66 protein-coding genes and 2 tRNA genes (2 of these 68 cut by a window edge) are annotated in these 57,671 nt (G+C 31.3%); 34 read left to right on the forward strand and 34 right to left on the reverse strand.

Features of this window, described 5'->3' with window-relative positions:
• Positions 1 to 623: the 3' portion of a 5,10-methylenetetrahydromethanopterin reductase gene (mer, locus tag MSM_RS02710; RefSeq protein WP_004036631.1), read on the forward strand. The gene continues 343 nt to the left of window position 1, outside the view; only the last 623 of its 966 coding nucleotides appear in the window; its start codon lies off the left edge, out of view; its stop codon occupies positions 621 to 623.
• Between the two features lie 29 nt (positions 624 to 652).
• On the opposite strand, the gene MSM_RS02715 is transcribed toward mer, so the two are convergent.
• Complete coding sequence (locus MSM_RS02715) at positions 653 to 1,444, reverse strand: SPL family radical SAM protein (RefSeq protein WP_011953965.1); 792 nt, start codon at positions 1,442 to 1,444, stop codon at positions 653 to 655.
• Positions 1,445 to 1,635: 191 nt separating this feature from the next.
• Here MSM_RS02715 and MSM_RS02720 point away from each other — a divergent pair, with 191 nt between their 5' ends.
• Positions 1,636 to 2,718, forward strand: coding sequence for an archaeosine biosynthesis radical SAM protein RaSEA (locus MSM_RS02720; protein WP_011953966.1), 1,083 nt, complete (start codon positions 1,636 to 1,638; stop codon positions 2,716 to 2,718).
• Positions 2,719 to 2,754: 36 nt separating this feature from the next.
• On the opposite strand, the gene MSM_RS02725 is transcribed toward MSM_RS02720, so the two are convergent.
• Positions 2,755 to 4,047 (reverse strand): DUF6056 family protein, encoded by a 1,293-nt coding sequence (locus MSM_RS02725; RefSeq protein ID WP_011953967.1) that lies wholly within the window; start codon positions 4,045 to 4,047, stop codon positions 2,755 to 2,757.
• 138 nt (positions 4,048 to 4,185) lie between these two features.
• On the opposite strand from MSM_RS02725, the gene MSM_RS02730 reads away from it, so the two are divergent.
• Together MSM_RS02730 and MSM_RS02735 are read left to right on the forward strand one after the other, a co-directional pair.
• A complete protein-coding gene (locus tag MSM_RS02730; protein WP_004032298.1) occupies positions 4,186 to 4,668 on the forward strand; it encodes a DUF308 domain-containing protein in 483 nt (160 codons plus the stop codon).
• Positions 4,669 to 4,692: 24 nt separating this feature from the next.
• The gene (locus MSM_RS02735) at positions 4,693 to 5,973 is read left to right on the forward strand and encodes an adenylyltransferase/cytidyltransferase family protein (RefSeq protein WP_011953968.1); all 1,281 of its coding nucleotides are present in this window, start codon (positions 4,693 to 4,695) and stop codon (positions 5,971 to 5,973) included.
• Here MSM_RS02735 and MSM_RS02740 read toward each other — a convergent pair.
• The 9 genes from MSM_RS02740 to MSM_RS02780 form a co-directional block, all read right to left on the reverse strand.
• Positions 5,963 to 6,697, reverse strand: a complete 735-nt coding sequence (locus MSM_RS02740) for an NAD(P)-binding domain-containing protein (RefSeq protein ID WP_011953969.1) — start codon at positions 6,695 to 6,697, stop codon at positions 5,963 to 5,965. The genes MSM_RS02735 and MSM_RS02740 overlap by 11 nt on opposite strands.
• Complete coding sequence (locus MSM_RS02745; protein WP_011953970.1) at positions 6,694 to 7,305, reverse strand: cytochrome c biogenesis CcdA family protein; 612 nt, start codon at positions 7,303 to 7,305, stop codon at positions 6,694 to 6,696. Before MSM_RS02745 ends, MSM_RS02740 begins: the two co-directional genes overlap by 4 nt.
• A 9-nt stretch (positions 7,306 to 7,314) precedes the next feature.
• Positions 7,315 to 7,755 (reverse strand): thioredoxin family protein, encoded by a 441-nt coding sequence (locus tag MSM_RS02750; protein WP_004036624.1) that lies wholly within the window; start codon positions 7,753 to 7,755, stop codon positions 7,315 to 7,317.
• Positions 7,756 to 7,784: 29 nt separating this feature from the next.
• Positions 7,785 to 8,651, reverse strand: coding sequence for a damage-control phosphatase ARMT1 family protein (locus tag MSM_RS02755; protein WP_011953972.1), 867 nt, complete (start codon positions 8,649 to 8,651; stop codon positions 7,785 to 7,787).
• Positions 8,652 to 8,855 carry a MoaD/ThiS family protein gene (locus tag MSM_RS02760; protein WP_011953973.1) on the reverse strand — a complete coding sequence of 68 codons (204 nt, stop codon included), beginning with the start codon at positions 8,853 to 8,855 and terminating at the stop codon, positions 8,652 to 8,654.
• Between the two features lie 4 nt (positions 8,856 to 8,859).
• Positions 8,860 to 9,777 carry a TIGR00269 family protein gene (locus tag MSM_RS02765; protein ID WP_004032306.1) on the reverse strand — a complete coding sequence of 306 codons (918 nt, stop codon included), beginning with the start codon at positions 9,775 to 9,777 and terminating at the stop codon, positions 8,860 to 8,862.
• An 8-nt stretch (positions 9,778 to 9,785) separates the two neighbouring features.
• Complete coding sequence (locus tag MSM_RS02770; RefSeq protein ID WP_011953974.1) at positions 9,786 to 10,943, reverse strand: VWA domain-containing protein; 1,158 nt, start codon at positions 10,941 to 10,943, stop codon at positions 9,786 to 9,788.
• A 13-nt stretch (positions 10,944 to 10,956) separates the two neighbouring features.
• Positions 10,957 to 11,814 (reverse strand): AAA family ATPase, encoded by an 858-nt coding sequence (locus MSM_RS02775; protein WP_004036611.1) that lies wholly within the window; start codon positions 11,812 to 11,814, stop codon positions 10,957 to 10,959.
• A gap of 73 nt (positions 11,815 to 11,887) precedes the next feature.
• On the reverse strand, positions 11,888 to 13,492 hold the full coding sequence (locus MSM_RS02780) for a dihydropteroate synthase-like protein (RefSeq protein ID WP_011953975.1): 1,605 nt from the start codon (positions 13,490 to 13,492) through the stop codon (positions 11,888 to 11,890).
• A gap of 215 nt (positions 13,493 to 13,707) precedes the next feature.
• Between MSM_RS02780 and MSM_RS02785 the strand changes: the two genes are divergently transcribed.
• The 7 genes from MSM_RS02785 (at position 13,708) to MSM_RS02815 (ending at position 18,240) form a co-directional block, all read left to right on the forward strand.
• The gene (locus tag MSM_RS02785; protein ID WP_004032310.1) at positions 13,708 to 14,232 is read left to right on the forward strand and encodes a pyruvate ferredoxin oxidoreductase subunit gamma; all 525 of its coding nucleotides are present in this window, start codon (positions 13,708 to 13,710) and stop codon (positions 14,230 to 14,232) included.
• A 25-nt stretch (positions 14,233 to 14,257) separates the two neighbouring features.
• A complete protein-coding gene (gene porD, locus MSM_RS02790) occupies positions 14,258 to 14,500 on the forward strand; it encodes a pyruvate synthase subunit PorD (RefSeq protein ID WP_004032311.1) in 243 nt (80 codons plus the stop codon).
• A gap of 11 nt (positions 14,501 to 14,511) precedes the next feature.
• Positions 14,512 to 15,657: a pyruvate synthase subunit PorA gene (gene porA / locus MSM_RS02795; RefSeq protein ID WP_004036607.1), complete on the forward strand. Its 1,146-nt coding sequence runs from the start codon at positions 14,512 to 14,514 to the stop codon at positions 15,655 to 15,657.
• Positions 15,658 to 15,659: 2 nt separating this feature from the next.
• Complete coding sequence (gene porB, locus MSM_RS02800) at positions 15,660 to 16,526, forward strand: pyruvate synthase subunit PorB (protein ID WP_004032314.1); 867 nt, start codon at positions 15,660 to 15,662, stop codon at positions 16,524 to 16,526.
• Positions 16,527 to 16,539: 13 nt separating this feature from the next.
• On the forward strand, positions 16,540 to 17,043 hold the full coding sequence (locus MSM_RS02805; protein ID WP_011953976.1) for a 4Fe-4S dicluster domain-containing protein: 504 nt from the start codon (positions 16,540 to 16,542) through the stop codon (positions 17,041 to 17,043).
• A 13-nt stretch (positions 17,044 to 17,056) separates the two neighbouring features.
• A complete protein-coding gene (locus MSM_RS02810; RefSeq protein WP_004032316.1) occupies positions 17,057 to 17,302 on the forward strand; it encodes a 4Fe-4S binding protein in 246 nt (81 codons plus the stop codon).
• 92 nt (positions 17,303 to 17,394) lie between these two features.
• Positions 17,395 to 18,240 carry a fumarate hydratase gene (locus tag MSM_RS02815; RefSeq protein WP_011953977.1) on the forward strand — a complete coding sequence of 282 codons (846 nt, stop codon included), beginning with the start codon at positions 17,395 to 17,397 and terminating at the stop codon, positions 18,238 to 18,240.
• 31 nt (positions 18,241 to 18,271) lie between these two features.
• Here MSM_RS02815 and MSM_RS02820 read toward each other — a convergent pair whose 3' ends face one another.
• The 8 genes from MSM_RS02820 to hmdC form a co-directional block, all read right to left on the reverse strand.
• A complete protein-coding gene (locus MSM_RS02820; RefSeq protein ID WP_011953978.1) occupies positions 18,272 to 18,964 on the reverse strand; it encodes a phosphate signaling complex PhoU family protein in 693 nt (230 codons plus the stop codon).
• 9 nt (positions 18,965 to 18,973) lie between these two features.
• Positions 18,974 to 19,723 carry a phosphate ABC transporter ATP-binding protein PstB gene (gene pstB, locus MSM_RS02825; RefSeq protein WP_004032319.1) on the reverse strand — a complete coding sequence of 250 codons (750 nt, stop codon included), beginning with the start codon at positions 19,721 to 19,723 and terminating at the stop codon, positions 18,974 to 18,976.
• A 3-nt stretch (positions 19,724 to 19,726) separates the two neighbouring features.
• Positions 19,727 to 20,575: a phosphate ABC transporter permease PstA gene (gene pstA, locus MSM_RS02830; protein WP_011953979.1), complete on the reverse strand. Its 849-nt coding sequence runs from the start codon at positions 20,573 to 20,575 to the stop codon at positions 19,727 to 19,729.
• Positions 20,572 to 21,447, reverse strand: coding sequence for a phosphate ABC transporter permease subunit PstC (gene pstC / locus MSM_RS02835; protein WP_004036593.1), 876 nt, complete (start codon positions 21,445 to 21,447; stop codon positions 20,572 to 20,574). The genes pstA and pstC overlap by 4 nt, the downstream gene beginning before the upstream one ends.
• 15 nt (positions 21,448 to 21,462) lie before the next feature.
• On the reverse strand, positions 21,463 to 22,272 hold the full coding sequence (locus MSM_RS02840) for a phosphate ABC transporter substrate-binding protein (RefSeq protein ID WP_011953980.1): 810 nt from the start codon (positions 22,270 to 22,272) through the stop codon (positions 21,463 to 21,465).
• 163 nt (positions 22,273 to 22,435) lie between these two features.
• Complete coding sequence (locus tag MSM_RS02845) at positions 22,436 to 23,317, reverse strand: phosphate signaling complex PhoU family protein (RefSeq protein WP_011953981.1); 882 nt, start codon at positions 23,315 to 23,317, stop codon at positions 22,436 to 22,438.
• 5 nt (positions 23,318 to 23,322) lie between these two features.
• Positions 23,323 to 24,126 (reverse strand): hypothetical protein, encoded by an 804-nt coding sequence (locus tag MSM_RS02850; RefSeq protein WP_011953982.1) that lies wholly within the window; start codon positions 24,124 to 24,126, stop codon positions 23,323 to 23,325.
• A gap of 97 nt (positions 24,127 to 24,223) precedes the next feature.
• Positions 24,224 to 25,726 (reverse strand): 5,10-methenyltetrahydromethanopterin hydrogenase cofactor biosynthesis protein HmdC, encoded by a 1,503-nt coding sequence (gene hmdC / locus MSM_RS02855; RefSeq protein WP_004032325.1) that lies wholly within the window; start codon positions 25,724 to 25,726, stop codon positions 24,224 to 24,226.
• Between the two features lie 509 nt (positions 25,727 to 26,235).
• Here hmdC and hmd point away from each other — a divergent pair.
• The 7 genes from hmd (at position 26,236) to MSM_RS02890 (ending at position 31,613) form a co-directional block, all read left to right on the forward strand.
• Positions 26,236 to 27,249: a 5,10-methenyltetrahydromethanopterin hydrogenase gene (hmd, locus tag MSM_RS02860; RefSeq protein WP_004032326.1), complete on the forward strand. Its 1,014-nt coding sequence runs from the start codon at positions 26,236 to 26,238 to the stop codon at positions 27,247 to 27,249.
• A 150-nt stretch (positions 27,250 to 27,399) separates the two neighbouring features.
• Positions 27,400 to 28,398: a 5,10-methenyltetrahydromethanopterin hydrogenase cofactor biosynthesis protein HmdB gene (gene hmdB / locus MSM_RS02865; protein ID WP_011953983.1), complete on the forward strand. Its 999-nt coding sequence runs from the start codon at positions 27,400 to 27,402 to the stop codon at positions 28,396 to 28,398.
• Positions 28,399 to 28,407: 9 nt separating this feature from the next.
• A complete protein-coding gene (locus tag MSM_RS02870; protein ID WP_011953984.1) occupies positions 28,408 to 28,887 on the forward strand; it encodes a DUF3236 domain-containing protein in 480 nt (159 codons plus the stop codon).
• 4 nt (positions 28,888 to 28,891) lie between these two features.
• Entirely contained in the window at positions 28,892 to 29,677 is a 786-nt protein-coding gene (locus tag MSM_RS02875) for an SAM-dependent methyltransferase HcgC family protein (RefSeq protein WP_011953985.1), read from the forward strand.
• The gene (locus MSM_RS02880; RefSeq protein ID WP_011953986.1) at positions 29,678 to 30,373 is read left to right on the forward strand and encodes a Nif3-like dinuclear metal center hexameric protein; all 696 of its coding nucleotides are present in this window, start codon (positions 29,678 to 29,680) and stop codon (positions 30,371 to 30,373) included.
• A gap of 48 nt (positions 30,374 to 30,421) precedes the next feature.
• Positions 30,422 to 31,060, forward strand: coding sequence for a hypothetical protein (locus MSM_RS02885; protein WP_004032331.1), 639 nt, complete (start codon positions 30,422 to 30,424; stop codon positions 31,058 to 31,060).
• Complete coding sequence (locus MSM_RS02890) at positions 31,053 to 31,613, forward strand: UPF0254 family protein (RefSeq protein WP_004036588.1); 561 nt, start codon at positions 31,053 to 31,055, stop codon at positions 31,611 to 31,613. Before MSM_RS02885 ends, MSM_RS02890 begins: the two co-directional genes overlap by 8 nt.
• A 51-nt stretch (positions 31,614 to 31,664) precedes the next feature.
• On the opposite strand, the gene MSM_RS02895 is transcribed toward MSM_RS02890, so the two are convergent.
• Both MSM_RS02895 and MSM_RS02900 read right to left on the reverse strand, forming a co-directional pair.
• Positions 31,665 to 31,737: transfer RNA gene (locus MSM_RS02895), tRNA-Thr, on the reverse strand.
• Positions 31,738 to 31,772: 35 nt separating this feature from the next.
• Positions 31,773 to 31,855: transfer RNA gene (locus tag MSM_RS02900), tRNA-Leu, on the reverse strand.
• 175 nt (positions 31,856 to 32,030) lie between these two features.
• On the opposite strand from MSM_RS02900, the gene MSM_RS02905 reads away from it, so the two are divergent.
• The 8 genes from MSM_RS02905 (at position 32,031) to MSM_RS02940 (ending at position 38,320) form a co-directional block, all read left to right on the forward strand.
• Positions 32,031 to 32,198, forward strand: coding sequence for a 4Fe-4S binding protein (locus tag MSM_RS02905; RefSeq protein WP_011953987.1), 168 nt, complete (start codon positions 32,031 to 32,033; stop codon positions 32,196 to 32,198).
• An 18-nt stretch (positions 32,199 to 32,216) separates the two neighbouring features.
• Positions 32,217 to 33,005: a hypothetical protein gene (locus tag MSM_RS02910; RefSeq protein ID WP_011953988.1), complete on the forward strand. Its 789-nt coding sequence runs from the start codon at positions 32,217 to 32,219 to the stop codon at positions 33,003 to 33,005.
• A 12-nt stretch (positions 33,006 to 33,017) separates the two neighbouring features.
• A complete protein-coding gene (locus MSM_RS02915) occupies positions 33,018 to 34,304 on the forward strand; it encodes an oligosaccharide repeat unit polymerase family protein (RefSeq protein ID WP_011953989.1) in 1,287 nt (428 codons plus the stop codon).
• Between the two features lie 36 nt (positions 34,305 to 34,340).
• Positions 34,341 to 35,384, forward strand: coding sequence for a peptide-methionine (R)-S-oxide reductase MsrB (gene msrB / locus MSM_RS02920; protein ID WP_011953990.1), 1,044 nt, complete (start codon positions 34,341 to 34,343; stop codon positions 35,382 to 35,384).
• 236 nt (positions 35,385 to 35,620) lie between these two features.
• A complete protein-coding gene (gene cbiM, locus MSM_RS02925) occupies positions 35,621 to 36,259 on the forward strand; it encodes a cobalt transporter CbiM (RefSeq protein ID WP_011953991.1) in 639 nt (212 codons plus the stop codon).
• Positions 36,260 to 36,565: a PDGLE domain-containing protein gene (locus tag MSM_RS02930; protein ID WP_011953992.1), complete on the forward strand. Its 306-nt coding sequence runs from the start codon at positions 36,260 to 36,262 to the stop codon at positions 36,563 to 36,565.
• 63 nt (positions 36,566 to 36,628) lie between these two features.
• Positions 36,629 to 37,459, forward strand: coding sequence for a cobalt ECF transporter T component CbiQ (gene cbiQ, locus MSM_RS02935; protein WP_011953993.1), 831 nt, complete (start codon positions 36,629 to 36,631; stop codon positions 37,457 to 37,459).
• Positions 37,460 to 37,474: 15 nt separating this feature from the next.
• Complete coding sequence (locus MSM_RS02940; protein ID WP_004036578.1) at positions 37,475 to 38,320, forward strand: energy-coupling factor ABC transporter ATP-binding protein; 846 nt, start codon at positions 37,475 to 37,477, stop codon at positions 38,318 to 38,320.
• On the opposite strand, the gene MSM_RS02945 is transcribed toward MSM_RS02940, so the two are convergent.
• The 3 genes from MSM_RS02945 to feoB all read right to left on the reverse strand — a co-directional run bounded on the left by MSM_RS02945 (position 38,310) and on the right by feoB (position 41,024).
• Positions 38,310 to 38,510: a hypothetical protein gene (locus tag MSM_RS02945; protein WP_011953994.1), complete on the reverse strand. Its 201-nt coding sequence runs from the start codon at positions 38,508 to 38,510 to the stop codon at positions 38,310 to 38,312. The two genes, MSM_RS02940 and MSM_RS02945, sit on opposite strands and share 11 nt — an antisense overlap.
• Before the next feature lie 35 nt (positions 38,511 to 38,545).
• Positions 38,546 to 38,776 (reverse strand): FeoA family protein, encoded by a 231-nt coding sequence (locus tag MSM_RS02950; RefSeq protein ID WP_004032343.1) that lies wholly within the window; start codon positions 38,774 to 38,776, stop codon positions 38,546 to 38,548.
• A gap of 232 nt (positions 38,777 to 39,008) precedes the next feature.
• Complete coding sequence (feoB, locus tag MSM_RS02955) at positions 39,009 to 41,024, reverse strand: ferrous iron transport protein B (protein ID WP_011953995.1); 2,016 nt, start codon at positions 41,022 to 41,024, stop codon at positions 39,009 to 39,011.
• Between the two features lie 1,524 nt (positions 41,025 to 42,548).
• Between feoB and MSM_RS02960 the strand changes: the two genes are divergently transcribed.
• From MSM_RS02960 to MSM_RS02975, 4 genes are all read left to right on the forward strand, one after another.
• Positions 42,549 to 43,265, forward strand: coding sequence for a DUF4012 domain-containing protein (locus MSM_RS02960; protein WP_004032347.1), 717 nt, complete (start codon positions 42,549 to 42,551; stop codon positions 43,263 to 43,265).
• Between the two features lie 280 nt (positions 43,266 to 43,545).
• Positions 43,546 to 44,490 carry an ABC transporter ATP-binding protein gene (locus MSM_RS02965; RefSeq protein ID WP_011953998.1) on the forward strand — a complete coding sequence of 315 codons (945 nt, stop codon included), beginning with the start codon at positions 43,546 to 43,548 and terminating at the stop codon, positions 44,488 to 44,490.
• Positions 44,491 to 44,499: 9 nt separating this feature from the next.
• A complete protein-coding gene (locus MSM_RS02970) occupies positions 44,500 to 45,222 on the forward strand; it encodes an ABC transporter permease (RefSeq protein WP_011953999.1) in 723 nt (240 codons plus the stop codon).
• A 24-nt stretch (positions 45,223 to 45,246) separates the two neighbouring features.
• Positions 45,247 to 45,969 carry an ABC transporter permease gene (locus MSM_RS02975; RefSeq protein ID WP_011954000.1) on the forward strand — a complete coding sequence of 241 codons (723 nt, stop codon included), beginning with the start codon at positions 45,247 to 45,249 and terminating at the stop codon, positions 45,967 to 45,969.
• An 8-nt stretch (positions 45,970 to 45,977) separates the two neighbouring features.
• Here the strand turns inward: MSM_RS02975 and MSM_RS02980 are convergent, their stop codons facing one another.
• A complete protein-coding gene (locus MSM_RS02980) occupies positions 45,978 to 46,895 on the reverse strand; it encodes a type II secretion system F family protein (protein ID WP_011954001.1) in 918 nt (305 codons plus the stop codon).
• 7 nt (positions 46,896 to 46,902) lie between these two features.
• Complete coding sequence (locus MSM_RS02985; RefSeq protein ID WP_011954002.1) at positions 46,903 to 48,369, reverse strand: CpaF family protein; 1,467 nt, start codon at positions 48,367 to 48,369, stop codon at positions 46,903 to 46,905.
• 112 nt (positions 48,370 to 48,481) lie between these two features.
• On the opposite strand from MSM_RS02985, the gene MSM_RS02990 reads away from it, so the two are divergent.
• Positions 48,482 to 49,435: an SAM-dependent methyltransferase gene (locus MSM_RS02990; protein ID WP_011954003.1), complete on the forward strand. Its 954-nt coding sequence runs from the start codon at positions 48,482 to 48,484 to the stop codon at positions 49,433 to 49,435.
• Here the strand turns inward: MSM_RS02990 and MSM_RS02995 are convergent.
• The gene (locus MSM_RS02995) at positions 49,432 to 50,685 is read right to left on the reverse strand and encodes a tripartite tricarboxylate transporter permease (RefSeq protein ID WP_011954004.1); all 1,254 of its coding nucleotides are present in this window, start codon (positions 50,683 to 50,685) and stop codon (positions 49,432 to 49,434) included. The genes MSM_RS02990 and MSM_RS02995 overlap by 4 nt on opposite strands.
• A gap of 117 nt (positions 50,686 to 50,802) precedes the next feature.
• Complete coding sequence (locus tag MSM_RS03000) at positions 50,803 to 51,276, reverse strand: MarR family winged helix-turn-helix transcriptional regulator (RefSeq protein WP_011954005.1); 474 nt, start codon at positions 51,274 to 51,276, stop codon at positions 50,803 to 50,805.
• Between the two features lie 236 nt (positions 51,277 to 51,512).
• Between MSM_RS03000 and MSM_RS03005 the strand changes: the two genes are divergently transcribed.
• Complete coding sequence (locus MSM_RS03005; RefSeq protein ID WP_011953615.1) at positions 51,513 to 52,718, forward strand: ISNCY-like element ISM1 family transposase; 1,206 nt, start codon at positions 51,513 to 51,515, stop codon at positions 52,716 to 52,718.
• Between the two features lie 104 nt (positions 52,719 to 52,822).
• Here MSM_RS03005 and MSM_RS03010 read toward each other — a convergent pair whose 3' ends face one another.
• From MSM_RS03010 to pth2, 4 genes are all read right to left on the reverse strand, one after another.
• A complete protein-coding gene (locus MSM_RS03010; RefSeq protein ID WP_004036554.1) occupies positions 52,823 to 53,092 on the reverse strand; it encodes an elongation factor 1-beta in 270 nt (89 codons plus the stop codon).
• A gap of 24 nt (positions 53,093 to 53,116) precedes the next feature.
• Positions 53,117 to 53,278 carry a zinc finger domain-containing protein gene (locus MSM_RS03015; protein WP_011954006.1) on the reverse strand — a complete coding sequence of 54 codons (162 nt, stop codon included), beginning with the start codon at positions 53,276 to 53,278 and terminating at the stop codon, positions 53,117 to 53,119.
• On the reverse strand, positions 53,279 to 53,935 hold the full coding sequence (locus MSM_RS03020; protein ID WP_048058610.1) for an amino acid kinase family protein: 657 nt from the start codon (positions 53,933 to 53,935) through the stop codon (positions 53,279 to 53,281).
• A gap of 67 nt (positions 53,936 to 54,002) precedes the next feature.
• A complete protein-coding gene (gene pth2, locus MSM_RS03025; protein ID WP_004032358.1) occupies positions 54,003 to 54,341 on the reverse strand; it encodes an aminoacyl-tRNA hydrolase in 339 nt (112 codons plus the stop codon).
• A gap of 125 nt (positions 54,342 to 54,466) precedes the next feature.
• Here pth2 and MSM_RS03030 point away from each other — a divergent pair, with 125 nt between their 5' ends.
• Both MSM_RS03030 and MSM_RS03035 read left to right on the forward strand, forming a co-directional pair.
• The gene (locus MSM_RS03030; RefSeq protein ID WP_004032359.1) at positions 54,467 to 54,829 is read left to right on the forward strand and encodes a hypothetical protein; all 363 of its coding nucleotides are present in this window, start codon (positions 54,467 to 54,469) and stop codon (positions 54,827 to 54,829) included.
• A 148-nt stretch (positions 54,830 to 54,977) separates the two neighbouring features.
• On the forward strand, positions 54,978 to 56,756 hold the full coding sequence (locus tag MSM_RS03035) for a ribosome biogenesis/translation initiation ATPase RLI (protein WP_004032360.1): 1,779 nt from the start codon (positions 54,978 to 54,980) through the stop codon (positions 56,754 to 56,756).
• Here the strand turns inward: MSM_RS03035 and MSM_RS03040 are convergent.
• Positions 56,753 to 57,130, reverse strand: a complete 378-nt coding sequence (locus MSM_RS03040; protein ID WP_004032361.1) for a putative zinc-binding protein — start codon at positions 57,128 to 57,130, stop codon at positions 56,753 to 56,755. The genes MSM_RS03035 and MSM_RS03040 overlap by 4 nt on opposite strands.
• Before the next feature lie 4 nt (positions 57,131 to 57,134).
• Positions 57,135 to 57,671 carry the 3' portion of a DUF362 domain-containing protein gene (locus tag MSM_RS03045; protein WP_004036549.1) on the reverse strand. It continues 219 nt past the right edge of the window, so 537 of the gene's 756 nt are visible here — the last part of the coding sequence; the start codon falls outside the window, past its right edge — the gene reads right to left on this strand; the stop codon is at positions 57,135 to 57,137.

Consider the following 57,671-nt stretch of genomic DNA (forward strand, 5'->3'; position numbering starts at 1 on the left):
AAGCTGCTATTGCTGACATTAACACTTTACTCGCTGGTGAAAAAACTGAAACCGGTGCAGCATTAGGTGGAGTAAAAGCTGTTCAAGAACACCTTCCAATTTATATGGGTGCTCAAGGACCTAAAATGTTAGAAACCGCTGGAGAAATTGCAGACGGTGTTTTAATTAATGCATCCAACCCTAAAGATTACGAAGCAGCATTACCTCTTATTAAAAAAGGAATTGAAAATGCTGGTAAAAATGTAGCTGACTTTGATGTAGGTGCATACACTGCAACCTCTATCGGAACTGATTCTGAAAAAGCTAAAGCTGCAGCAAAAATTGTTGTTGCTTTCATTGCAGCTGGTTCCCCTCCTATGGTTATCGAAAGACACGGATTACCTGAAGGTATCAACGAAAAAATCGGTGCTTGCTTAGGTAAAGGTGACTTCGGTGGAGCTATCGGATTAATCGATGATGACTTACTCCATGCATTCTCCGTAGCAGGTACTCCTGATGAATTCATCCCTAAAGTAGAAGGATTAGCTGAAATGGGTGTAACCCAATATGTAGCTGGTTCTCCAATCGGAAAAGATGTAGAAGAATCCATCAAATTATTAGGAGAAGTAATCGCAAGTTTCTAAACTCCTAATTTTTTCTTTTTTTTATTTTTTTAAATCATTGCTGTTTTGATGCCCTGTTTTTTACAAATTCTTACTACTTTTCTATATAAATTATTCTGATACTTATTTGAAGGATATTCCCTATTATAAAATAAGCTTTTTACATCATCCAGTATTTCCGGAAAATTACTTTTAACAAAATTATAATACTTTATTCTAGATGAAATTTCACTGCTTCCAAAAAGTGAAAGTGCACCTGGAATTAAATAGGCAGCATTGCTTTTCCTAAATACTTTAACAAAATTTTCAAGACTTTCCAAATCATCATTAATATAAGGCAATATTGGCATCAATGCAACTCCTACATGAAAACCTTTCTTAGCTAATGTATTCATTGCTTTTAGTCTTTGTGAAGGCAAAGGTGCATTTGGCTCAACCAAACTAGCTAAATCATCATCAACTGTTGAAAATGAAAATGTTACACAAACTTTTGATTTTAAACCTTTCAAATCATCAGGCAGTATCGCTGCATCATTTATCTTTTTTAGAATGTCAGTGTCCCTTAAAATTAAGTCAGATTTTGTTATAATGTGTACGGGATATTTGAATCTTAGAAATATTTTTAAAATCTCACGTGTTAATTCCAATTCCTTTTCTATTTCCATATATGGATCAGATGCCGAACCGAAATTTAAAAATACTCTTTCGTGATTTCTGGCTAATTTTTTTAATTTGTTATAAACCAGATCACATGCATTAGATTTTACATAATAGCTGTTGGTTTTCTTTGCATATTTACTTCCGTTTATATAACAGTATACACAGTCAAATGAACATCCCATATATGGATTAATTGTATAATCCTCTAAAAAGAGATTAAAATTTCTTTCCCCTTTTCTTTTATTGAAAATTGAATTTACTTTTTTGTTTTTAAATCCATATTTTTTTAAGATTAAATCATTACTATTAGCAAAGTTTTTAATTATATCAACACCTTAAATATTAATATTAATTTTATTATAAGGTATATATAATGGAGATTGAAAATTTAACTAAAGAAATTAGAGCCCTGGCTTTTGAGAGAAAAGATCCAAAAACCCCCAGCCAGGTAGCAGCCAGCTGGTATAATGATGATTTGACTTATGACGGAGTTGCAAAAACTTTATTTATTATATTGCCTACACCCGGATGTTCCTGGGCAATTGGAGACAGCGGCGGATGTACAATGTGCAGTTATGTTTCAGACTGTACATTAGAGCCAATCGACAGCAAAACCATAGTGGACATATTCAAACAGCACCTAAACCGTTTTCCGGTTAATGAAGAAGATAAAATAACTGTAAAACTATTTGCTTCAGGAAGTTTTTTAAATCCTCGTGAACTTCCAAAAGATGCCCGTGATGAAATTTTAAATATTTTAATGGACCTGGGCAATGTTCATGAAATTGTAGTTGAATCCAGAGCAGAATATGTTAAGGAAGAATACATCGATGAAGTGGTAGATATTATTGGAGATACTTTATTTGAAATCAGTATGGGTTTGGAGACTTCCAATGATTATACCCGGCTTAAAAAAATAAACAAAGGATTCAGTTTAGATGATTTCAACAATGCAGTATCATTAATTCAAAAATTAAATAGCAAAAAAGGATATAATCTTAAATCCAAAGCATACATTTTTGTAAAACCTATTCTTTTAAATGAAAAAGACGCTATTGACGAAGCTATTGAAACTGCAAGATACTGTGCAGACCATAATGTTGACAGACTCTCTTTCTGTCCTGCTACAATACATGGAGGAACTTTAATTGAAAGAATGTGGAGAAAAGGAGCATATCAGCCTCCTTGGATTTGGAGCTGTATTGAAATTATAAATACAGTACGTAAAGAGTTGGATATTCCTACATTACTTGACACTTCAGGTTTCGGTTCAAGACGCGGACCTTACAATTGTAAAAAATGCAATAAAGACTTAAAACATATGATAATAGCCAATAACTTAACACAAACTCCAATTGAGTATGAGTGTGACTGTAAAAACAAATGGTTAGCTGAAGTTAATAATGCAGATATGAATAAGTCAACTGTACCTGCAAAACATCTCCCATTATATTAAAAAAAATATTTTTTCTAATATAAAGAGATATAAAATTTAATTTTTATTTTTAAATTCCAATATTTTATCAACCAGCAAATAATCTAAAATTATCATTACAAATAAATAATTTAAATATATTCTGCCATCACTAGTTAATGAAGGAGTAAAACCTGAAATAATCACAGATCCGAAACCCAATATTAATAATACAAATATAAAATAACCTAACTTTTTATTGTCTTTATAAATCAGATAAATTGAATATAAAGGTATTAATGTAATTATAAGATACATCACACCACAGCTCAGCATTCTTATAAATCCTAAACTTAATAAACCATGTTTCAAGTTAGTTAAATCAAAATAACTATAAACAGTGGTGAAATTTGCGAATCTTAGTGATGCAAAAAATAATACTGCCAAACAGGGAATTAAAGTAATTATAGTTATTTTCTTCTTATTAGATATTAAATAAGTATAAAAACCAAGCAAAGCTAGGAAAATTACTGAAAATAAGTCTTTTGCCATTAAAATCCAACTTAAGAAATAATTAATCCCTACATCTAATTTATTTATGATGTTGAAATTAGCATAATCCGGAAATCCCAGTTTAGTAACTACTTTTACTCTATTTATATTTCCCGGACAGCAGAAATCATAAATGAAATTAAAAAGAATTATGATTATAAATAAATAAATTAATTTAGGAATTTCAATCTTTTTATATAAACAATAAACTATAGCAAATAAATATGCGCCACCAACCATAACCAGTAACTGTTCAGAGCTAATAGCTTCCAATAATGTGATAATTAAAATTAAATATATTATTGTCCTTTTAAATTTAGATATGTCCTTATTTTTAAATATAAATTCTTTAAGTAGATAAAAATGTATTAATATAAAACAAATCGGCCATATATAATTTGTTGTAGTTGCTAACCAACCCGCAGATTCCAATATTTTAGAAAAAGTTAATATAAATAAACCTACAAATAAACAAGCCAAACAATTATAAAAGAAAGGACTTTCATTATTATTAGCCAGCAATTTACTTAATAACACAGCAATAGCTGTAAAAATAACTGAATCCAATATTCTCCAAATTTCTGTAGGAACAGATACCAATACCCCTACATTAAATTCTATAAGAGATCTGGAACTCCAGGTTGCATACCTATAACTTAAAAATCCATTTTTAGTTAATGATAATAAAGGATGTTTTGAAACTATTGTCTGGAAAGTAGGATAATCTGCAGTAACTACTGCTAATTTCCAATGATAACACAATAAAATGATTAAAAATATCAAAAAAGGAATATATTTAACATATTTTTTAAAATTCATATCACTATTTCCAGCTAAATCAATAATAATTAATATTATTTAAACAACATGATAAAATTTTTGCATGAATAATTTTAACTACTTTAAAGAAAAAATATATGAATATATAAAATATTAAAATTAATACGGAGGAAAAAGATGAAAAATAAATTTGTTAGTTTACTGGGTATCATTTTAGGAATAATAATCATCGCATTTCCAATGATTGGTGTTATTGGGACCAGTTCCTTAATAGGATTATCTGTTCTTTTAATTTCTATTTATCTGCTTGTTGCAGGAGTAGCTATTATAGACTATAATAAATCCGGAGCAATTATTGATTTAATTTTGGGAATTATACTGTTATTCTTAAGTCTTGGTTTAATATTTAATCCTAATTTATTTGCATTTCTTGCAGAAATTTCACTTTATCTTGCAGGAATTGTACTGATTATTGTTGGAGTTGTTGCTTTAGTTAACAACCGCCACGCAAGATTTGGATTTTATATAGGCGTAAGCGGAATAATATTAGGTTTACTCTACATTATTGTTGGTACTTACGTTGCAGACCCTATTATTCTAGGTACTTTAATAGGATTATGGTTAGTAATAACCGGTGTTTTAAAAATTATAGATGGTTAACCCCATCAACTTTTTCTTTTTTTGGTGTTGAAATTGATAGCTATTAGTGCAGACTTTGACCCAGTACACAAAGGTCATGAAAAATTAATTAAAGAAGGAAGAAAACTAGCTGATGAAAAACAAAAAAAGCTAGTTGTATATTTAAATAAAGGATACAGTGCTAATCACGGTCCATTTTTTGTAAATTTTGAAGCCAGACGTGATATGGCTTTAGCTCTTGGAGCAGATGAAGTAAAATCATTCGAAGGTCTTCACCATAGACTTGTTTTATCTTATAGTGTTCCAATCAGATTAAATAAAATGTACGAAGATGGTGCTACTGATTATATTACCTCAGCACATATTTCACTTGACGAAATTAAAAATAAAGCTCAAAAATTTGTTAAACAGGGAAATTTTGTCGGTATGCCTAAAAATTATCCCAACCGAAATGAAATACGCTGGTATGCCCTAAATGAATTTTTAGGATCGCCTTTGGAATATCATGTAATTCCCGAATTTAACAAAGAGAAATATTCCGGAAGAAAAATCAGAAAGTCCATCTTAGATAATGACATGACAATTCCTAAAGAAACCAGAAAGCTACTTCCAAAAACAACTATTGAGATTCTTGAAGATGAAATAGCTGCCGGCAGAATTCCAGGTGAGCGCAATTGGGCTGAAATTTATAAAAGAATGAATACCTATTCAAGAGGAAATCTTGAAAAGATAGCTTACCTAAACGGAAATACTATAAATGAAATAATTAAAAGAAGAGTTTATAGAGATCCTGAGTCAATTTGGGCAGTATTCAGAAGGGCAAATTACGGACCAGTTATGACCAGGCTGGCTGTAAGTGCTATTGAAGAGGAAGTTACTAAAAAAGAAGTAATGGACCTTATGAAAAGTTATGAAGCTAAAGGAGTTATTCCTGAAGGTCAGAAAGTTCAAAGAGTAATTGATAGAGCATGGTACGTTGCAAATGAAGGTGAAAAAGGAGTAAGCGCCAAAGAAGCCAATGAAACCTTTAGAAACAAAAACATTAAAGTTGATACTCCTCCATTGAACATTCATGCAGGTTTAAATTTAACCAAATTCGAAACCAAAATTGTTTCAGAAGGACTGAATGCTGATTTATATATTGATAAAGATAATAAAATTTCAGTTCAGCTAAAAGCAGACGGTAAAAAGATTAAAACCAATTTAAGATTACCTGCAAAAGAAGTTACTTATCTTAGATACATTATGGATTCAAACTTTATCCCAACAACTGCACATATAAAAAAGGATAAAAAAGGATATAAAGTTGATATAACTATCGGTTGAGCTTTTTAAAAGAAGCTTTAACCATTGTCAAATCCTGGTTTTCAAAATAGTCAATTATCTGTTCTAATTCTTCAGCCTTTCTTTTTTTGGAATTTTTTGTATTGTTAATTCTTGACAAAGCGCTTTTTTTAAAATCTTCTCCTTCGGTTAAAGATAAAATATCAAAAAATTCCTCTTCCAAATTCAAATTTTTAGCTACTTCAGAGCTTTCTATTAAAACAGCTGAAAGAGACTTGGTATACATGCTTCTAAGTAATTTTAATTTAGATGCATCACCAGGATTTTCACTGATTTTTCGAATTTCCAAAAAATCATTTAAAAAATCAAGACTTTCCAGATTTTTCCCGGACAGATATAATATCGGATTTGCAGAATCTATTTTTCCAATAATCGCCCCGTCTACAAAATTATTTACATGTTTGTTAATTTCTAAAGTTTCTTTAGGAGAAATGTTATTTAAATCCATATAGATTCCTTTAGAATACTTCCCATATTTGACAGCTACATCCAATGCCTGATTTGGACTGTTTGCTGAAATTAAAATATCTGAAAGAGTAGCCACCTCTTTAAAAGTATCTAAAATTTCCACATCCGATTCTTCCATATTTTTAATCGTGTTTTCTGATCTGTTTTGGGCGGAAGTTAAAAAAGTAATATTTTCAGAGTTAATTAACCGTACTAAGTTTCTAGCTACCTTTCCGAATCCAATAAATCCTATTTTCACAAAATTCCCCCAAGAGCTGTTATTAACATATAAATAGCTCCAAATATAATTAATATTGCAAATATTTTCTGAATATGTTCTGTTTTCTTGGCAAATCTGGAGATATCCATACTAGAAATTATATATCCCAGAACTAATAATGTTAATCCGAATCCAAGGCAATACAAAAGAATGTTGACTGCTACAAAAGCAGGATTTCCCGAACTTACAAGCAATGTCAAAAGTGAAATTAAATATCCGCTGTAACATGGTGCCCATGATAATGAAGTTAAAAATCCTAAAATAAACGCATTGTCTCTATTTTTATAAGTTAATGCTGGAAACCTACATGAACATGAAGTTAATAAAAATCCGCCAATTAAAAGTAAAACTAATGCAGATATAACTCGAATATAATTTAAGTATCTGTAAATAGCTGCTGTAAAATATACTGTTGCAAACAGTATAATTATAAAAATAGCAAATAAACCTAAAACAAATGAAATGATTTCAGTATTTTTTCTCTTTTTTAAATTAAATCCTATAAAAATAGGTAAAACAGGTAAAATACAAGGAGATAAAATTGAAATTACTCCTGTAATAAAAGAAACAAACAGAAAAATTTCCATAATCTCTCCTCATATCATTTTTATTAAATCCTCTGGCCCATAATATCCTTCAATAGATTTTAATTCATTACCTTCACTGTCTAAAATAAGCATAGTAGGAGTTGAATAAACATTGTACTTACTGGCTATTTCAGGACTGTCATTAACATTAATTATGACAACTACATAACTTTCATTAAGTTTCTCCATGACTTGAGCATCATTTAGAGTATTTTGCCTTAACTGATGGCAATAAGTACATGTATCTGATTCAAAAACAGCAAAAACCTGTTTATCACTTGTTTTGGCTTTTTGAAGTGCTTCAGACAAACTTCCTGCAGTATCAATAATGTTGAATTCTGATTCGGAAGCTTCTTCTTTTTCAAAATCACCATTGATTGAAAACCATCCGCTTAATGCAATAATTACAATTATTATGAAAATAATGAAATATAAACTACATTTTTTCATGAATGTATTATAATAAATCATCAGATATATTAGTTTCTATTTTTTAAAAGTAACATATCATGTAAATTTACACCAATATTTTTTGAAATTGTTGTACACTTGGAACATAATAAAAAGAAAACTTCCTTAGAAGACAAATCTATTTCAGTTAACCCCTCATAATTTCCCATTCCTTTAGAAATTATAAAATCATGAGCTGAAAAAATTTCTCTGAATTCATCTGAAATTTCACTGTCTACATATCCAACTGTTCCTGCACCAATATCTACAATTTCCCCAAATTCATCCAGCCCCACATTGATTGCGTCCTGTCTGCATGCATCATTTATAATTGGCCTGGATTTGACCGCTATTGTAATATCCAAATCATACTGTTTTATTTTAGAAAGCAAAAGTTTGTCAAATACAATTTCACCTGTATTGTCAACCAAATACAGTACTTTATTATATTTTTTTAAGGCATTTTCAAACTCATCAATGTCTTTAACAGCCAGATTTCTTTCTAAAGCAGAGCTTATTAAACTTCCAACATCAGTATCTATAGTAAATGCTCCAAAATCCAGAATATTTCCTATAATAGCTATTTTAACATAGTTTTCCAAACTATTATTCTTTTTGAGAACTTCCTTAACTGCCGGCAGATATTTTAAAGCTATTTTGTTGCCTGCAATTTTTTCATTGATATATGGATCTTCACAGCCGGTTTTTTCCTGAATCATATTATGGATGGTTGAACCTGTTTTGTTTGAATTGGTTGTTTTATAGAAATTGGAACTTAAAAATGTAAATATATCATTCATAAGTTCTATTTTAAGGTCCTCATCATCACTAGCTAAATCCATAGCCTCTTTTGCCTGTCTTAAAAAACATGCCCCACATTCATAATTGATTTTCACTTAACCACCATAAATAATCTGAATTAATCGTATTTCATCATCATCGTGGATTTCACTTTCTTCAATAACTAATTCACCATTTTGTTTTGGAACAATAGTTTGTGAAGACAATTCCAAATCATTTAATAAATCTTTAATTGTGTAACTTTCTTTTGGTATGTCTCTTTCTTCACTGATATCTTTGAATATTAATGTAAATGTCATATCATCACTTTCCTAATTCTTCTAAAAATGTACATGCTTTGCATAATCTGTTGGCTGACGGTTCACCGCACCTTTCACATCTTGATTGAGGATAAGTTTTTTTAAATCCGTCTCCAATAGCTTCCTTAATTTTGTCATATCCCCTAAGTGCTGAATATTTTATTGTAGGATGTTTTTCTGAAAGTTTGTTTATCAAATCTGAAACTTCCCCTCTGAAGGACTGCTGCGCATAAGGACAGCTGTCAAAGTGAACTTCCAGTTCTTTTGCAACTACATACAAACCTATTTCCCTTTCAGGAATTTCGCGTAAAGGTTTGATTTTAACTGTGAATTCTTTAGCTTTTGAAGATGATTTGGCCCCTAATTTAGTTAGATTATCAGTGTTTCCTTCAAGATAATTCATCATAATAGCCTGAACTTCATCATCCAGATTATGGCCGGTAGCTATTTTAGTAGCACCCATTTCACGGGCTGCCTTATTTATTATGGTTCTTCTGAAAACACCGCAGTAACTGCATGACCCGATATGATTATCCTTTTGCATTATTTCATCTAAAGTTATTCCATATTCCTCTTTAAGAGAAACTACCTTATGTTCAATACCCAAACGTTTTGCATGACGAATAGCTATATCTACACCTTCCTGACGGTAGTTATCAATTCCTTCGTCAACAGTTACTGCACAGATATCTATAATGTTCATTTTACGGAAACTGTTTAGGATTTCCAAAGTTGTTACACTGTCTTTACCTCCTGAAAGTGCAACTAAAACTTTATCTCCTTTATCCAACAATTTTTCCTTTTTAACTGTTTTAATAACTTTTTTTTCAATTGATTCAATAAAACAATCCTTACATAAGTATTGGCCGGATTGCTGTTTTTTAATAATAACTTGAGAATTACCACATTTACTACATTGCATAACTACACCTACATTTGCTCTACAAATTGAGCTAATTGATTTAGAGTATTTACTTCAAATACATGAACTCCTGCATCTTCATATAATGAAACACAACTATCTACAATATCCCATTTATTTCTGTCTTCAGGATTTAATATTACAACTTTTTTAGAGTTTTTAACCATTTCACCGACCAAATCCACACTTGCCGGAATGCCTTTTACTTTAGGTCCTGCCCAATCCCTACAATCAGACAGTATAATAACATAAGACTTATTGTTTAACTTAGCCACATCCATAAACTTCTCAAATGCAGTATACATATTGGAGGTTCCGTGAACCATTGCATTTTTAAGTCTCATGTCTTTAACTTTTGTAAATGCATCAATTAAATATTCCTCCTTTAAAGCACCCGTTGTTTCAATAACCTTATTATCAAATTCAAAAGTTCTTGAATTTTTAAATGCACTTTGAGCTGAAAACATCAACATGAAAAACCAGCTACTGATCCATTCACAGGATCCACTGATATCATTTAGGAACAGGTGTTCATTTTTATGAGGACGTGGTTTAGCTTTAATCAGTTCAAAAGGAACGCCACCATATTTCATATTTGCCCTTATGGTTCTTCTGATGTCTATTCTATTTGAACTGGTTTGAATTTTCCTTCTTGAACGTTTGTTAGCTATTTTTCTGCCTAATCTTTGACAGATTTCAAGCATTCTTGGGTCAAATTTGTTAAGTTTTGTCAAATCCTTATTTAACAATTCTCCGTCTCTTTCAAGTTTTTGAACTTCATCAAGTAACGGCTGGCCAGATAACTGTTTCAGTTTTTCATTATCAATTTTTTCTTTCTTAATTTTGGTGGAAATATTGCCCTGTTTTTTAATAATATACTTATTAGATTTAGGTCCTGTTCCCTTGTAGGCTTTGCCTCTCTGTTCAGCATCAAGAACTTCCTTTTTCTTGGCTTCCTTTTTGAAAACATTTTCAAATATCTTGTTGAACTTAGGAATATCATATTTGTCTTTAACATAAATTGCTCTTAAGGCTGTTTTTAAAAGATTTCTGTCATCTTCGCCTAATTCACGATAAATTTGAGCAGCTGACTGTGTACTTCTAACACTAACAGGCAAACCTACTTCCCTTAATTGATGAGACAAATCTGCAACTTTATCAATCATAATATCATTATAATTAATATTTCTTATGAATTACGTCTTTTAAAACTCTTTTTTTATCACTTTCAGTTTTAATAGCTACACCAATACTGTCCTCTAAAGATTTATTGAAATTTTTAGTACCTAAACTGGAAACTGATCTAACCCAATCTACAGTCCCTCTTACAGATGGTTTTTTCATTAAATTAAGATTACGTATCTCATGCACTATTTTAACTATTTTTGAAACTGTTTCATCTTCAGCACCAGGAAGTCTTGATTTTACAATTTCAATTTCACGTTCAACTGAAGGATATGGGATATATAAAAACAAACATCTGTCTTTAGTTTCATCAAGTAAAGACCTTTGAGAGTTAGATGTTAAAATAACAATCAAATCATTTGCTAACTGGAATGTTCCTAAATCATTTATAGTTATTTCTTTTTCACCTAATGCCTGAAGTAAAAAACTTTCAACTTCCTCATCTGCCTTATCAATTTCATCAATAAGTAAAACAGAATCCTTTTCATTTAAAAAAGCATTTAATAAAGGACGCCTAATAAAGAATTCTTCATGAAATATTTTTTCTTCATTGTCAGATTCGTTTTTGGCTGCTTCAAGGTGTAATAATTGTTTTTGATAATTCCATTCTCCAACAATCTGTTCAAAAGTGATACCTTCATAACATTGAATCCTGAAGAAATCCCTATCAAAAGCACTGGCTATTACTTTAGCCAGCTGTGTTTTTCCAACACCTGGAGGTCCTTCAATAAGCATCGGTTTTCCAAGTAAAAAAGATAAATATAATGTTGTTGAAATCTCGTTATCCGGGACATAATTTTCATTTAAAAGAATTTTGTCAATTTTTTTAACAGATAAATCGTCAATTTGCACAATCAAACCTTCTTTATTATTATATAATTACAAGTATTAATGATGCATTTATTTAAAAGTTTTGAAAATAGAATTAAATTTTAAATTCATCCGGATTTTTAAATAAATCAAAGTCCTGAACATATTCTTTTCCAGTAATCATAGCTATTTGTGCTTTTTGAAGCTCACTGCCCAAATATGCTGCATGTTCCATTCTTGTTACAAGTTTTTTATTTATTATTTCTTCATAAATTTCTTTTGCAGTATTTCCAACAATTACCAGATCAGCTTTGTTCTTTTTAAAATGTGTAGCTATAATCCTGCTGGATTTAACAGTAGTTCCATAATCAACACTGATTTTGAAACTCCCTGCTTTATCTCTTACAAATTTCATAGGTTTTGCCTGTTTAACTTCAGGAACCCCATCAGTTTCATTTTCAATTATATCCAATCTTTTATGCTTATCTTTAAATTCAACAAGGTTAATTCCCAGGTCTTTTGGAATAGATTGTCTATGTTTAGCCAAAAACATCATTTTAGATGCTGTTGATAATTCATAAACACTGCCCCTTGTTTTTCCACTTTCTTCTGGAGTGAATAATATGCTTACGCCCAATTCCATACCTATTCCTGCAAGAAGAACATTAACTCCTCCCGAATCGGCATCCATCAGTTCAGTAACATTTCCAACTCCAAAAAACATTGGTGCCTTATTTGTTTTATGAAATTCAAAGCAGGCCATAATTGATTCAACAATACTGCTGCTGTTTACAGGATCCAAAATTAAATCTGCAACATAATCAATACCTTTTGTATCTTCAATTAGCTGGTTCATTGCATTTACTCTCTCTTCAGGAGTTTTTGGAGTGAAACCTTCTGAAAAATTAGTTGGAAGCAAAACAGCAGGAGTATTGGTTTCCTTTAAAACATCAAGTACTTTGGAATTATTTCCCAAATCCAAACTTAATACTAAATCAATACCATGTTTTGCGGCTACTTCTATTTCCTTTGCATTTAATGTGTCAATACTTAACGGCCTATCTCCAACAATTGGCCTTAAGGTATCAATTAATTCAGGAACCTTATCTGAAAAATCTTCACCTGCAGCCATACCTATATCAATCATATCAGCTCCAGAATCCACAAAATATTGGCATTTATGAATTAAAGCTTCTTTTGACAAAAATGGAGCATTAGCTATTTCAGACAGCACCCGCATTGGAAAATCTTCACCTACCGGAAGATTCCCAATCATGATGTTATTAGGTTTTTTTAATAAGTTTTTGATTGTTTCTTCATCATTTTCAAAATCATTAATGAATTTTAAAGCTTCTTTTCTTTTCTCTTCTTCAATCAGTTTATCTGCAGGTTTGTCCTCAGACAATTCAATCTGATCAATTAAATTTAAGACCATGGCCAAATCAGCCCCATCAGTTGAACCTTTAAAAGTAGGAATTCCCAATTCTTTTGTTATTTCTCTGGTTCCTTTTTTTATTAAACCAGGAACTAAAATCATGTCAATTTCCCCTAATTGATTAGCAAAATGAGTTTTTATTTCATCAATAATAATTCTAGGAGTTAAAAATGCAGCCACCTGCGTATTATCAGCTATATGAATGATAACCTCAACATTAGCATTAGCTACAACATTTTTAATTAAAGGATATGCCAAATTTCCAGTAATAATTAAAACTTTCATAAACTCCCCCACTTATTCATAATATTAATAGTTATATGACTATTTAATTATTATAAGTAACTACAAAACAAAGAAATATACTCCACTTAACAATATTAATAATATAAAATATTCACTAAAAAAGGATTATAAAATCTATAATGATTATCCATGATAAACTTTATATATTTTGTAATTTATAATGATTATACATGATAAACTATGGAGGAGACTAAATGATTGAAATTCGTTTTCACGGACGTGGTGGACAAGGGTCCGTAACTGCTGCTGAAATTTTAGCGAAGGCTGCTTTTAAAGATGGTAAATACGTTCAATCCTTCCCTTTCTTTGGAGTTGAACGTAGGGGAGCACCAGTAATGGCTTTTACTAGAATTGATGACAAACCAATTGACATAAGATACCAAGTATACAATCCAGACTATGTATTAGTTCTTGATGATGGATTAATGAATGTGGTGGATGTATTTTCTGGAATAAAAGAAAATACTGAAGTAATTATCAATATTGCTGAAGAATTTAAAGGTTCAGGTGAACACCCAGTTCATAGCATTGATGCAACCGGAATAGCATTAGATTTATTAGGACGTAATATTGTCAACACAATTATCTTAGGATACTTTGCTAAAAAAACCAATGTCGTAAGTATTGAATCACTTATTGAAGTAATTAAAGAAACATTCCCTGGAAAAGTTGGGGAATTAAATGCAGAAGCTACAAAAAAGGCTTATGACATGGGATAAAACATAAGGAGAAGGTGAATTAAAAATGGTAGCTATCGGATGTGTAATAAAAACACCTGGAAGTAGTAAAAATAACAAAACTGGAAGTTGGAGGACTTTTAAACCTATTTTAGATAAAGAAAAATGTATCGATTGTGACAATTGTATTATTTTCTGTCCTGACTCCAGTGTAAATAAACAACATGACATTAATTACGATTACTGTAAAGGATGCGGAATTTGCGCACATGAATGTCCTTCAGATGCAATCGAAATGATTAAAGAATAGGGAGTGAAGAAATGACAAAAGAAGTTATGACAGCAAATAAAGCAGTTGCAGAAGCTGTAAGATTAGCTAAACCACAAGTTATTCCTGTTTATCCAATTACACCTCAAACAACAATTTCAGAATACCTTGCACAATATGTTGCAGATGAAAAAATTGATGCAAAATATGTGAAAGTAGAATCTGAACACAGTGCAATCAGTGCATCTGTTGGAGCAAGTAGTGCAGGAGTAAGAGTATTTACCGCAACATCTTCACAAGGATTAATGTTAATGCACGAAATATTATTTGCAGCCGCAGGTATGAGAACTCCAATCGTATTGGCTGATGCAAATAGGGCAATATCTGCACCATTAAATATCTGGAATGACCAACAAGATTCAATTGCACAAAGAGACGCAGGTTGGTTACAAATATATGTTGAAAGTGCGCAAGAAGCTTTAGATACCACATTAATGGCATATAAAATTTCTGAAAACTATGATGTTTTACTTCCATCAATGGTATGTTTAGATGGATTTATTCTAACTCATACTGTAGAACCTGTAGAAATCCCAACTCAGGAAGATGTAGATAAATTCTTACCTCCATATGTTCCAAAACATGCTTTCTTAGATCCTAATGAACCAATGTCCATAGGTACATTAGCTGATCCTGATTACTATCTTGAAGCAAGACATGACATGCAAGTAGCTATGGAAAAATCAATTCCAGTTATTGAAGAAACCTGCAAAGAGTTTGCTGAAATATTCGGCAGAGAATACGGTCTTATTGATACCTATAAAACAGATGATGCAGACATCATTTTCGTAGCTATGGGTTCAATGTGCAGTACTTTAAGAGTTATGGTTGATGAATTAAGAAACAAAGGAGAAAAAGTAGGTTTACTTAAAGTTAGAGCTTACAGACCTTTCCCTGTTGAAGCTATTGAAGAAGCTGTGAAAAATGCTTCAAAATTAGCAGTTCTTGATAAAAATGTTACATTCGGAATTGGTGGTGCTCTCTACACCGACATTAAAGCAAAAATCCATAAAGAAGCATACGGATTTATTATCGGTTTAGGTGGAAGAGACATTACTCCAGAATCAATCTTAGACGTTTATGAAAAAACAAAAAATCCGGAAAAAGAAGTTAGCTGGATAGGACTTAAGGAGGAATAAAAATGGAAATATCTGATAAAGAATACTTAGCACCAGGACACAGAGGATGTGCAGGTTGTGGAGCTTCCATTGGAGTTAGATTAGCTCTTAATGCATTAGGAAAAAATACCGTAGCTATTTCAGCTACCGGTTGTCTTGAAGTAATGACCTCCCCTTACCCAGAAACCGCTTGGGAAATTCCATGGATGCATGTAGCTTTTGAAAATGCAGGAGCAGTTGCATCAGGAGTAGAAAGTGCTTTAAGAATTCAAGGAAAAGATGATGTTAATGTTGTTGCTTTCGGAGGAGACGGAGGAACTGTAGATATCGGTTTACAATCATTATCCGGAGCAATGGAAAGAGGACACAACTTAACCTACATCTGTTACGATAACGAAGCATACATGAACACAGGTATCCAAAGAAGTGGTGCAACACCTTACGGTGCAAGCACTACAACTTCACCAAACGGAAGCGGCAGTTTTGGAGAAGACAAACCTAAAAAAGATATGCCTATGATTATGGCGGCACATGGAATTCCATATGTAGCTACTGCATCTATTGCATATCCTGAAGACTTTGTCAACAAAGTTAAAAAAGCAGCCGAAATCAAAGGTCCTGCATACATACATTTACACCAACCATGTACTACAGGATGGGGATTTGCTTCAGAAAAAACTATTGAAATGGGAAGATTAGCAGTTGAAACCGGATCATGGATTTTATATGAAGTTGAAAACGGTGAATTCAACATCACTTACAGACCAGATGAAAGAAAACCAGTTAAAGAATACTTAGCTCCTCAAAAAAGATTCAAACATCTTGATGATGAACACATAGAAAAAATACAAAAATACGTTGATAAATCCTGCGAAGAATTAGGCTTATAAAGGAGGAATAATAGTGGAAAAAATATTTGTAAATAGAGATGCATGTGATGGATGTAACAATTGTGTAAACATGTGTGCATCTATTCACTCTGCTCCTAGAATTAAAATTATAGAGCATGATTCCGCATATTATTCATTAGTTTGTCAACATTGTGAAAATGCACCCTGTGTTAAAATTTGTCCTACAAATGCAATGACTACAGACGGTGTTAAAACTGAAGATTGTATCGGATGTGGATTATGTAGTATTATTTGTCCATTTGGTGCAATTACAATTGCAGAAAGTGTAGCTGAAAAATGTGACCTCTGTGCAGACAGAGAAGAAGGTCCTGCTTGTATAAAAGCATGTACCAAAAGAGCTATTTCAGTTATTGATCCTGCAAAAATCAAAATTAAAAATCAGGAAAAATATCTTGCAAAACTTGCTGGAGAATATGATGTTGGAAGTACCTCTGGCCGCGGTTTCGTACACTTTGTCACCAGTGCTGCAAGAGCAAGATTAGCTCTTGATGAATAAATCGGAAAAAAACATGACTGAAAAACTTCACATAAATTGTGTAAGTTGCGGAAATTGTCAGCATCCCAGAGATGCTGATAATCTTTCATTATTTTGTATGGAATGTCCTCCCAATGAAGCTCCCTGTTTGAAGGTTTGTCCTAAAAAAGCAATAGAAATTTTAGGAGGAGCAATTACTTTAAATAAAAGCAAATGTGATAAATGTGGAGAATGTGTGAAAGTATGTCCACTTGGCATTTTAGACACCATCATAAAATAGCTATTTTTAAAAAAATTTATTAAAGCTTAAAATATAAAATTATAATTAATTTTTCTTTTTAAAAAAAAAAAATATTAAATAAGGTTTTTATTTTGATTACTCAAGACATGATAAAAGATGCTGTTTATGAACTTTACAAAAAAGCAGCAATCGTTTTAGGAAATGATGTAAAAAAAGCACTAGAAGATGCTCTTAAAGTAGAAGATAATGAACTTGCAAGGTTAAATATTGAAGCTATCTTAAAGAATATTAAACTTGCTGAAGAAAAACAAATTCCAATGTGCCAAGATACAGGTTTGCCAGTAATTTTTGTTAAATTGGGAAATGTTGAAGTTGAAAATTTAAGAGAAGGAATTGAAGAAGGAATTGAAAAAGCTACAAAAGAAATACCAATTAGGCCAAATATTGTAGATCCTATAACAAGAGAAAATACAAACATCAATGTCGGAGACTACATTCCTCCAATAGATATTGAATTAATAGATGAAGATTATCTCGAAATAACTATTTTACCAAAAGGATTTGGTTCAGAAAACAATAATGCTATGAAAATGGCTCTTCCTGCTGAAGGAATTGAAGGCATAAAAGACTTTGTAGTTGAATCTGTCCTGAAAGCAAAAGGAAAACCTTGCCCGCCAACAGTAATTGGAGTTGGAATCGGTGGAACCTCTGATTTATGTTTAAAATTAGGTAAAAAAGCACTTCTTGGAGAAGTTGGTAAAAGAAACCCTGATCCGGAAATAGCTAAACTGGAATTAGAAATTCTTGAAGAAATTAACAAATCAGGAATCGGACCAATGGGATTAGGCGGTAAAACAACAACATTAGATGTTAAAATTCTAAAAGCTCACACACATACTGCAGGACTGCCTGTTGGTGTTTGCGTACAGTGCTGGGCAGACAGACATGCAACAACTAAAATTTATGACAAAAAATAAAAAATAGGATTGATTATTTAAAATAATCAATTTATTGTTCTTCTTTTTTTAATTCCTCAATATGAGGTCTTTTATGAGTATTGATGAAAATAACTCTTTCTCCAATATTAACTACCCTATCGGCTATTCTTTCCAAATATCTTGCAATGAAAATAATATTGACGATTTCCAATGCATTCTGGATTTTTTCAGTTAATAATTCAGTAGTATGGGACAATATAATATCAAATAAATCATCTACTTTATCATCATCACTAGCTAACTCTCTTGCAACGCTTATATCCTGATTACAAAAAGATCCGAATCCTCTAGTCAACATGATTTGAACATAATCAGCCATGTACTCCAAGTCTCCCATTATTTTATTTGAAACTTTAATTCCTTCAATAGTAGCTGCTGATTCTGCAATATTTCTACATAAATAAGCTATTCTTTTTACATGAGAAATAACTCTAATTGATGATTCAATATACATTAAATCTGTAGCTAACGGCTGTTCCATTGCTATAAATCTAATACAACTCCTTTCAATTTCATAACCGCAAACATCTAATTCTTTAGCTTTTTCAACGACGCCTGCTGCAATTTCTTCATCGAAATTGAATAATAAAGAGGTTGATTTTCTATGTAAATCTAATGTGTCATTACAGTAATTTCTAAGATTTTTCTTAATTGATTCCATCCTTTCTTCAAATACATAAGTAGGATATTCCTTATTCTTCATCAAATCACCTTAACCAAATCTTCCAGTAATATATTCTTCTGTTTTTTGTTCTTTCGGATTTACAAATATTTGATCTGTTAAACCGCTTTCAATTATTTCTCCGTTTAAGAAGAAAGAAGTGTATTTAGATACCCTTGTAGCCTGTTGCATATTATGTGTAACCATAACAATAGTATACTTTTCTTTAAGTTTATGAATTAAATTCTCAATTTTCAATGTGGAAATTGGATCCAGCGCAGAACAAGGCTCATCCATTAAAATTACTTCCGGACTAACAGCTATTGTACGTGCTATACATAATCTTTGTTGCTGACCACCAGACAAACCCATTGCAGATTTATCTAATTTATCTTTAACTTCATCCCAGATAGCTGCTGATTTTAGACTTTCTTCAACTACCTGAGCAATATAATCTTCATCTTCTTCTCCATGAATTCTTAATCCGTATGCAACATTGTCAAATATAGATTTTGGGAATGGATTTGGCTTTTGGAAAACCATACCTACTTTTTTTCTTAAATCAACAACATCTACAGCATCATCATAAACATCCACACCATCCAAACTAATATTACCGTCATGACTGAATGTTGGAATTAAATCATTCATACGATTAACTGTTCTGATGAATGTAGATTTACCGCAGCCTGAAGGCCCAATAAGTGCAGTAACAGAATTCTCCGGAACATCCATATTTACATTTTTTAAAATCTGAGTATCCTCAAAAAATGTATTTAAATTTCTAACTTCAAGTTTCATTATTTATTTCCCCATAATTTTCTTTTGATACCTGTCAACAACCAAATTAGTTGCTATAGTTAATACTAATACAATAATTACCAATACTGCTGCTGTTCCATATGCATTTTGAAGTGAAACACCTTCAGTAGCTAATACATATAAATGAAGCGGCAAAGGTCTACCCGGATCAAATATTGATACTGGAACTGTTATAGCAGATCCTACAGCATACATAACAGCTGCTGCTTCAGAAATAGCTCTTGTCATAGCTAAAATAACACCAGTAATTATTCCAGGTAATGCTGCAGGCAAAATAACTGAGTAAATAACCTGCCATTTTGTAGCACCTAATCCGTAACCTCCTTCTTTGTAGGAATTTGGAATAGAAGATAAAGTAACTTCAGCAACTTGGAAAATTGTTGGAATAGCCATTAATGCTAAAACTAATCCTCCGGACAATATACACCATCCTAATTTCAAGAATACAACAAAAAATGCCAAACCAAACAAACCAAATACAATAGATGGAATTGAAGCCAATGTTTCTGATCCGAATCTGATGAATTTGATAACTTTTTGATTTGATGCATATTCAGACATGTAAATAGCTGCACCAACCCCCAATGGAGTAGCTATTATTGCAGCAATGAAAACTACATATATACTTGAAATAATCATAGGGAATATTCCACCTTCCCTTCCGGCATCAATAGGACTTGAGAATAAAAACTCAAAATTAATAACCGGAAGTCCTTTAACAAGAATATAACCTAATATAGTAACCAATATAAGTAATGTAATAACACCAGACAATATGAATACACCATTCATTATTTTCTGGGAAGTCTTAGGAGAGCAAAAACTCTTCATTCAATCCCCTCCGCACCAATACCATATTTATTTTGAACATGATTTGCCACTAACAATAAAGCAGCAATTATAATGAATAATACAACAGCAGTACCAAATAATGCATTATAATGTAAATTTGTAGCATAACCCATTTCTAAAGCAATGTTTGTTGTAAGTGTCCTGACCGGAGCAAATATTGACCCTGGAATTTGAGCAACATTACCTGCAACCATAATTACAGCTAAAGTTTCACCAATTGCCCTGCCTATACCAAGAATAACTGCAGTAATAATTCCCGGCAGTGCAGACGGGAAAATAATATGGCGAATTGTTTGCCAATGAGTAGATCCTAGACCTAATGCTGCTTCCCTATATTCACCTGGAACTGCTTTAATTGCATCTTGAGAAACTGATATAATAGTAGGCAATATCATAACTGATAAAATTAAAGCAGCTGTAAATACACTAAATCCAGTACCTCCAAAATGTTGACGTACAACAGGTACCAATACTGTTAAACCAAAAAATCCGTAAACTACTGAAGGAATTCCAGATAATGTTTGGATAACCGGTTTTAAAAGTAATTTTATTTTATCAGGAGCTATTTCTTCCATGAATATGGCACATAATAAAGATAATGGGACTGCTATCACCAATGAAAGTAAAGTTACAAATATTGAACCTATAATCATTGGGAAAACACCAAATTGACCTTCGTTAGGAGCCCAGGTACTTCCTGTTAAAAAATGGAAAAATCCATATGACTGAAATGCAGGAATTGCTTCACTAACAATAAATGCCAATATTGTAAAAATAACAAGAATGGAAAAGATTGCTGTTATAAACAATCCTTTCTCAATAAAAAATTCATTAATGTTTTTAGTTTCCATCAAACCACTATGAATCTATTTTGAAGTTTTAATAATTTTTTCATCAGCCAATACTTTACCACCGTCATCACTTAAAACCCAATCAATGAAGTTTTTAGTTTCGCCAGTAGGTTCACCATTAGTTAAGAATAAAAATGGTCTTTGAAGTTCGTATGTACCATCAGCAATAGTAGCATCAGATGGTGCAACTCCATTAACATTAACTGCTTTAATATCATCACTCATATGAGCATAAGATACAAAACCAATTGCATTAGGATCTTGGGAAACTGATTGTTTTACTGCTTCAGTAGAACTTTGAACAACAGCATCATCTTTGATTTTACTGTCTCCCATAACAATACTTTCAAATGCATCTAAAGTACCTGAACCTTCTTCACGTGTGATGACGTTTATTTCTCCATCACTTCCACCTACTTGATTCCAGTTGGTAATTTTACCAGAGAAAATTCCTTGAATCTGTTCATCAGATAAATCTGAAACTTGGTTTTGAGTATTGATTGCAATTACAATTCCGTCTTTTCCCAATTCATATTGCTGTAAGGAACTGTTATTGTCTAAAGCTTTTGAACACATACCAATATCAGCAGATCCGTCTTCAGCACTTTTGATACCTACACTAGATCCTCCACCTTGCACATTGATTTGAGCATCAGGATGAGATTCTTTATAAACTTCGACTAACTTTTCAGCAACAGGCTGAACTGAGGTTGAACCTGCCACTTGAACCTTTGATGATCCTGCATCTGCAGAAATAATCAAAGCACCTGCAATTATAACAATAATTGCTATAATACCAATTAAATATTTATTTTTCTTTTTCATTTTTCTCCTCACATAACTATCTTAACAAAGCAGTATATAAATGTTACTTTTTGTGAATTATTGTTCCTATTTAGTGAAAATAAGGCATTAAGCGAAAGGATATTTTATGAATTAAAATTCCTAAAAAGTGAATAAAAATAGAAAAATAAAAAAAATAATAAAATTATCTGAATGTACGAGGAGTGGTGGACCTAGGTATATTATTATGGAATTCAATAGCTACATCAATAATCTCTATAGAAATATCTCCTATCCTTTCAAAGGCTTTAACAACCCTAAATAGATACATGAAATAATTAGAACGTTCTTTTTCATCAAATGAATTTTCAGCCATTTGAGTGGCTATTATGTTAATAGATTTATTTTGAAGCATATGCATAGATTCTTCAAAATCCATGATATCATCCTTAAGATTAGTTTTTCCTTCTAAAAATGCAAGCATCGCAGACCTAATCATTTTTTGAGCAGTTTTATGCATTTTCTTTAAATTTTTAAGAATAACTTCATCAACCTCATAAACATCCTCAATTACGAACTTTGCAATATGTCCACAATAATCTCCAATACGTTCCAAATCATAAGCTACTTCATTATAAAGCATGGATTTAGATAATTCCGAATGCTGATTAATACTAACAATAGTTTCAACAGAAGTTCTCACTTTTTCAACCATATTATTAGTTGTATAATCCATTTCTAAAGCAAGATTAGCTTTATTTTCATCATAATCCTGAACAGCATCAAATGACTCCTGTAACTGAGACTGAACATGCTTAGCCATGTTTGACAGCATATCATTAACTAAAATATATCCAGAATCACTAACTGGAGCATAATCTCCAAAGGATTCTGCTAATTTTTCATATACATTTAAATCAATCATATATGCTCTTTTAACAGTTCCTTCCTTTACAAGAGGCTGAAGCAGCTGAGTAACATAACGTCGTGTTATCCCCAGTTTTTCAGCTATTTCATCTTGAGTAGATGGGTTTTCATATAAGATACAATCTAAAATATCTTTCAATGTTTTATTTTTTTTACTCATAATATCTACTTTTTATAGTCATCTAAAAACTCATTAGTTTCAAATTGAATGTTTTCAGAAGATTTGTTTATTTGGTTTCGTCTGACTCTATGTTTTATTGGTTTTTCCCTATAACCATGCTCCCTATAACTATTATCTTTTGAAGATGCATCCATTCTTTTTTGACGAATTTGTATTAGCTCAAGATCATCCAAATTATGATTAACCGGACGTTTTTTAATTTCACCTTTAGCTTCCTTAGCAGAAATCAAAATCTTATAAATTACTGTAGACAATAATACAAATGCAATTAAAGCTATTGGGAAATCAAAATAATGGAATATGTAATACAACACTAAAAATCCACTATCACAGAAACCTTTAGCTAAAAATATCAGCCCAATAAATGCAATTAAACCTCCATGAGATTTTTTAACAAAATCAGGTTTTAATACAAATGGATAAACACTCATAATCAGCAATGAGAATCCTAAAACTCTATATAAATTATTATCTGCAACATTTTGAAGAGATAAATAAACATTTAAAAATGTTGATGGTAAAAATCCCATTTCAGACAACATAGCAAAAATTAACAATAGCTGAATTAATGCCATAACAATTAATGGAAAGGAATATGCTATTTCCCACTCAAAATTAGCTTTAAGCTTTGCATTATCAACTGGTTTTTGTAATGCTTCTGAAAGTACATTATAAAGTACAGAAGATAATACAGAACCAATAATAGTTCCTGCAACTCCAAGTACCGCAGTAGTAATAGCTACAAACGCTGAAATGAAAGCCACCAAAATAATTTTTGAATGATTCAAATTTTCACCTTTATTATAGTTAATTAATTAAAAAAAATGTAATAAACATTTTATCAATTATTACATTTTATTATTTAATTAATTTATAATTTTAGGTTTATACAATATTAAATGCATTAGGAACTTTATTTAAAATTTTATTACTGATACCTGGAACTGTTGAAGAGATAATAGAACTATCTGCCTGCTTAGCACTATTTACATCACCATCTCCAGGAATAATAGTTGCATCTAATGCATCCTGCAAGTTCTCAACAGTCATACGTTGAACCCATGGGTCTGCATCAGATATAATAATTTCATCAACTTGTTTATCCAATTCATTAGCTATTACCCAGGAAAGGAACCTCCCACCAAGTAATGCCACACTATTTCCGTTAACAGAATTTACAATATCATTTAAATCATTTTTTAAAGTAAGATTTTTATACATTTTTGAATTAATTAAAGTAGCCCAGTGTGCATCACCTACAGTATATGCACCAATCTTTTTCGGATAGATATAATCTCTTCCAGCTATTTTAATTGCTGTTGTAAGTGGGATTAAGTCTTCTTTTAAAACAGGAACCTGAACATTAGGATTATGAACTTCCTCTTTCATTATTTGCATTATTCTTGGAAGACCAAATTTGCCTCTTCTGGCAGTTCCAGGTTCATACCCGCACATATATCCGTGATGGTTTTTTGGAAAACCAGTTATAATAACATTCAGACCAGATCTGAGACCTATTCTACATTCTCTTTCATAAGCACCATTAGTACCTACCACTTTACCCGGACATAATATTCTGGAAGCTGCAACTGCTTTTGCAAATGCTTCAACAGGATTTTTAGCACCATTATAAGGTCCTCCTTCAAGTACAAATACATCAGCACCTATTCCAATAGCTTTTTCAAATCCTGTAATAAGATCATCATAACCGTCACCAATAAACATGATAGCTTCAAGACCTCTCTGGTATTTCTTAGCCAGATTAGCTATATCCTCTGCTTCCCTGTAAGGTGCCGCATGACCCTCACCAGTCTGTTCACTGGTTAAATTAATAGCTACTGAAGATGATAATTTTACCCATTCTTCCTTATCTGAAGATTCTGCTTTTTCTTTATCAATTAATCTTTCATGAATTCTATCTCTCGGACATTCAGTATAAACCGGTCCTTTATTATAACATTCACCGCCACAGCCTACAATATTCTGCGGAAGTCTCATAGGTCCGTTTTCACCAAAATGATCTAAATCAAGAGGAACATCAACACTGTCATACACCTTTCTCATTACTTCGATACCGCGCATGCCATGTTTTTCAGCAATATCTGCAAATGCATATGCGCAAATATGAATAGGCAATCCCAACATATCTGATAAACGGCAGTTTCCAAGTAATTCCATTAATTCCAAATCAGATGCACATGTTCCAACAACCGCTTCGGTCAAGTCACAGCCTAATGGAAATCTTTTAAATTTCATTCCCAATTTCATTGTGTCTTCTAAAGACAATTCAGAAATTGCATCAACAACTTCAACTACATTTTTATCCATTTTGGACAATTCAATAGCTGCATCGTCATCAACAATAGCTTCTTTAATTAAATCATACATTTGATTACAACCTTTAAATTTAATTAAATATATTATATGAACATATCAAATAAATAAATTTTGTTTTATAAGTTAAGAACAATATAAGCATTATAGCCAAAAATATCTTAACTCAAGTACGGCAATAAGTTTTTAAAAATCGTATATAAAAAACTAGTTATTACGAACAGAATTACAATAGTAATACTTAAAAAAAGCTCAAAATAACTTAAAAAAATCAAAAGTAATACAAAAATAAAAAAACGAAAATATAAGTTAATACTACTAAAAAACAGATGTAAAAACTTATATATTGTAAAGATATAATAATTTAATTGTTACTACAACTGCTGAATTCAGCGAAAATTATTTAAAAATTAGAATGAATGTTTACTAACAAACATGAAATTCTTTTATATAATTAATAGGGAGATTATTAAGGCACATTTTAAATAATTATTAATGTAGTAAATGTTTTTTAAGAAACTTAAAAAATAAAATATATATATGTTTTAAAGGAGACAAAAATAATGAAAGTAGCAATTTTAGGTGCAGGATGTTACAGAACTCATGCTGCAAGTGGTATTACAAACTTTACAAGAGCTTGTGAAGTTGCAGAAGAAACCGGAAAAGAAAAAATCGCAATGACTCACTCCACTATTGAAATGGGTGCAGAATTATTACACCTTGCTGGAGTAGACGAAGTAGTTGTATCCGACCCTGTATTCGACAACGACTTTACCGTAGTAGACGATTTCGATTTCCAAGAAGTAATTGCAGCACACAAAGCTGGTAAAGCAGAAGATGTAATGCCTGACATCAGAGCAAAAGTAAATGAGTTAGCTGAATCCCTCCCTACACCACCTAAAGCAGCTATACACTTCGTAGATCCTGAAGATTTAGGAATGAAAACCATGAACGATGATGCAGCAGCAGTAGCTGACGCTGACTGGGTAATGACCTGGTTACCAGAAGGTGGAATGCAAAAACCTATCATCGAAAAATTCGCAGGAGAACTCAAAGAAGGAGCTATCCTCACTCATGCATGTACCATTCCTACCACCGAATTCAAAAAAATATTCGACGAATGTGGAGCAAACGTAAATGTAGCTTCATACCACCCAGGTGCTGTACCTGAAATGAAAGGTCAAGCATACATCGGTGAAGGATATGCTGATGAAGCATCCATCAAAACTTTATTAGAATTAGGTGAAAAAGCAAGAGGATCTGCATTCACATTACCTGCAAACTTATTAGGTCCTGTATGTGATATGTGTTCCGCTGTAACTGCAATTACTTACGCAGGTATCTTAGCTTACAGAGACACTGTAACTCAAATTTTAGGTGCACCTGCTGGATTTGCACAAATGATGGCTAACGAAGCTTTAACCCAAGTTACTGCTTTAATGCAAGATGAAGGTATCGACAAAATGGATGAAGCTTTAAACCCTGGTGCATTACTCGGTACTGCTGACTCCATGAACTTCGGTCCATTAGCAGAAATCGTACCTACTGTTTTAGAAAACTTAGAAAAAAGAAGCTAAGTGAAACACTTAAAATAAGTTCATGTTGATTTCATATCAACATGCAAAACTTATTTTTTAATAATTGAGTCATATTAGCTATTAAAAAATAAGTTTACTATTTTTATACGGATTTTTATTATATTAATATTCTCAACCGAGGGTTCGAAATTGATTGATGAAATTTTAAAAAAGGCTGTAAATAATAAAAAAATAAGTGATGATGAATTTCTTCAATTATTAAAAATAAATAAAGAAGAAGACTTGAAAAAATTATGTGAAACTGCTGTATCCATTAGAAACAAACATTCCAAACTAATTAAATTGACATCAACAGTCCACATTACAAATAAATGTACAATCCAACCAAGATGTAAATATTGCGGATTTGCACCCAAAACCTCAACTGAAGGATATTATGAATCTTTTTATAAAACAGATGAAGAAATACTTAAAGCTGCAATATCCATTGAAGAAGCGGGGATCCCTAGAGTAAGCTGCTCTGGAGGTTATGGCTACAAAGGCAAACAGGCAGTTAATGCAACAGAAATTGTTAAAAGCAATACTTCCTTAGAAATTTTGGTAAATGTTGGAGGAGATTTAACAGAAAAATCAATCAACAAACTGGCTGATTTAAATGCAGATACTGTATGCTGTAATTTGGAAACCATCAATGAAGATGTTTTTAACTTTGTAAAACCTGGAGAAACCTTAAATGATAGGATTGAAACATGTCAAGGAGTTAGTGATGCCGGAATTGAACTTTCATCAGGATTATTGGTCGGACTTGGAGAATCTCTGGAAGACAAAATAGCTCACCTACGTTATTTAAATAATTTTGAAACACTTGGTGAAATTCCAATAATGGGATTTAATCCATATAAAGACACCCCCATGGCAAATCATCCACCTTCCCCACTGGAAGAACAGCTGAAAATTATGGCAGTAACCCGTATAATGTATCCTGAAATAAGGATTACAGTACCTACCCCAACTATAGGTCCTAAAAATGTGGAATATTCTTTAAATGCTGGAGCTAATAATTTAGCTACTGTAATAGCTGACAATTACCCATTAGAAGTAAAAGGTGTAGGATCACCTGTTTGTGGAAACTATGATGATGTAGTTTCCGTTATAAATAAATTAGGTTTAACACCACAAACAATCTGAGGCTAAAATATGGCTTTTGAAGAAATGATTAAAAAGGCATTAGACGAATCAAGAAATAACTGTCGTTTGGGAGATACTTTAGAAGAAGTACGGGAAATTCAAAACTATATTAAAAATGCTGAAAAGATTTATATCCCAAATAAAAATGGGATTAAAGTTGATGTTTTAAATAAAGTTTTAAGAGAATATAATTTGCCTTCTGCTAAAATACTTCAAATAAACACTAATGAAGCAGACAGTAATCGCAGTCCTGCTTTTGCAAAGGCAATTATGGCATTGGATGTATGTGATGCTGATTTAATAATAGCCAGGGGTCGTTTAGGATTACCCGGTTCAGGATCACTTTTACTTTTTGTAGACAACAAAGGAAGAATACTGACCTGCGGAACATCACCTTCACATGCAATCAGTCAAAAAACCCTTGAAGATGCAGTATATGAGGAAGCAAATGAAGCTTTGCAAAAAATAGGATTTAGAAAAGAAGGCTAAAAATATGGATGTTGACACCGGAATAACTTCTGAAGTTTTTACTATAAAATCTGAAACTAAACTAATAGACATTTTTAATAATATCATTAACAAAAAATCTGAAGCATGCCTAAATTACATTGACAGTTTAAATTTAGATAAAAACACTAAAATCGTTGTTGTTGGAACCTACTTTACAGGAGTAGGAATTGTCAAAAAATTAAGGAAAAAATACAACAATATTCTGCTAATAGATATTTATCCCCACTTGAAAGAATTACTGGATACGGATATTGGTGGAGATTATAAAAAAAGTATAGAATTTTCAACCAGTTTGGAGCTGATTAATTCAGGAGATGTAGTTATTGACACTACAGGTTTTGGAGGATTAACTGTTGAACAGTCATCTGAAATTAATGCTGAAGTATTTTTAATAGAAGATCCAGTGGCTGAAGATAATGATAGATTACTTAAAGATAAAAATAATATTCATAAAAGAATAAATGCTGTTAATGCACCTAATAAAGCTATCCTGAAAACTAAAGGAATAGATACTAAAACATCAGGGACTATGACTTTAACTATTGGTGTTTTGACAAATGCATTACATGAATCCCAAAAAATGGAAGGTGTTCTTTATAGTGCCTGCGAAATGGGATTTTTTGAAGAAGTTATTTTCAAAAAAAAAGATATTCCAAAATTTATTAACTTAATTAATGCAAAAGCTATGAAAATATCAACTATCAACCCGTTTAGCTGTGATGATTTAATAAAAACACAATTAGATAAAATTGAATCAAAAATGATTTAAATGAAACTTAAAGAAATTATTGAGTTTATAGACAAAAACATACCTAAAAATCTGGCTTTAGAAAATGATGAAATAGGTTTTAAAAAAGAATATAATTTAAATCAGGATATCAGCTCCATTAAAATATTTATGGATTTATATCCTGAATTTGACACTCAAAAAACAAATACTTTAATTTTAACTCATCATCCCCCATTATTTAATCCAAAAACACCAACTTATACCATTCACTCAAATTGGGATATTATTAATGGAGGAGCTAATGAAGCACTAGCTGAAACATTAAAATTAAATGTCATATCACCATTTGATAAGACTACAAATATTGGAAGAATCTGCAAAACAGACAAGTCATTTGGTGATTTTGAAAAAGATATTTTAGATAGCTTTAACGAAATTAGAATTGTAAATAAACCTTCCAGCAGCAAAAAGCTTAATAAAATTGGAATTGTTTCAGGATTTGGTCTTAAAAATTCCGAATATATTAAATTAGCCAGGAAATTAAATTTGGATTTGCTGATATCTGGAGATTTGACTCAGGAAAGTGCAGTTTTAGCCAAAAACTTAAATATTACTTTAATTGATTTAGGCCATCACAGCAGCGAAGTTCCAGGATTATACAAATTAAAGGAATTATTAAAACCGCTTAATATTAAATGTGAAGTTGTTAATATAAAACCCTGGGAAAATATATAACCCATAATCATAATAACAATAGTTATACAACATCTGGAGAATATTGAAATGATACAGGAAATAGAAGATTCAAGAATTCCAAAAGGCAGAATAGACTTAATTGGATTTGGAAGATTAGGATTAAGAATTGGAATTCATTTAATACAGGTACACAGAGGCGGACCTAAAGAAATAGGAGTTTTCGATGGGCAAAAAATAGATGGTGGAGATGTTATTTTTACAATGAAAGGTGCTAACATCGGAGAATATAAAGCTGATTTTCTAAATAAGTTATGCACCCATGATGAAAATTTCAGAAAAATTATCAGCGTTTGTGAAGACATTACTCCAGACAATTTGGACTTGATAAAAGGAGATGTAGTTGCAATACAGATAGCTGGCGGAAATACAATACCAATTGCAGCTAAAATCATTAAACATGCACATGAAAGAGGTGCTAAAACAATAAGCACTGCAGGAATATTTGGATTTGGAGATGAAACTATAGAAGTAAAAGATATTTCTGAATTTGAAGACAACCCTGCAGTAGATGAACTTAGAAAAGAAGGAATAACCGAAAACCATCTAATTGTTACTACCAACAAATTATTAAGGGACCATGAGCCTATTACCCCATATACATTAGATGAAGTTGCAAAGCAAATAACAAAAACTTCTTTAAAATTATTGAAGGATTCATATGATTAAAATAGCTACAGCAGAATGTTTTACACATGGAAAAATAGGAAGAGAACTTCATGCAATAGCTCAAGGATATACAGGCAATTTCGGAAGAGATTACATTGAAAATCCTGAAAGCTATGGAAACTTTAACTACAATGAACTTAGTGTAACATGCAGTCTGTTTATACCAACTATTGAAGCTGTAAAAAGTGTTCTGCAAATTGAAAATCCTCCCGAACCTACAACACTAATTAAAGGAATTAAATGTTACAATGAAACAGAAGATAAAGAAGTTAGTAAAATTATGGCTGAAGCTGTAAAAAAAATAACCTGCTGCGATATAGCTATCGGAACTACAGCAGGAATAGGCAGAGGGGGAATATCTGTTGTAACCAATGACTGCACAATCATAACAACCAGTGATGTTACGAGCGATTTAAGAGAAAATAACAGTGAAGAACTGTTCCAAAGACAGGAAAACGGAATTGAAAAATGTATAAAAATCGTTTTATTCCTTTTAAATGATGATTTTGATTCTATTAAATCTATGAATAATGTAGAGATTATAGAAAATTAAATTATCAAAACTTTTTTTTATAAAATAATTAAGAAAAATAGTTTTTAAAGAAGCCTTAGGGGGGATTCGAACCCCCGACTTCCACCTTACCAAGGTGGCGCTCTACCGGCTGAGCCACTAAGGCAAAATCGAGAAAAAAATACAGTTTTTAAAGAATAGTGCAAGGGAAGGGATTCGAACCCTCGAAGGCCTATACCAGAGGATCTTAAGTCCTCCCCCTTTGGCCGCTCGGGCACCCTTGCATATGATTTACATACAATATAAGATTGTATCTAATACTATATAAATGTTATGTTTCAATCATTAAATTAAACAAACATAAACTAAAAGTACATAGAAAAGATATATTAATATTGAGTTAACTAAATATATAAATATTACGGTTTATACTAATAAATTAAAAAATTGGTGCTTATCTTGAAAATCGATAATGAAGAATGCGGAGTTTGTGAAGACTGCATAGACGTATGTCCTGAAGAAGCTATCATAAAAAAAGCATTTAAAGTTGAAATTAATGAAAACAAATGTGATGACTGTGGAGAATGTGTAGACATCTGCCCCGTGGGTGCTATTTATGATGAATAACTAAAGGATTTTGAGATTATGAAAAAAGGAATATTAAAAAAACTTACAATTGTTGACTATATTATAATCATTGCAGTAATATGTGCTGTTGTTTTTGCATTTATCCATATTACAACTGATGATTCAAATGACACAAAAACATCATCATATGACTCATCTACAATGAATAAAATAGTTGAAAATTATTTGAAATTATACTTAGAAGGAAATGTAGTGGAAACAACTGTCAGCGGATATAATGCAAGTACTGGGAAAGCTGTTGAATTACATGGAAACATATCATGGATTGATGATGACAAAGGATCAAATGTCAAAGTACTGATTAATTCAAATGGAAAAGAATATCTGGCAGGATTATACAAAGACATTCCTAATGCAGACATTTATATAGACTCCATTTCTCTTGAAACAAATGGAAAGAAATTTAACAATTTAACAGAAGTGACAGTCAAACCGGAAAATATTACTTCATTAAATGAATTAATTTCAGGAATCGGCAACACTACAAATTATGAAATTACAACAGCAATTGCAGTTGATGAATTAACTACAATTAATTATCAGGATTTGACAAACAGTCTTTATTCCCATGATAAAAGAATATCAATAAAAGGATCAAATGCAGGTATATACAACCAATTAATTATAACCCGAGCAACAGGTGATGAAATAAATCTTGCAGACGGTATTTTAGGAAACTTTAATGGTGCAACAAGCCCAATAACCATTAGAATTTATGACTGCAGTGAACAGGACTTAAAAACTATTGAAAATAACTATAATGTTACCAATATCAAAACATTTTAAGATGTGTAGCTTATGAGCTTAATATATACAAAATTAACCTCAATTGTAAATAAAATATCACAACTATTTCATGAATCCCTTTTATTTACAATTATTTTTTCAATTTTAAATTATTTTGAAAATGCATGGGTCAATAGCTATTTAAAAGGACTTTATCCTGGTGAAAACTTTTTAGGATTTATTAAAAAAAATAAAATATTGAATTCTGAAGCATTCAATCCGCTGATTGTACTTGTTGTATTCGGAGCATTTCTAATACTGTCAATCAATGCTGTTTCAGCCAGTTTAGCTATCACATTAGCTATTGCATTTATTGCATTTTTTATAGGATCTGCAATACTGCCAAGATACTTTTTAAATAAAGAATTTAAAAAACCGGCAATTGAATTTAAAAGCAAGGATTTCTATTCAATCGGATTTTGTTTAGTTTTAATAAGCATATTATTCTTCTTTGTAAGTGTAGCATCAGTCGGCGGAATTCCAATTCTTAAAACCTCTTTAAGATATCAATTAAAACCATTATTTACAATGCCTGTGTTTTTAATAATTCCAGGAGTTTGTATACTTGCCAGTGCCTATTTAAAAAAATTCCAAGAAAACAAAATCACACGTTCTCAGGCAAGATTCCGTTTCTTAATTTTGATAGGTATCAGCTGTGTATTTTTATTGGCTTTAGGTTATAGGACACCACTACTTGCAGTCTTACTTATCATGATAATCATAGGTTACTATGGAAATATCTTAGCTGTATGGGAAGTTGTGGTAGGTGCATTAATTGGTGTATGTGCAATTATCGGAATCGGCTATTTCAGATCAGTTGAAGAATACACAGTCACTTCAGCCACCAATCCATTTTACACATTGGAAAGCAGGGCAGATTTTACATTAAATGTATTGAACCTGCTTGATTTTATTGGAGGAAACTTTGGAGTAACCCATGGAAAGTTATTAGCCAGTTCCATACCTGGAAGTGACCTCGGACCAAGAATGATGATTGGAAAATTAATAGCATGGAGAACAGAAGTTACTGTAACACCAACATTAATCGGCCAAATGGTTATTGACTTCGGTAAAGTTGGAGTAGCTGTTGAAATGTGCGGACTCGGATTCATTTTAGGTATCGGATATAAAATAATGAAAAAAACCAATGACTTTGCATACATCGGACTCTACAGCCTGCTTCTGACATACTCAATTTTAGGAGTTGAAACAGGAATACTGGATATCCAGGTTTTGGCATACTTTGCAGTAGCTATTTTCATTTATTTGGCATTTATTATCAAATCAAATAAATGCTAATCTTACTATTTTTTAATAAAAATCTTTATATACTAAATGTTTTTTAATATCATATACTATTTTATGAAAAAATCCCCAGTTATTGGAGGTTTTGGTATGTCTTTAGAAAACATAAACAATAAAATACAATTTAACAAAGAAAACCTGAAAACAATATACCTTGCAGGAGGCTGTTTTTGGGGCGTTGAAACCTACATATCCCGAATATTGGGAGTGTATGAAACAGAAGTCGGATATGCAAACGGAAACACCAAAAATCCAACTTATGAAGAAGTATGTAACTTTGATACAAAACATGCAGAATGCGTAAAAGTGACATATTCACCAGATTTTATATCTCTAAAAGAGCTATTGGAAGAATTTTTTAAAATAATAGATCCAATCGCAATCAACAGACAAGGACCAGATATAGGAACACAGTACAGAACAGGAATTTATTACACAGACATTAGAGATAAGCAAATAGCTGAAATGTTTATTAAAGAAAAACAGTTAAACTATTCCAAAAAAATAGCTGTTGAAGTAATGCCCCTAACTTATTTTTATCCTGCAGAAACCTACCATCAGAAATATTTGGAAAAAAATCCTAATGGCTACTGCCATGTTGATTTAAGCAAACTTCCGGAAATAGATGAATCCTTAGAAAAATTAAAAATAAAGGAAAATATCAGAAAATTGGATCCTACTGAATATGAAGTTACACAAAACAGTGCTACTGAAATTCCATTTAGCGGAAAATACAATGATTTCAATGAAAAAGGATTGTATGTCGATGTTGTAAGTGGAGAGCCATTATTTACCTCTCATGATAAATTCAACTCAGGATGCGGATGGCCTTCCTTTTCAAAACCAATATCAGAAGACAACATTAAAAAGATAAAAGATACAAGCCATAATATGATTAGAACAGAAGTGAAAAGTAAAAAAGCAGATTCCCATTTAGGCCATGTTTTTGATGACGGACCCTCAGAATTAGGCGGGATGAGATATTGCATCAATTCTGCAGCTTTAAAATTTATAGCTTTTGAAGATTTGGAAAAAGAAGGTTATGGAGAATATATCAAATATTTTGAAAAGTAAATTGAGTATTACTTTTATAAAAAAATAATATAAAATAGTAATACTTTAATAACATTTATATAATACAATTTTTCATAATTATATAGTGTATCATGATAACAATAGCTATAAAAAGGTTATTTCTTGAATAAATCGAGAATACATGATATTTTAATAAATAACCAATGAAAGTAATACTTTTCTATAATTTTTTTTAAAAAAAAGTATTACTCAAATAGGAAAATGGAGGAAAAAATATGCATATACCTGATGGATTTATACCATGGACACAATGTGTAATATACTATATTATTTTAATTGTAGCTCTTTATTTTGCAACAAAATGGGCTAAAAAGAATCTTGATGACAAACATGTCCCACTTATGGCAATACTTGCTGCGGGAATCTTTGCAATCATGTCTATGAATATGCCAATACCATTCGGAACCAGTGGACACATGGTTGGTGGATGCTTAGTGGCATTAGTATTCTGTGCTCCTGAAGCTGCAGTTTTAGTATTTACTATAGTATTGCTTATACAAGCATTAATTTTCGGTGACGGAGGAATCACCGCACTCGGAACCAATGTATTAAATATGGGAATAATTGGAGGATGTGTTGGATTATACACATTTAAAGGATTAAAAAATACAATCGGAAAATACCCTGCAATTGGAGTTGCTGCATGGTTAGCAACTGTAATAGCTGCAGCAGCAGCTGTTGAACTTGCAATAGCCGGAACATTCCCACTTACTTTAGGAATCTACTCAATGGTATTATACCATATGTTTATAGGAATTATCGAAGCTGTTTTAACTGTAATTGTAATAATGGCTTTAGAAAAATATAGGCCAGATTTACTTATGTGGAACAAACAAACACAAGGAGGAAAATAAATGAATCTTAGTAAAAAAGACGGATACCTAATAATTGTAGCAGTTATTATCTGTATTATAATTAGCTGTTTATCACCATTTATTGCCTCTGGAAACCCTGATGGTCTTGAAAAATCTGCAGAAGATGCAGGATTAGCTGAAGACTATGGTGTTGACGGATTAAATGAAATTTACTCATCCCCATTCCCAGACTACACTTTTGAACCATTAGGATCACTTGGTGAAATTGGAGTCCTCATATTAGGTGCTGTAATATGCCTTGCAGGAGGATTCGTTATTGGAAAAATTATAGAAAAAAGAGGTTAAATTTATAACTTCTTTTTTTCATATTTTTATACTAGATTTTAGAAATTTTTTGGAGATTAATAATTGGCAGACATTACTCAAACACTTAAGTTAGATGATATTGCATCAGGAGATAGCATAATTCATAACTTAAATGGTCCTGTAAAACTAATTTCAGCAATTATAATCATTGTTTTTACTGTTTTTTCACAGCAGATTATTGTTCCAATAATAATGGAAATATTTTTACTGCTTATCTTATATTTATCAAAAGTATCTATAAAAGATGCATTTAAAAGAATAGCATTATTACTGCCTTTTGGTGGAGCCATCATAATATTTCAACCATTTATCCATCCTGGAAATGTACTTTGGGCATATTCATGGATACAAATAACTGATACCGGGTTAAACTGGGCGATTTTATTATTCGGAAGAGTGATTACATCACTTACAGCCATCGTACTTTTATCTTCTACAAGTCCGATGCAGGAAATTGTGGCATCATTTAGAAAATTAAAAATGCCAAAAGAGTTAGCTATGATTTTAAGTATTACAGTGCGATTTTTATTTGTATTTATTGATGAATTAACAACTATCAGAAATGCTCAAAAATCCAGAAACTTTAATATACATTCAAAGTTAGTTCCTTACAGATGGATAGTAAAACAAGTTGGCTATACAATAGCTATGATGTTTTTAAAATCTTATGAACAGGGAGAAAGAGTTCATAAAAGTATGGTTAGCCGTGGCTTTTCAGATACTTCCCAGTTATTTAATGAAAAAACACAGCTTGAAAAATCAGATTACATTTATTTAATTTCCATAATAACCCTTATGATTGTTATTGAAGTTATATTATACAAGTACACAAATCAGTTAGGTTATTTAGGAATGAAACTTACAATTAATTAAAATTAGGAAAATAACATGACAAATATACAATTATCAACTGAAAACTTAAGTTTTACATACCCTGACGGTACACGGGCTTTAAAAAATATCAATATCGAAATTGAAAAAGGAGAAAAAGTAGCTATTATCGGACCTAACGGTGCAGGCAAATCAACACTTTTCTCACATTTCAACGGTTTAACAGAACCTACCTCAGGATGTGTTAAAATAGAAGGCAAACCTATCTCTTTTGAGAAAGATGAACTACTTAAAGTCAGACAAAAAGTTGGAATTGTATTTCAAGATCCGAATGACCAGTTATTTGCACCAACCGTAAAAGAAGATATAGCTTTCGGACCTATGAATTTGGGTTTAAGCTACGATGAAGTGGAAAAACGTGTTGAAGATGCACTGAAAATGGTTGGTATGGAAAATTATGAAGATAAAACCCCACACCATTTAAGTGGAGGGCAGCAAAAAAGAATAGCTATTGCCGGAATAATAGCTATGAAACCTGAACTGATGATTCTGGACGAACCGACAGCCGGACTTGACCCTGACGGTGTTGAAAAAGTGCTGAATATTATGAATCAGCTTAATGAAGAAGGGATGACATTAATAATTTCATCACACGACATAGACATGATCAGCAAGTATGCAGACAAAATATTCGTTCTTTATAATGGTGAGATAATAGAATCAGGAAATAAAAACAAGATATTTTCAGATATGGAATTATTAAAAAAAGCTCATTTAAGAACACCGATAACAACAGAAATACTGTATAATTTAAAAGAATCAGGTTTGAATGTCAATACAGAAAAAATAAGTGTTAAAGACACATGTGCAGAAATTATAAAAGCTAAACAAATTAATGAGTAGCTTTTTTTCTATTTTTAATTTTATCTTTAAGTTTTATAATAAAATCAAATTCTTGATCAAGTTCTGGTGAGTTACCAAATCCACAATTAGGGCAATGAACAGAATGACATCCATGTTTTCCGCAGCCGGAGCAACCTCTGTTTGGAATCTCATTTTCGTCAAATTCATATCCACACATTCTACATTTCATAAAAATCATCCAGAAAAAATAAATAATTAAAGGATTTATTCTACAATAATGTTTTTAGCTTCTTCTTTACGAAGACAAACATCATACCCTTTAATTTTGAATTCAATAGGATCGCCTAAAGGTGCAACTTTTTGAATTTTGATTTTTGAACCTCTAACGAATCCCATACCTAATAAATGTCTTTTTAAATCAGTGTTTCCACCATCATTATATTTTACAATAGTTACTTCGTCACCAGCGTTCACATCCAATAAAGATTTTACCATTTTATCAACTCCACAATATATCTATAAAAATTTAGGCTTACCTAAAATAAAGTTTTTAGTTATACCTAATTAAAATCTAATTTAATATTTAGAAGAAATAGTATATAAATATTTAGGTAATCCAAAAAATAATAATATAAAAAAATTATTTGGAAGGAGATTTTCCTTCCACTTTTTTATTTTTAGGGATCTTAATGCCCCTAATACCACTTTTACTACGCAAAATCATCACCTAAGCAAAACCCAGTAACGAACCGCCTTGATATATTATAAGAGCTACAATATAACCGGTTGCTAATGTGATAACAGACATAGTTAACGGCCATTTCCAACTGTTGGTTTCCTGTTTGATTGTACCGATAGCTGCGAAACAAGGAACATACAGCAGCACAAATGCCATAAATGCATATGCTGAAAGTGGAGTGAATAAATCATGAACAGCAGCTTCAATACCCGAACCCTCTTCTTCTACACCGAACAGTGAACTGAATGTAGATACAACAACCTCCTTAGCAACTAAACCAAATAATATTGCTACTGCAGGTTGCCATTCTCCGAAACCGAGAGGAGCGAAAATTGGTGCTATTGCAGTACCTATTTGACCAATTGCACTTTCCTGAGATCCGTATTCAACACCAAATGGCACACTACTTAAAACCCATACAATGATAGATGCTACAAGAATAATAGTTCCTGCTTTTCTAAGGAATCCTTTAGTTTTATCCCAAGTATGTAATAATACACCTTTTAATGATGGAACTTTATATGTCGGAAGCTCCATAACAAATGGGGAAGACATTCCTTTAAACATAGTTCTTTTAAGAATAGCTGCAACAACAAGTGCAACAACAATTCCTAACAAATAAATTGAAAATAATACTTCGCCCTGATTTGCAGCGAAAAATGCTGAAATCAACAATGCATATACAGGCAATCTTGCAGTACATGACATAAACGGAACAAGCATCATTGAAAGCAAACGGTCAGATTCGTTTTCCATTGTTCTGGTAGCCATAATAGCAGGCACACCACAACCGAATCCCAAAATCATTGGAATAAATGATTTACCATGAAGACCAACTAACTTATGCATAACTTTATCCATAACAAAAGCAGCTCTAGCCAAGTAACCGCTGTCTTCCAGGATACTTATGAATAAAAACATGATTATAATAATCGGTAAAAAGGTCAATACTCCACCTACTCCTCCAATAATACCGTCAACAATAAAAGATGAAAGTACTGAATCACCTAACAGACCACCAATAGCTTCACCTAACAAACCAAAACCTTCATCAATCAGATCCTGGAAAGGTGCTCCAATTGTAAAGGTAAGCTGGAACATAATATACATGATAACTAAAAATATAGGAATTCCTAAAATTCTGTTAGTCAAATATTTATCAATTTTATCAGATACTGTTGGTTTTTCCACAGCAGGTTTACTTACTGCTTCATTCATAAGTCCATCAATAAATGCATACCTTGCATTAGCTATTACTTCTTCTGCACCTTCATTATAAATATCTGCTAAATGTGCAGCTACTTTATCAGTTTCCCTTAATATTTGAGAAGAATATTTGGATTTTTGAACTTTTTCTATTACAATAGCATCCTTTTCCAATAATTTTATTGCTGTCCACATTGCTGGAACATCAGTTAAATTAACGTCCTTTTCAATTAATGCCTGAAGATCCCCCAAATGTTCTCTTAATTCAGGACCGTAAACCAATTTTTGAGTAGTATCAATATGTTTATTAGCTACTTTTTTAACTGTAGATAATAATTCATCAAACCCGTCCTTATTTTTAGCATTAATTTCAACAACCGGAAAACCTAATAATTCAGCCATTAATTTAATATCAATAATATGTTCTTTTTTCTTTGCAAAATCATTCATATTAAGAGCCATTACTAAGTTTGCACCTAATTCCATCATTTGAACAGTCAGATACAAATTACGTTCTAAATTAGCAGCATCTACTACATTAACAATCACATCAGAATCATCATCTACAATGAAATCTCTTGAAACGATTTCTTCAATAGAATGAGCACTTAATGCATAATTACCAGGCAAATCAACAACATCAAAGCGAGTATCATCATGATCAAAATGGCCTTCTGCTCTTTCAACAGTTTTACCTGGCCAATTACCTACATGCTGATGCATACCTGTTAATTGATTGAATACTGTAGTTTTACCCACATTAGGGTTTCCTGCTAATCCTACAATACATTCTTTCATTAACCATTCTCCTATTTTCTTTAGAAAGAATTTTTATTTATATTAATTAAATAAAAATTTGAATTTAGGCGTGCCTAAATTAAAGTTTAAAAATTTATGATAATTTTCAAATATCTTCTGCTTAAAAATAAGGCTTGCCTAAACCTACACTTAACTTTGTTTTAATGCTATTTAAATGTTTAGGTAAACCAAAAATATCGAATAATTTATATAGCCCATTATAACAATAGTAATATTAATTATTAAAAGTGACTAAAAAATTTAGGTATGCCTAAAAAAATAGAAAGCTTTATATACTACAACAACTAACTTAATACATAGTGGTGTAAAGTTAGGCTCACCTAAATTTATAGGATCCTAAAATTACAACTACTCAAAACACATTATTAGTCAAATAATAAACTCCAAAATTTATTATATTAAATTGGTTTTCACAATTTTCTGATTTAATATAAAGATCAAAAACATGGAAAAACTCTGCCAAGTTTCCATGTAAAAACACGAGGTGTTTAAAATCAATGGACATCAATTTAAACACCGAATTATCTCTTTTTAAAAAAAATTATTTTTTATATAATAAATTTAGGCATACCTAAAAAAATGAAAACATTTATATACTATCATGAACTACAGTATAACTGGTGATGAAAAATTAGGCTCACCTAAATTTATTGGAAGTCTAATTTAAAATTACCTATATCAGTCAAATAATAAATATGGTCTCCAAATAGATATTAAATTAAATATAAACTACTCCCTAATTTAATATTCTACCTCCATATTATTTTCCTCAAAAATAGGTGTTTAAAACGGACCAAACATCAATTTAAACACCAATTATCTCTTTTTAAAAAAATAATTTATTGTTGTATATAAATTTTAGGTTGACCTAAAAAAATAAAAACAGTTATATACTACTTCGAACTACAGTATAACTGGTGATGAAAATTAGGTATACCTAAAAAATATCTAATTTGAAATTACTAATGTGTTGTTGGTTTAAAACCATATTACTACACTCCGATTGTTATTAAATTAGTTTATACTCTCTTTCTCTAATTTAATAAAAAGCATATAACTACTCTCACGAAATTAAATATGTATTATCATATTTAATTTCACCTATCAAATAAAATATTTATTTTTAAGATTAAATCGAATAATCAAAACTAGGAGATGATCTCATGGGTGTAAGACCAAGCTGTTGTGAAACACCAAAAGAGGAAACAAGCAAAGTAAAAAAGAATATTAAAAAAGTATTTAATTTCTTCTTCGGATGCTGCAAAAATAAAAAATAAACAATTATAAAAATTATTTAACCTGTTATAAACCTTTTTTTAAAATATTTTAAAAACTAAACAAAATTAATATTTAGCTTAATTATTCTGAAAAAATCAATAAAATAAAACCTTTTTTTTGAAAAAAATATAAACAAATGACCATACTTAAATTAGAATAAACATTTAAGTATAATGAAAAGAATAAATAAATTACAATATTAATAAACATCAAGGTAGGCGCAATATGAGAAGAAGAAAAAAACTGATTATCGCCATTTTACTTGTTATTTTAATTGGATTAATCGCAGTAATTGCAGGTGAATTATTCTTACCTCACGATAATGAATTAGCTCAAGGCTCAAAGAACATACTTGTATGTGCAATTGATGAAAGTGAACCTAGACCTGGAATGGGTGCCTGTGATATGGCATTTATCGTGTCATTACAAGATGGTGAACTTGTCAATTATACTGAAATATATCCTCACGGAATGACTCACCCTAATGCTTCGGAGCCCCAAGAAGCTCAAGAACAAGGAGCAGGCGAAAAATTGTTACTTCACGATTCATTCTGGGACAATGATACTAAAAAATCCATGCAGCTAGCAAAAGAAATTGTAGAATACAATACTAGTGAAAATATTGATGCTGTTGTAGCTGTTAACAGTGAAGCATTAGATGCAATATTGAAAAGTGCTGGAACATTAGATGTCAACGGTACTCAAATGAATGCAAGCGGTATTGACATAATAAGAGAAGAACAATATACTGGTGGCCAAACTAGAGGAGCTGCAGTAATGGACATTGTAAAAGCTGCAGGTCATGCTGCAAGCGACCCTCTTAAAAAAGCAGAAATGGTTAATGCTGCTTTAGACCAATATTCCAAAGGAAATATCGTAATGGATCCCCCAGGAGCATTTGTAGGTTTACTTGCTTCCAAAGGAATCAATAATTTAATATAATGGGAATTACATTCCCAACATCTTATTTTTTAAAATTTAAACTGCATTTAAGTACAAAATATTAATTTTTATAAGAAAAATTTATATATAATGTAAACTAATTTTTACATATGTAATGTATATATTACATATTTTATTTTTTAAAATCCAAAAAATTTTAAATCATAATTACAGCAGACACCACTTCTTACTTGCTACATGTGTAAAATATATATTACATTTACAAGTTATAAAATATCCAATAACAATGAGCCATTTGCTATTATAACGAGGTAACACTATGACAGAATACATTATAGAAACAAAAGACTTAACAAAACGCTTTGGAAAAGATGTTGCTGTTAATTCAGTTAATATGAAAATTGAAAGAGGACAAATCTATGGACTGCTGGGCAGAAATGGTGCTGGAAAAACTACCACAATGTGCATGCTTCTAAATTTATCAAAACCAAGCTCCGGCGAAATTAACCTTTTTGGAGAAGATTACCGAAAACATCCAAAAGAAAACTACTCCAAGATAGGATCAATAATCGAAACCCCCGGATTTTATGAAAACCTCAATGCTGTTGAAAATTTAAAAATAATAGCTAAATTAAGAGGCAATTACAATAGAAAAACAATTGATGAAGTATTAAATCTTGTCTGTTTATATGATGCAAAGTATAAAAAATTTAAAGATTTTTCTTTAGGTATGAAACAGAGATTAGGAATAGCTGCAGCTATAATGCACAGCCCAGAATTGTTGATTTTAGATGAACCTATAAACGGATTGGATCCAGTTGGAATTAAAGAAATAAGAGCACTTCTAAAAACATTGGCCCACGACTACGGAACAACAATCCTTATTTCCAGCCATATTCTAAGTGAAATCGAACATATTGCTGATGTCATTGGTGTTATGGATCATGGAAATCTCATCGAAGAACTCTCCAAAGAGGAACTGGAAAACAGATTAAATAAACATGCTGATTTTAAAGTCTCAGATATTCAACTAGCTTCAAAAATTCTTAAACAGTCAGGATTTAGGGAAAATATTGATTTTATAGTTAAAAAAACTCCTGAAAATAACACATCAATCCGATTATTTAACCATTTGGATTTAAGAGATGAAATTAATGAAAAATTTGTCAAATCTGGAATCAAAGTATCAGAATTAATGTTATGTGAAGAAAACTTAGAAGAATTCTTTACAAGACTTATAGGTAATGATGTACGTTTTTCATAGGTGATTATTATGATTGCATTTATTCAAAGTGAATTTATAAAACTTAAACATTCAAAAATATTTTTATTAACTGTACTTGGAGCACTTACACTTCCATTCCTACTTTATTTAAGTTTAATTAGTGGAAATGCTGACGGATTTGAAAGTATGCTTTTGGCATGCAATCAGTTTACCGGCTCCATGTTCAATATTGTTCTTTTTGCAATTGTAGTTTCGTACATATTTGGAAGAGAATACACAGAACATAGCTTAAAAACAATGATGACAATTCCATTATCTCGTGGAAAATTCATTTTAGGAAAATATTTGATGTTTTTCATATGGACAATGATTTTAGTGGCCATTACATTTTTATCAACCTGTTTCTTCGGATATCTGGGCGGAGCCAGCAATATAACATTGGCAGGAGCTATTGAATGCTGTAAAGAAATGTTTATTACAAATATATTGTTATTTTTAAGTTTTTCACCATTTGTATTTTTATCACTGCTTGTGCCGAATATGGTAGCTGCAATGGTTACCGGAGCTGCATTCAGTATTGGAAATCTCATGATTTCTTCAACCAAGTATGCTCCATATTTTCCGTGGAGCAGTTCATATCTAATCGGAGCAAATGAAATAGCCAACTATTCCTGCAATACAGCAACTTCACTAGCTATAATACTAGCTACATTTGCAATCGGACTTACAATTTCATACATCTACTTTACAAAAAAGGATGTTTGCCTATAAACATCCTTTTGGAGGATTTTTACAATGTTAACCTTTATTAAAACGGAATTTCTAAAACTGAAACATTCAAAAATATTTTTATTAACCGTTCTTGGAGCACTTAGCATACCTTCTTTATTGTATATTGGCCTGCTTACAGGAGAACATGCAACATTTCAAGGAATACTTGATTACTGTGCCACTTATGCCTGCTCATTGTTTTACATAATCATATTTACAATTATTATAGCTTATCTTTTTGGCAGAGAATACACAGAACATACTTTAAAAACCATATTAACTACCCCATTATCTAAAACAAAACTATTAATTGGAAAATATCTGATGTTTTTCATATGGGCATTCATAATTACTACAATTACATTTACAGGTACGGTAATTGCCGCATATCTTGGAGGTATTTCAGACATTACATTAAGTGTTGGATTAAATAGCTATAAAGAAATGTTAATTTCAGAGATTTTACTTTGTTTAAGCTTTTCTCCATTTGTAGTTCTTTCATTAGTTATGCCGAATATGGTTTTTTCAATGGTTGCAGGTGCAATATTTAGTATTATAAATTTGTTTGTTTATACAAGTAAATATGCTCCCTACATTCCATGGTGCAGCCCGTATCTAATAAGTTCAAATGAAATAACCAACTATTCCTGCAATACAGCAACTTCACTAGCTATACTACTGGCCACATTTGCAATTGGACTGACAATTTCATACATCTACTTTACAAAAAAGGATGTTTGCCTATAAACATCCCTTTAAATTTTTGGCTCCATTCTTTTAATGAACAAAGCCATGAAAACCACAATCAATGGAAAAAAGAACATATACATTATAAATACCATTTCCTCAGATACAATATCTCCCACAACTGTTGATGCTGCCATTAACATGATTAAAATTATAACAGGAGCTAAAATAGCTATAAATGTATAAATTAAGATAAATCCATTTAATTTTTGAGAATATTCTTTTAGTTTAATCTGCATATCAAATGAAATATCTTCAGCAATAACATTTAAGCTATTGGCCAGGTTTCCACCAACCCTTAAAGTTCCTACAATCTGATGAACTGCCCTTGACAAACCTTCTGACGATACTCTTAGTGACATTTCCATCAGTGCATCTTCACTTGATTTACCGTATTTAATCTCTTTTAAAACTCTTTTAAACTCACCGGAAAGAGACCCATAATTTGCAATAGATACTGTAAGCAGCGTGTCATGCAACCCTTTTCCTGCTTTCAGTTCAGTTGCCATATGCCTCAAAGCATAAGGCAACTCAAAATTTAAGTCATCATACTGATGTTTCTGGCTGATTTTTGGAAAATACAGCATAAAAATATAAATCATAACTATTGAAGTTAAATAAATTCCAGCGATTTCAAAACCTGCAATTGCAAACAGAACCAAAAACATTAAAATCTCAGTAGCTATTGTTTTTTTACCTAAAAAATATTTTAAAAAGATTTTCCGCAGCTTATTGAATAATTTATTTTGAATGTCCTTCTGTTTTTTAACTTCACTGAAATTCAATTTGGTAAATAATTTTGGATTAATCTCTTTTTTTGTTTTATTCCTTTTGGGAAGTTTAAGATTTTTAAAATTGAAATTCTTAAAAAAATCAAAAATATTTAAAAACACATCCGCTACCTTTATAAAGAAATTACCAAACATACTACCACTATCCAGCCAATAAAATTCTGTTTAACACCTTTTGAGAATCCAAATAATACATCTCCAAAACAGTGCTGACATCCTTGATTGATCTGATATTCCAATCAACCATATGCTGCAGAACAATTTCACGGTTCTTGATTTCATCATAAAGACTGTTTAAAGAATTTCCACTAACATTAGCTATTTCAGTTAATGTTTTACTGGTAATTCCCACATTTTTAATAGTGTCACTTTGGGGGTCCCATTCAAATATCTTATTTAATTGAATTACTCCCTCTTCGATTCCGGATACTTCCGCCACTTCACTTATTCTTCTGAATGACACTCCATCAGACCTATAAATTCTGTTTTGCATTATTATAAAATCAATAGCTGAAATCATAATATTCGGAACAGACATCGGAGCATTAGTTAATCGAGTGATCGTTTCTCTTGCATCATTTGAATGAAGTGTCCCAAATCCAGAATGTCCAGTATTTAGTGCTGTAAACAGTGTAATGGCTTCACTTCCCCTAACTTCACCGACAATTATCCTGTCCGGCCTTTGTCTTAATGAGTTTTTAACCAAGTCATTCATTGTTAATTCACCTCTGTTTTCAACATTTGGCGGTCTTGTTTCCATTCTAATAACATGTTCATGAGGTATTTGAAGTTCTAAGGTATCTTCAATTGTAATTATCCTTTCTTTTGGATTTATAAATGAAGATAATGCATTTAATGTTGTGGTTTTTCCGGAACTGGTTCCTCCAGATATTATTGCATTAGCTGATTTTACTCCCAAACCGTCAAAACACAGCCAGAAAAATGCTGCAAGTTCAACTGAAATTGTTTTTGAGTTTATCAAATCAATTATGGTTAATGGATCTCTTTTAAATTTACGTATAGTCATTGACGGACCGTCTGCTGAAATTGGAGGAATTGTTGCATTAACTCTTGAACCGTCCGGCAGCCTACCATCCAAAATTGGTGATTCCTGATCAATTCTGCGATTTATCTGTCTGGCTATTGAATCAATCAGATTCATCACTTCACCAGCATCTTTAAACAGAATATTCGTTTTCATCATACCGTATTCCCTATGATAAACAAAAACCGGTTTATCTATACCAATTACCATGATTTCTTCCAAATTATCATCACGAATTAATGGGTCAATTTCCCCATAACCTACAAGATCCTGAAACAGTTTTCTTGCTAAGTTGTCCAAATATTCATTTGAAATGGTATTATTTTGAGAGTTGTTTGCTAACTTTGCAAATAAAAAGTTCTTAATATCATTTAATAACTTATCTTCATTTACCTGAAGAGATTCATCAGATGATATAGCTAAATCCACTAAATTTTCACGAAGTTCACTTAAAAGAAGTTTTTCCTCAGAAGAGTATTTTTGTTTAAAAACATTATATTGAGGTACAACATCAAAATTGCTTCCAATACTGTCAAATTGTTTTTTAATTACATTATTGTTCATATTTACAACCTAAAACTATTTTAAATCTATTTTAGACATTAGTAATACTAATTAATAAAGTTTTTATTACTTTCCAAATAATAATTACATATTAAAATCAATATACAGAAATATGACACAAAACTGCTCCTGTGGAAAAAATTGTATTACAACAAAAGAAAATATGGCCGGCAAAATAGCTGAACTGAACCCCTGTGAAAACTGTGAAGATGTTGCAATAAAAAAATTCAGTCCGTTAAATGAATTGATTGACTTTAATGAGCTTGACTCAGATTATAAAAAATGCAAATGTGGGAAACGACCTATCGACATTGTAATGAGCCATGTCTTAAAGATAATGATTGAAGAGGAAATAATTCCTCAAAATGCAACATTAAGAAGACACAGCCCTGTTCCCCTTCCATGTTTTTATTATTCTACACAAATGGCACAGTTTATTGGTAAAGATTCATTAGTGTTAATCCATCCTGATTTCAACAAAAAGGTTGCCAAAAGACTGACTGATGAAGTAGATGAAGTCAAAGGAGTTTTAAAAGGAAATCCTCAGGAAGTCAATGGTATGATTGACAAAGATTCCCATATAAAAAACTTTGAATTGCTGTCAGGCTGCTGCAACCGTTCAGACGTTATGAGAACACTTATCAAAAATAATGATGAAATGGAAAAAATAATCATAAACAAAGACCAGCACAAATACCATATTGAAGTAGCTCCAACAACAGAAGAAAAACTTATTAAACTTCACAATTACTTGGAAAACAGCAATATCAAAAAAGGAACAGCTATTGATGGAATGTGCGGTAACGGATCAATTGGAATCTATTTGCTCAAATACGGATTTGAAAAAGTAATATTCAATGATGTTTACAGCGAAGCTATTGAAAATCTGAAATTTAACCTTGAAGTTAATGAAATACTCGGAAATTATGAGATTTACAACAAAGCATTTGAAGATTTGGAAATTGAAAAATGTGATTTGTGTGTAATTGACAGTTATCCTCAGGCAGATATTGAAAAAATTATCAAAAAAGCCGAAAAAATAGCTGACAATGTGCTGATAATCTAAATAAACATTTGCATATAAATTACAATAGCCGGAACAATCAGAACTCCCATTAAATGAGACTTTCCAACTCCAATATAATGCGGCAGCATTCCAAGGGCAGTAGATGTAATCAAAGCCAGAGTCATGTAAAAAATTGGAGCTTTATAATATAATGTAAAAATGTATAAAATCCCAATTTGCAGGATAATCACAGCTATTGATAATTTACGGTAATCAACTCCACCCATTAATTTTGAAAAAGAGTCCCCTAATTTTAAACATAAAATCAGAGATATTGAAACTGCTATTAAAGATGCAAAAATAAAAATCATCAAATGGCTGATTGACATATCTGAGATTAAATAAGACATATAAACTGCTATGCCGCTTCTGGGATTTCCAATTATATAAATTGCCATTAAAGAAAAAAGACAATCTGAAATATTCAAACCGGAAGTAGCCAGTAAAAAATTAACTGTATCATCTTCTGAATTATCATTTGTACCGCTAGCTGCCTGAACTATTACAGTTCCCTGAGCAGGACCAAATCCCGGCAGAAATCCCAAAATAGCTCCTGTAATTCCACCAGCAAAAATGCTTTTAAATTTATTGAAATCTATGTTTAATTCATAAAAACTGTTCTGATGAGGAATAGTCGAATTATCATTTAAACTAAATAAAATTGTACTTATCCCAAATAACCCTGAAAAAATACACATCAAAGAAACTCCTGATGAAATTGGAGTTTGGAAAATTGCCCATCCCAAAATTCCTGAAAGCAAAAACAGCAATAATGACCATGCAAAATCTCTTTTTGAATTTGTAAGGGCATAAGTTAAATAAACTGAAGCTGAAAGCAAAATAATCCAAGTGTATGGCTTTGTAAGCTCATGTAAAAAAGGCAATGTCACTGCAAAAACAGGCATCATCAAAATCGTAATTACAATTGCCCCAAATCCTCCAACGGCAACAATTCTTATAACTTCTTTTGACCTTCCCTGTAGAACCATTCTGTGGCCTGGAAGAATAGATGTTGCAGTTCCCTCCTGAGGAACTCCCAAAAGCATTGAAGGTACAAATTCTGTCAATGCATGGGCTATAGACATGGATACCATTAAAACGCATAAAAATTCAGGAGACAAGAAACCTAAAATGAATGCAGACGATGCAAAAAGTATTGCACCGGCAGTATTGACGTGAATCCCCGGAATCATCCCAGTTAAAGTTCCGATTAAAATTCCTATAAAACAAGCAAATACTAATTCTAACATAGCTATTAATTAAATTAACTGCAATTTATACTTTGTTTAATTTAAATAAGAATATTTAGCTAGTATTGAAAAAATGTATCCAAAAAAATTAAAAAAAAATAGTGGTGCAGAAAATAATCAATATTTAAAATTATCAATTCTTTGCCTGTCAAACTCCAATGCCTTTAAAGCTAATCTTTCCAATGTTGTAAGTAACTCTCCTCTAGACATTTCCAGTTCATGTGCAATTTCCTCTTCCCATTCCAGTTCCTTATCATGTAAAAATTTACCTAATTCTTTTCCTTTTTCAGTAATGTCTATTTTATAAGCTCTTTTATTTTCCTCAGTATATTCCCTGGTCAGAATCCCTTTTTCTTCAAGCTCACCAAATGCTCTTGAAACTCCAGACCTGTCCATCAAACAGGCTGTTGCAATATCTGACTGAGTTGAACTTTCATTATAAAAAACATGCATCAGCATATAGTACTGATTTTTATTAATCCCAAAATCTTTAAGATAATGATTAATAAAAATGTCATGAAAAGAATGCAGGCTTATTATATGGCAAATCATATGGGGGCTTATTTTAATAAGATCATCTGTTGTATACATTAAAAAACACCATTGAAATTTATAATAAACATAAACAAGTTAATTGAAATCAACCCATTAGTTATCAACAGATTTAATTTTTTGAGTCTGTAAAATTTTATAGGCTTATTTGTTTTTTAATTTTTTACAGTTGAACTTTCATTTTGATGAAATTTCATTCTAATTTTTCTTTAATTTTAATATAAATGATTTAAAAATAGTAAAATACTTTAATAAGTGAGGACAAATAATATTTTATGACCAAACAAAACAAATCTGCCCTCAATAGTAATATAGACTTCATACAACTTAAACTTTATGATTTTTTTGATGAAAAAATTGATCAAGAAAAAATTATTTCAAAAAGATTGAATAAAACACCTAATTTTGAAAATACTAATCATAAACTATTTTTAGATGAAAATAATACTTTTAAATATGATAATCCCATTTGTCCAGTTTGTGGAAGCCACAAAATAATCAAAAAAGGCACAATAAAGAAAAACAAACAAAATACTAATGGAAAAACAACAGAATTCAAAGAACAGCAATATCAATGCAAAAAATGTGGAAAAAAATTCGGAATATACAATAATCCATTAATTGGTGAAAATAAACAATTTTTACAAGAAATAATGGATAAAATTCCAGGAATAATGAAAATAGGGTACCAATCACTTCGTAAAATAAGTAAATACTTTGAAATATTCCTTGGAATCAGAATATCTCATCAAACAATCAAGAACTGGTCTGACAAAAATCACGAAGAAAGCATCAGCAATGAAAAATTTGAATATTCTGGCTATTATTTATATGATGAGCAATTTTTAAGACTTAATGGAACTAGACACTACAGATTAACTTTATTTGATGCAATACTCAATATTCCAGTCACAGAACGAATAGTACGTCGCAGAATACCAAAAAACACGAAAAAATTTATCTTAGAATCAACAGAAAATAAACCATTCATTTGCCTAACAACCGATTTATTCCCAATGTATCGTAATGTAGCAGATGAAATAGAAGTAAAACATCAATTGTGCATATTTCATCTGTTTCAAACAATAAACCATAAATTAAAAGTATATTGTAGAAGAAACAAGATTAATGGAAAACAAAGAGACCATATTTACGAAAATGCACAAGAATTAAAAAACTGTTTCAGACAAAACTCAAAAAAAGAAGCAATAGAACAATTTAAACAATATTTACAAAAATATACGGCCATACCAGTTGTTTTAAAAGATTTCATAAGAAAACATATCATAAATCACTTCCACAGATACGTAGAATATCTTGATGATGAAAATATAGAAAAAACATCAAATAAAGTCGAAAATTACTACAGACAAACCAATCCTGAAAAAATAAAGAAAATATACAAAACCAAAAATGGAATCCTGACATTTTTAGACTATCAAATGCAAAATTGGACTGAAAAACACATTAAAATCAAATAAGCCTATAAAATTTTACAGACTCAATTTTTTGAAAAATAATATATAAATGTTGTTATGCACAACAATAATTTTATGAATATAAAAAAAGTAATTAAAAAGAAGATTTACATTAATCTTCTAGTATCAGTAATTTCCACACTAGCTACATCAGCTAATTTTGCCATAGCTTCTTCAGTAGATTCTGTTCCACCTTCACCATCTTCAATAATGAAAATAAGGTTTAATGCAACTAAACCAAATGCAATTGGTTCTTCTTCAATTTTGTGGAATTCTGCTTCAGCAGGCATAGCTGCTTGAATAGCTGCTTTTAAAGCTTCCAAATCTACATCAGGACTTTCTGGCATGATTTTTAAAGTTGCTACAACTTCACCCATCAACATTCCTCCATTACTAAGTATTTATGGTCCTTCAAAACCACATTCACATTTATAAGCATGACCGAAAGTACGGCATTTTTCACATCTTGCTATTTTTGCTCCACAAACAGGACATTCAAATTCAACGAAAGGCCCGGTTAATGGAATTTCTTGTTTACATGAAATACATTCTACTTCTTTCATCTAATCACCTATTATTTGTGTGTAATCGAAATTATAATTATCTATATTATCATCAATAAGAGATAACACCCTTTCAGGGTACTTTCCATTTACAACAAAACAATCAGACCCGAATTTAAGTAAAAGAGAAGGCAACATTAAGTCTATTGATGTTTCATCAAAAGTCAGTAGTTTTTTTGCATCAATGACATTAATAAATTCCGAACCTTCTTCATTAGGTTCTCGGGTATATATACCATTTACATTTGTTACTATTAAAAGCTTTGCATTTAAGGAGTGTGCAACATATGCTGCAATTGAATCTGAAGTTACATCCCATGAGCATTCAAAGGGATCTTCATTTTTCAAAAATTCAGAAACAATAAAAATAGGAGTAAAACCATTATCTGAAATTTTTTCAGCTTCGTCAATTGTATATGCCAATTTTGTAGAGTTTACTTTATCATTAACCAATTTAGATAAAATATCCATACATTCAATTGCAGTATTGTGACTGGCTTCATCAGAAAAATGATAATATGAATCATATTCCCTTATCAAATTAGCAAACTCCCCACCACCTAAAATAATCAAAGAATTTGTATTTTCCAGTTTTTTAGCTAATGTTATTGCATCTTTTGGAAATAAACTTCCCCCAATTTTAACAACCTGTTTGATAATGATATCTCCAACCTAATTTACTATGTGTTTAATTAAAACTAGCTATCATTAAATTAAATAAAACTCATAAAAGTTTTAAATCCCCAGTTATCTTATCCATTATTTCATCTTCATCAGGCCCAATGCCCAAAACTGTTGTGGTTGATGTAGGTAACTGAGTCCTTCCAGCATCAACTACCAAATAATTAGAAACATTGTTTTTATCGGCTTCCTTTTTAAGGTCCAATAATTCTTCCAAAGAATCCACTTTACAAACTACCTTAGCATAACCGTCAGATTCCCATTTTTTAATTAATTTAGAATCTGTTCTTTTATATGAACCTATAGAACCATGACAACATTGAGCAGCAATTTTTCCCTTGCCCATTTTTAAATCTCTTCTTACAACCATCACTTGTTTCATACACACATTTTTCTATGTGTCCACTTAAATAATTTTAGCTCCAATAAAGTATAATACTTATAATGTTTATATAGATTATTACTATTTTAAGTGAAAAAAATTTACTTAAATAAGGAGATGAGCCTATGAATAAAAAAGTTATTGTAATACTAGTTGCCATCTGTATAATAGGTGCAATTACAATACCTGCATTTATTTCAGAAAATGACTCTTCAAAATCAAATACAAAAAGTGATTTTAAAATCAAGATTGAAAGTGGCGGAACATGGAGACTTGATCTTATAGTTGATGGGCATCATTCACTTATAGAAGGAAACGGTTCCAGAACAATCAACCTTGGAAACATAGATTCTGCAAGTATAACATTTAACCAATATAAAGGCGGACCTTCTACAATTTCATTATTAGATGGAGACAATACTGTCATAAATAGGGGAAGAGCTCCTAACGAAGGTTTTGCAACTGTGTACTTTTATCATAAAGCTTAAAATGGAAGTTTAAACTTCCATGTCTATTTTTTAAAAACTCAGTTTAAAACTTAAATACTTCCTAACCAAATCCTTTAAAAATGAAAAAAAACTAATATAAAAATACTATTAATTTTTATTTTTATTATTATAATTAAAGGAGATATAAATGAGTCGTATTTCTATATTAGACAAAGACAAATGTCAACCTAAGAAATGTAATTTCGTTTGTATTGATTACTGCCCAGGAGTCAGAATGGATGAAGACACAATCATCATTGATGAAGACACTAACAAACCATTGATTTCTGAAGAATTATGTGAAGGATGCGGTATTTGTACAAACAGATGTCCATTTGATGCTATTTCAATTATTAACTTACCTGAAGCTATAGGAGAACCAATTCACAGATTCGGACAAAACCAGTTTGAACTATTTGGACTTCCTAGTTTAACTGAAGGTAGTGTTTTAGGTTTGCTCGGTCCAAATGGAATCGGTAAATCAACAATAATGAACATACTGTCCGGAACTTTAATTCCAAACTTAGGAGATTATGAAAACCCTCAAGATAATTGGGACAAAGTAATTGAACATTATAAAGGTTCAGCTCTTCAAAACTACTTTACAAAATTAGCCGCTGGAGAAATAAAAGCTGTTTTAAAACCTCAAATGGTGGATCAGCTTCCAAAAGTTGTAAAAGGAAAAGTAAGTGATTTGCTTACAAATGTTGATGAAAGAGGAAAATTGGATTATGTCTGTGATGAATTAGACCTTCATAATGTTTTAGACCGTGAAATGAAAAACTTAAGTGGTGGGGAACTCCAAAGAGTAGCTATAGCTGCAACTGTCTTAAGAGAAGGAGACTTCTATTACTTTGACGAACCTACATCCTGGCTGGATGTTTCACAAAGGTTAAATGCAGTAAAAGTAATCCGTTCACTTGCTCAAGACGGCAAAAGTGTTTTAGTTATTGAACACGATTTGGCTACTTTAGATGCATTGTCCGACAATATCCATGTTTTATTTGGTGAACCTGGAGGATATGGTGTTGTATCAGGTAGAAAAGGTGTTAGAATTGGAATCAATGCATACATCAACGGATTTTTAGCTGAAGAAAATGTAAGGATAAGAAGAAATCCTATTGAATTTACAATCAGACCACCGACTCCTGAAGATGAAGGAGAATCACTGTCCAGCTATTCTGATTTAAGTAAGGATTATGACGGATTCAAATTAACTGCAGATGCTGGAGAAATATTCCACGACGAAATCGTAACTGCATTTGGTTCAAATGGTATAGGAAAAACCACTTTCGCCAAAATGCTGGCAGGAGTAGAAGAACCGACAAGCGGAGAAGTAGACACAGAAGTTACAATAGCTTACAAACCACAATATATAGTTTCTGATTTTGAAGGAACTGTTAGTGACTTCCTGTACATGAATGCTCCAAGTTTCGGAAGCAACATCTTTAAAAGCGAGATTATGGAACCTTTTAAATTAGAAGATATGCTTGAAAAAGAAGTTAAAAAGTTAAGTGGTGGGGAACTCCAAAGACTTGCAATAGCTGCAACACTTTCAAAAGATGCTGAAATTTATCTTTTCGATGAACCTACTGCATTTTTAGATGTGGAACAAAGATTAATAGCTGCAAGAGTTATTAGAAAAATGGTTGAAAGCAGAAATGCAGCATCACTTATTGTAGACCACGATATTGTATTTATCGATTATATCTCAGACAGGGCAATGGTATTTAACGGTACTCCCGGTTTAGAAGGTCATGCATCCAAACCGACAGATTTAAGAACTTCCATGAACGAATTTTTAGGAAATCTAAATATTACTTTCAGAAGAGATAAAGAAACAAAAAGACCAAGAGTTAATAAATTAGACAGCTATCTTGATCGTGAACAAAAAGAAAAAGGAGAATATTATTACTTATCAGATTAAATATTCTCTAATTCTTTTAAAATATAATCTTTTAAAGCCTTAACGGCCTTTTCACCATCATCATCTAACCTAACTGAATCATTAGGATTCAAATCATTTTCTTTGACAATTGATTCGGCATCTATGTTTTTTACTATATCAACATCTTTTTCTTTTAGAATAGTTGAAACACAATCGTCTGTACAGCCAGTTATAGACACTACTTTTGCATCTTCCAAAATAGGACTGCATTGATTTGGCTGTGCAGAATATTCAGTTATACATGCTGCAACAATATTTTCATTATCTAGAGCTAATTCCACAGTAGCAGCCCTTACTACTAAACCAAGGGGACTTAATCCGCTACATGACACTAATGCTATTTTATCATTCATATAATCAACCTCTCTTTTTAGCTACTCTTTTATCATATTTTTGCTTTATTTTAATATAACCTTTTTTATAAAATGGACAAACCAGCATACACTGGCTGCATCCTTCCCTATGGGCAGTGCAAACTTTTCTTAAAACCAGCTCATTTTCATCAAATGCATTTTCAGGACATTTCCTGATACATTTTCCACAGGTTTTACAAAATTCCCCAACCCAGCACATGTCATTTTCCTGTTTAAAAGGCAAGTTTTCAATTGATGTGTGAATCATGAAAAATCCTATATTTAAACCCTCTTTAAAAAGACACATATTGCTTCTTGTAATGACCGCATCATTTGACTGCATAGCTATTGCCCTTAAACTAATTTTATCATCTAATGGATTAAGCAGTTCTGCACTAAATTCGTTTTTTCTTAAAAAATCAGCAAAACCATACATTTTACGGCCAATTTCCTGAAATTCATCATCTATAAGCTTGCATTTTAGTTTTGATTGATCCATTTCCAAAATTTCAGGAGACATCAAATATTTAAAAATAATAAC

The organism is Methanobrevibacter smithii ATCC 35061, from assembly GCF_000016525.1.
GTDB classification, from domain to species: Archaea; Methanobacteriota; Methanobacteria; order Methanobacteriales; family Methanobacteriaceae; genus Methanocatella; species Methanocatella smithii.

Bases quoted from the DNA above. Each gene is read 5' to 3' on its own strand.
- MSM_RS02715 (WP_011953965.1), bottom strand. From the start codon at position 1,444: ATGGGATGTTCATTTGACTGTGTATACTGTTATATAAACGGAAGTAAA.
- MSM_RS02720 (WP_011953966.1), top strand. From the start codon at position 1,636: ATGGAGATTGAAAATTTAACTAAAGAAATTAGAGCCCTGGCTTTTGAG.
- MSM_RS02725 (WP_011953967.1), bottom strand. From the start codon at position 4,047: ATGAATTTTAAAAAATATGTTAAATATATTCCTTTTTTGATATTTTTA.
- MSM_RS02730 (WP_004032298.1), top strand. From the start codon at position 4,186: ATGAAAAATAAATTTGTTAGTTTACTGGGTATCATTTTAGGAATAATA.
- MSM_RS02745 (WP_011953970.1), bottom strand. From the start codon at position 7,305: ATGGAAATTTTTCTGTTTGTTTCTTTTATTACAGGAGTAATTTCAATT.
- MSM_RS02750 (WP_004036624.1), bottom strand. From the start codon at position 7,755: ATGAAAAAATGTAGTTTATATTTCATTATTTTCATAATAATTGTAATT.
- MSM_RS02760 (WP_011953973.1), bottom strand. From the start codon at position 8,855: ATGACATTTACATTAATATTCAAAGATATCAGTGAAGAAAGAGACATA.
- MSM_RS02765 (WP_004032306.1), bottom strand. From the start codon at position 9,777: ATGCAATGTAGTAAATGTGGTAATTCTCAAGTTATTATTAAAAAACAG.
- MSM_RS02770 (WP_011953974.1), bottom strand. From the start codon at position 10,943: ATGATTGATAAAGTTGCAGATTTGTCTCATCAATTAAGGGAAGTAGGT.
- MSM_RS02780 (WP_011953975.1), bottom strand. From the start codon at position 13,492: ATGAAAGTTTTAATTATTACTGGAAATTTGGCATATCCTTTAATTAAA.
- MSM_RS02785 (WP_004032310.1), top strand. From the start codon at position 13,708: ATGATTGAAATTCGTTTTCACGGACGTGGTGGACAAGGGTCCGTAACT.
- porD (WP_004032311.1), top strand. From the start codon at position 14,258: ATGGTAGCTATCGGATGTGTAATAAAAACACCTGGAAGTAGTAAAAAT.
- porA (WP_004036607.1), top strand. From the start codon at position 14,512: ATGACAAAAGAAGTTATGACAGCAAATAAAGCAGTTGCAGAAGCTGTA.
- porB (WP_004032314.1), top strand. From the start codon at position 15,660: ATGGAAATATCTGATAAAGAATACTTAGCACCAGGACACAGAGGATGT.
- MSM_RS02810 (WP_004032316.1), top strand. From the start codon at position 17,057: ATGACTGAAAAACTTCACATAAATTGTGTAAGTTGCGGAAATTGTCAG.
- MSM_RS02820 (WP_011953978.1), bottom strand. From the start codon at position 18,964: ATGAAGAATAAGGAATATCCTACTTATGTATTTGAAGAAAGGATGGAA.
- pstB (WP_004032319.1), bottom strand. From the start codon at position 19,723: ATGAAACTTGAAGTTAGAAATTTAAATACATTTTTTGAGGATACTCAG.
- pstA (WP_011953979.1), bottom strand. From the start codon at position 20,575: ATGAAGAGTTTTTGCTCTCCTAAGACTTCCCAGAAAATAATGAATGGT.
- pstC (WP_004036593.1), bottom strand. From the start codon at position 21,447: ATGGAAACTAAAAACATTAATGAATTTTTTATTGAGAAAGGATTGTTT.
- MSM_RS02840 (WP_011953980.1), bottom strand. From the start codon at position 22,272: ATGAAAAAGAAAAATAAATATTTAATTGGTATTATAGCAATTATTGTT.
- MSM_RS02845 (WP_011953981.1), bottom strand. From the start codon at position 23,317: ATGAGTAAAAAAAATAAAACATTGAAAGATATTTTAGATTGTATCTTA.
- hmdC (WP_004032325.1), bottom strand. From the start codon at position 25,726: ATGTATGATTTAATTAAAGAAGCTATTGTTGATGACGATGCAGCTATT.
- hmd (WP_004032326.1), top strand. From the start codon at position 26,236: ATGAAAGTAGCAATTTTAGGTGCAGGATGTTACAGAACTCATGCTGCA.
- MSM_RS02870 (WP_011953984.1), top strand. From the start codon at position 28,408: ATGGCTTTTGAAGAAATGATTAAAAAGGCATTAGACGAATCAAGAAAT.
- MSM_RS02875 (WP_011953985.1), top strand. From the start codon at position 28,892: ATGGATGTTGACACCGGAATAACTTCTGAAGTTTTTACTATAAAATCT.
- MSM_RS02880 (WP_011953986.1), top strand. From the start codon at position 29,678: ATGAAACTTAAAGAAATTATTGAGTTTATAGACAAAAACATACCTAAA.
- MSM_RS02885 (WP_004032331.1), top strand. From the start codon at position 30,422: ATGATACAGGAAATAGAAGATTCAAGAATTCCAAAAGGCAGAATAGAC.
- MSM_RS02890 (WP_004036588.1), top strand. From the start codon at position 31,053: ATGATTAAAATAGCTACAGCAGAATGTTTTACACATGGAAAAATAGGA.
- MSM_RS02910 (WP_011953988.1), top strand. From the start codon at position 32,217: ATGAAAAAAGGAATATTAAAAAAACTTACAATTGTTGACTATATTATA.
- MSM_RS02915 (WP_011953989.1), top strand. From the start codon at position 33,018: ATGAGCTTAATATATACAAAATTAACCTCAATTGTAAATAAAATATCA.
- msrB (WP_011953990.1), top strand. From the start codon at position 34,341: ATGTTTTTTAATATCATATACTATTTTATGAAAAAATCCCCAGTTATT.
- cbiM (WP_011953991.1), top strand. From the start codon at position 35,621: ATGCATATACCTGATGGATTTATACCATGGACACAATGTGTAATATAC.
- MSM_RS02930 (WP_011953992.1), top strand. From the start codon at position 36,260: ATGAATCTTAGTAAAAAAGACGGATACCTAATAATTGTAGCAGTTATT.
- MSM_RS02940 (WP_004036578.1), top strand. From the start codon at position 37,475: ATGACAAATATACAATTATCAACTGAAAACTTAAGTTTTACATACCCT.
- MSM_RS02945 (WP_011953994.1), bottom strand. From the start codon at position 38,510: ATGAAATGTAGAATGTGTGGATATGAATTTGACGAAAATGAGATTCCA.
- MSM_RS02950 (WP_004032343.1), bottom strand. From the start codon at position 38,776: ATGGTAAAATCTTTATTGGATGTGAACGCTGGTGACGAAGTAACTATT.
- feoB (WP_011953995.1), bottom strand. From the start codon at position 41,024: ATGAAAGAATGTATTGTAGGATTAGCAGGAAACCCTAATGTGGGTAAA.
- MSM_RS02960 (WP_004032347.1), top strand. From the start codon at position 42,549: ATGAGAAGAAGAAAAAAACTGATTATCGCCATTTTACTTGTTATTTTA.
- MSM_RS02965 (WP_011953998.1), top strand. From the start codon at position 43,546: ATGACAGAATACATTATAGAAACAAAAGACTTAACAAAACGCTTTGGA.
- MSM_RS02970 (WP_011953999.1), top strand. From the start codon at position 44,500: ATGATTGCATTTATTCAAAGTGAATTTATAAAACTTAAACATTCAAAA.
- MSM_RS02975 (WP_011954000.1), top strand. From the start codon at position 45,247: ATGTTAACCTTTATTAAAACGGAATTTCTAAAACTGAAACATTCAAAA.
- MSM_RS02980 (WP_011954001.1), bottom strand. From the start codon at position 46,895: ATGTTTGGTAATTTCTTTATAAAGGTAGCGGATGTGTTTTTAAATATT.
- MSM_RS02985 (WP_011954002.1), bottom strand. From the start codon at position 48,369: ATGAACAATAATGTAATTAAAAAACAATTTGACAGTATTGGAAGCAAT.
- MSM_RS02990 (WP_011954003.1), top strand. From the start codon at position 48,482: ATGACACAAAACTGCTCCTGTGGAAAAAATTGTATTACAACAAAAGAA.
- MSM_RS02995 (WP_011954004.1), bottom strand. From the start codon at position 50,685: ATGTTAGAATTAGTATTTGCTTGTTTTATAGGAATTTTAATCGGAACT.
- MSM_RS03000 (WP_011954005.1), bottom strand. From the start codon at position 51,276: ATGTATACAACAGATGATCTTATTAAAATAAGCCCCCATATGATTTGC.
- MSM_RS03005 (WP_011953615.1), top strand. From the start codon at position 51,513: ATGACCAAACAAAACAAATCTGCCCTCAATAGTAATATAGACTTCATA.
- MSM_RS03010 (WP_004036554.1), bottom strand. From the start codon at position 53,092: ATGGGTGAAGTTGTAGCAACTTTAAAAATCATGCCAGAAAGTCCTGAT.
- MSM_RS03015 (WP_011954006.1), bottom strand. From the start codon at position 53,278: ATGAAAGAAGTAGAATGTATTTCATGTAAACAAGAAATTCCATTAACC.
- pth2 (WP_004032358.1), bottom strand. From the start codon at position 54,341: ATGAAACAAGTGATGGTTGTAAGAAGAGATTTAAAAATGGGCAAGGGA.
- MSM_RS03030 (WP_004032359.1), top strand. From the start codon at position 54,467: ATGAATAAAAAAGTTATTGTAATACTAGTTGCCATCTGTATAATAGGT.
- MSM_RS03035 (WP_004032360.1), top strand. From the start codon at position 54,978: ATGAGTCGTATTTCTATATTAGACAAAGACAAATGTCAACCTAAGAAA.
- MSM_RS03040 (WP_004032361.1), bottom strand. From the start codon at position 57,130: ATGAATGATAAAATAGCATTAGTGTCATGTAGCGGATTAAGTCCCCTT.